We start from the raw sequence: 46,275 nt of genomic DNA on the forward strand, positions 1-46,275 counted from the left end.
GCATCCTGTTCCTGCTCGGCATGCCGATCTTCATGAGCCTGACGATCGCATCGGCGGTGGGCCTGGTCTTCGGCAGCGGCATGCCGCTGTCGATCCTGCACAACTCGATCTTCGACGGCCTCAACATCTTTCCGCTGCTCGCGATTCCGTGCTTCATCATCGCCGGCGTCATCATGGAGCACGGCAACATCACGCGCGAGATCGTGAACGTGGCCCAGCGCCTCGTGGGCCGCATGTACGGCGGGCTCGGCATCACGACGATCCTGGCCTGCACCTTCTTCGCGGCCATCTCCGGCTCGGGGCCGGGCACGGTGGCGGCGGTCGGCGCCTTGCTGATTCCTTCGATGATCCGGCAGGGCTACAGCCGCGAATATGCGGGTGCCGTGTCGTCTTCGGGCGGCACCATCGGCATCCTGATCCCGCCGAGCAATCCGATGATCATCTACGCGATCCTGGCCAACGTGTCGGTCACGTCGATGTTCGCCGCGGGCTTCATTCCCGGCTTCATGGTGGCCTTTGCCATGTCGTTCACCGCGTGGACGCTGGCCAGGCGCCATGGCTTCCGCGGCGACCCCGACACGCCGCCCTTCAGCTGGAGCGGCTTTCTGGGCGCCTGCCGCAAGGGCTTTTTCTCGCTGATGACGCCATTCATCATTCTGGGCTCGATCTATTCGGGCCTGTGCACCACGGTCGAGGCCTCGGTGCTGGCGATCGCCTATGCGCTCTTCGTGGCGGTGGTCATCAATCGCGCGCTGCGCTGGGCGCATGTGTACAAGGCGCTGCTGGAAGGCACCATGCTCTGCGGCGCGGTGCTGATCATCGTCGGCTCGTCGACGCTGTTCGGCAAGATCATGACCTACGAGGAAGTGCCGCAGCGCCTGGCCGAGTCGGTGATGGCGATTTCGCGCGATCCGCAGCACATCCTCCTGATGATCATCGGCGTGTTGATCCTGCTGGGCATGTTCATGGAGACGCTGTCGACCATCATCATCCTGGTGCCGGTTCTGATGCCCATGCTCATGCTCGTGGGCATCGACCCGATCCACTTCGGCATCATACTGGTCGTCACCAACGAGATGGCGCTGCTCACCCCGCCGCTCGGGGTCAACCTCTTCGTGTCTTCGCGCCTGTCTGGCGTGCCGGTGGAGCGCCTGAGCCTCTCGGTGCTGCCTTACCTCGGCGCCCTCATGGTGGTGCTGCTGCTGATCACCTACTTTCCGGTCATCGCGACGGGGCTGCCGCGCATGCTGGGAATGGTCGACTGAGTGTTCCATGGGTTCGGCGCCGGGCGCCGGGCGCCGGACGCCGGTTCAGCTTTGCGTCTGCGGAACGCGCACGGTCAGGCCGTCGAGTTCGGCCGTCACCGTGAGCTGGCAGCTGAGACGGCTCGTCGCCCGCCGCTCGGCCGCCACGACCTCAAGCATTTCGCTTTCCATGTCGTCGGGCGGCGGCAGCCGCGCCGCGAAGGCCTCGTCGACATAGACATGGCAGGTCGCGCAGGCGCACGAGCCGCCGCACTCGGCATCGATGCCGCGCACGTTGCCGCGAATCGCGTTCTCCATGACGCTGGAGCCCGGCTTTGCGTCGACCTCGCGCGTGCTGCCGTCCTTGAGGATGTAGTGGATTGTGGGCATGGGTGGCTGCTCAGAACATGTCGAAGTACTCGCGGTGTTCCCACTCGCTGACTTCCAGGTTGAAACGCGCGATCTCGGCTTCCTTGATGCGGCAGAGGTAGTCGACGAAGCCGCGGCCCATCCGTTCGCCGAACATCTCGTCGGCGCGCAGGCAGGCGAGCGCTTCGGTCAGCGAGCGCGGCAATGGCTCGGCCGGGGTGTCGTAGGGCGCATCGGCCGAAGGGCCGGGGTCGGTCTTGCGCTGCATGCCGTCCAGCCCCGCGAACAGCTGCGAGGCGAGGTACAGGTACGGGTTGGCGGTCGGCTCGCCCACGCGGTTCTCGATGCGCGTGGCCTTCTGGCCCACGCCGCCGAGCACGCGCAGCATCGCGCCGCGGTTGTCGCGGGCCCAGATCGCGCGGTCGGGCGCGAGCGAGAACGGGCGGTAGCGGCGGTAGCCGTTGATGGTCGGGCTCGCGAGCGCGGCCGCGCCGCAGGCATGTGCCTTCAGGCCGCCGAGGTAGTGCAGGCCGATCTCGCTCAAGTCCTGGCCCTCGGCCTCGGGCATGAACGCATTCACGCCGTCGCTCTGGCGCCGCAGCGACTGGTGCAGGTGCCAGCCGCTCGACATCACGTTGGGAATCTTCGGGCGGCACATGAAGGTGGCGTGGTAGCCCGCGCGCTGGCAGATCTGCTTGATCGCGCTGCGCAGCAGCACCATGGTGTCGGCTGGCAGCACACCGGCGGTGGGGCCGAAGGTGAGCTCGAACTGGCTCGGGCCGAACTCGATCTCGAGCGAGCGCAGCGGCAGCCCGAGCGCCATGAGCTGCGAGCGCAGCAGCTCCATCACCGCATCGACGCGGTCGTAGCGCAGCTCGGTCAGGTACTGGTGGCCGTGCGTGAGCAGCGACACCTTCGGCGGCTCGCCGGGCTGGCCCGAGTCGCCGAGCGCCATGCGCGCATCGTCGAGCCTGAAGACGTGGAACTCCACCTCGAGCCCGGCGATGAAGTCGAGCCCGAGCGCATCGAGCTCGCGCACCGCGCGCTGCAGGATCTGGCGCGTGGCATAGGGGCATGGGCGCCCGTCGGTCATGTAGGCATCGCAGAGCACCCAGCCGGTGCGCGGCGCCCACGGCAGGATCTTGAAGGTCGACGGGTCGGCCACGATGGTGAAGTCGGCGCCGCCCTGCAAGCCTTCGATCTCGAAGCCGCCGCCGGCAGTGAACACCGGGAACACCGTCTTGTGCGAGGTGTCCTTGGCCAGCAGCGTGGAGGTGAGGTTGACGCCCTCGTACAGTGCGTCGCGGGCTTCGCTTGCCACCAGCGTCTTGCCGCGCAGCAGGCCGTGCTGGTCGGGCCAGGCGAAGCGCAGCACGTCGATCTCGCCGGCGTCGATGCGCCCGATCAATTCGCGCGCCTGGCGCTGCTGGTCGTCGGTCAAGAGACCGTGGCGTTGGGTGAACGATGTCATCGCGGCACCGTGTCCGGTCAGCGCGCGAGCCGGGCAGAGGCCCAGTCCGACTGGAGGCGCCGTTCGCGGTCGGCGCTCTGCCAGTAGCCCTCGGTGTCGCCGGTCTTGCCGATGCCGTCGATCGAGGGCGGACCCGCGAAAGCCGAAGCCTGCGTCGCGTCGATGAGCATCGGTGCGCCTTCGCCGGCCAGCGTGCTTTCGATGGCCTTCACCAGCATGCGGCGGTACGCGATGATGCCCTTGTCGGTGCTGCCCAGGTGCTCGCGCGTGCGGTCTTGAATGGGGCCTTGCGACTCCACGGCCCACTGGTCGTGCACATTGATGTCGTCGCCCATGCCGGTGTAGGTCTGGCTCAGCTGCTCGTCGACGCTGTAGCCGTAGTTGTTGCGCTTGTTCTTGCGCGAGGTGTAGCCGGGCAGCTCGTAGAGCTCGAGCCGCTGCGCGCGCATCTGTTCCTTGTCGACCGGGCCTGTGAAGCTCGTGAAGATCGCGAACCAGTAGCAGTGCGTGTCGTCCACCGGCACATGCCATTGCGAAATCGTCATCTCCGCGCTCATCGGGATCACGAAGGCCTGCGGGAAGACGACGTTGGTCACGCGCACGTGCGTGTCCTCTTCCGACAGCTGCCGCAGCGCGGTGAGGCGCAGGCCGTAGTCGGTCGGCTCGACGCCGATCTCGGGGCGTTCGAACTCGCGCAGCACCTTGGTGATCGGCATTTCGGAGTCGGCCGAGGCGCCGCGAAACTGCTTGCCGTAGCTGTCGGAAGTGTCGGCGTCCTCGAAGAAGCGGTGCAGGTACGACGCATGCGCGGGGTCGATGCCCACCTCGAGCGCCTGCAGCCAGTTGCATTCGAACAGGCCCATGAACGCGAAGGTGTGCGAGTCGGGTGCCACGAAGCAGTCGAATTCGGGAAACGCCGGCGGCTCGCCTTCGCCGATGTAAGCGAACACCGTGCCGGCGCGCTCGACCACCGGATAGGCCGACTGTTTGATGCGGCTGCACAGCTTGCTGCCCGCGGGTTCGGCCGGTGTTTCCAGGCACTGGCCCTGGCGGTCGAACAGCCAGCCGTGGAAGGCGCAGCGGATGCCGCCGTTCTCGAGCCGGCCGAATGCCAGGTCGGCGCCGCGGTGCGGGCAGTCGCGGTCGAGCATGCCGAGCTGGCCGTTCTCGTCACGGAACAGCACGAAATGCTGGCCCATGAGTTGGACCGGCCGCACCGGACGCGGGCCCGCCAGGTCCGCGGACAGTGCCACCGGCTGCCAGTAGCGGCGCAGCAGCCTGCCTGCGGGGGTGCCGGGGCCGACCCGGGTGATGAAATCGTTCTGTTCGGCGCTGATCATGGAAGCTCCATCGGGGTTGGAACATGTGTTGCATGCAATGGAATGCATTGTCTGAATGGCAATCTCCGAAAGTCAACTGAGATGCCTAACTAACGCGCACTTGGCTGCAAATATCAAGGGTAAGTACTTAGAAAAAGCGCACATTCGGCAAGCGCGATCGATATCATTGCCAGCTACGCCTCGATGTTGCATACAGCGACCAATTCTCCTCCTCCTCCGCTTCGCCGAAACCGATGGACTCCCAACAAAATCGCGTACTGGTCCAGCTTCGAGACCTGATCCTCAAGGGCGAATTCGGGCCCGGCGAACGGCTGGCCGAGATCCCGCTGGCCGAGAAGCTCGGCGCCTCGCGCACCCCCGTGAGGCTGGCGCTCACCAGCCTGGAGCACGAGGGGCTGATCGAGCCGTCGCCCACCGGCGGCTACCAGATGCGCCGCTTCACCTCGCAGGAGGTCGCCGACGCGATCCGCGTGCGCGGCGTCATCGAGGGCTTTGCGGCGCGCCTGCTGGCCGAAGACGGTGCGCCGCGCCAGCTGCTGCGTGAACTGCACGAATGTCTGGCCGAGGGCGACCGGGTGGTGAACAAGCCGGTGATGACGCTGGACGACTACGCCGGCTACGTCCAGATGAACGACCGCTTCCACACGCTGATCATGGAAGGCTGCGCCAACAGCGCGCTGCAGCGCGTGATGGAGATGCTCGACCGCCAGCCGTTCGCGTCGCCGAGCGCGATGCTGCCGATGCAGTCGTCGATGGAAGAGGGCCACCAGTGGATGAAGATCGCGCACCGCACCCACCATGCGCTGGTGCAGGCGATCGAACGCGGCCAGGGCTCGCGCGCGCAGGCGCTCGGCGAGGAGCACGTGGAGATCGCGCGCATGAACCTCGACTACGCGCTCGAGCGGCCCGAACTCGCGGCCGAGCTGATGCCGGGGCTGCGGCTGGTGGCGGGCAAGCGGCGGGACTGACTGCGATCCGCGAAGCCGTCGGTGGCTGCGCCCTGCAACGCCTTGCTAAAGTCGCAGGCATGCGCCGATCGACGAATTCAAACGCCCACGGTCCACCGAAGCGCGAGACGGTGAAGGGGGAGCGATTCGCAACGCCAGCCTCCTTCGCGTCCTCGGATTACGCGGCGGCCCACGCCGACATCGTCGCGGTGGTAGAGGCTGCCAGACACACTGCTGCGCGCAGCGTCAATGCCGTGATGACGGCGGCCTACTGGGCCGTCGGCCAGCGCATCGTCGCGTTCGAGCAGGGTGGGCGTGAGAGGGCGACGTACGGCGAAGCCCTGATCGAACGCCTCTCGACGGATCTTTCGGCGCGCTTTGGCCGCGGCTTCAGCAAGCAGAACCTGTGGCAGATGCGGGCCTTTCATCTCGCATGGTCCGCGGATCGTGGTCAGCAGAAGCGTTCCGCCGATTCTTTGTCGGTCCAGATTCTCCAGATACCGTCTGGAGAATCCGGCGCAGATCGAAATCTCCAGACGACCTCTGGACAATTGCCAGACTTGGTGACGCTGATCCGGGCCTTTCCGCTGCCTTGGTCGGCCTATGTGCGCCTGTTGTCGGTCAAGAACGTGCAAGCTCGTGCGTTCTATGAGACCGAAGCCTTGCGCTGCGGCTGGAGCATCGCTCAGTTGAATCGCCAGATCGGCAGCCAGTTCTACGAGCGCATCGCGTTGTCCAGCGACAAGGCGGCCATGCTGGCAAAGGGAAAGCAGCCCGGACCCGATGACGACATCACCCCGGAGCGGGCCATCAAGGACCCGTTCGTCCTGGAATTCCTCAACCTCAAGGACGAGTATTCCGAATCCGATCTCGAAGAAGCGCTGATTCAGCACCTGGCCGACTTTCTGCTGGAACTGGGCGACGACTTCGCGTTCGTCGGCCGCCAGCGACGCCTGCGTATCGACGACAGCTGGTTCCGTATCGATCTGCTGTTCTTCCATCGGCGCCTCAAGTGCCTGCTTGTCATCGACCTCAAGGTCGGCAAGTTCGGCTATGCCGACGCAGGCCAGATGCACCTGTATCTGAACTACGCCCGCGAACATTGGATGAAGCCCGGCGAAAACCCGCCAGTGGGTCTGATCCTGTGCGCGGAGAAGGGCGCGGCTGAAGCCCGTTATGCACTGGAAGGCTTGCCCAACAAGGTGCTGGCTGCCGAGTACCAGACCGTGCTGCCTGACGAAAAAATGCTGGCCGAGGAGTTGGACAAGACACGGCGCGACCTGGAGGCGCAGCGGATCGCTCGCAACGCCGACGCAGGGGAACGTGAATGAAGACGCGGCGCGCAACCTCGTCGGACAGCGTCCGACTTGGCAGCGCCGCAAGCCCTGGTAGAAGGTACCCATGACCTCCTCACTCGCGGCTTCGCTCATCGGGCTCTTGCTCGAATCGGAATTCGGCGGTACTAGCAGCGAACCCGGTGCGGCCGGCCACAACCGCTGCACGCTCGAGGGCATGACCTGGCAGCCCGGCGAGGGCGGCACGATCGAGCTTCGCATCCGGCGGCTCGAGGCGATGGCGTTGCGGCTCGTGTCGGGTCCATTCGTGCTGGAAATCGATCGCATCGACATGCAGGAAATCTCGGCCCGGGTATGCCTCGACAGCGGCATGCCACGCCTGGTCGCTGTCGAGGTGGCCGACATCGCGTTCTCCGGATTGGCGCTCCAGGGGCCGGTGGCGATGCCCCCGCAGCTTCAGAAGAAGATGCGCGAAGCCTCGCCGCCGCCAGCCGGCGCTGCTGCGGCGGCAGCCGGCATCGCAGCGGGCCAGGCCGCGGCCGATGCATGGCAGCTCGGCCCGTTGTCGGACGCCGAAGGCACGCTGCGCAGCCGCATCACCGATGCGCATCTGCTGTTCGATGCCGACGTGACGGTGCCGATACGCGGCGGCCGGATCGACTTCAACGATGCGACGGTCGAGCACGTGGGCCCCGACTCGCGCATGGGGGTGAGCAAGATGGGCGTGTACGTCGATGCGCCCAACGGCCGCAGCTATCTCTACCAGTTCGCGGCGGCACCGGTGGCAGGCGTGGAATTCGAGCACCGCGGCGCGTTGCTGGGGCCCTGGATCTCCGAGCGCGGCAAGCTGCAACTGCGCGAGTTTGCCGAGTCGGTGCTGCGCCAGGGCCGCGTCGGGCCGGGGCAGGGGCTGACCGAGCAGGCGCGGCTGCTGCTGGGCCGCACCGCGCTTTCAGGCGAACTGCGGCTCGGCGAAGGGCTGGTTGCCGTGCCGGGAGTGCAGTTGCATCTGGAGGGGCAGCCTGCCATCGGACTGCGCTCGCCCTCGGTCGGCCGGGGGCTGACGCTCGAGATGGCCTCGGTCTCGGCACGCGACGCGGCAGCGGCCTGGCAGGGCGCGCGAGTGGCCGTCGAAAGCATGTCGGCAAAGCTGCAGCTCGTCTTCACTGCCGACGCCGAGGGGCTGCGCTTCGCGCTCGATCTCGCGAACGGCAAGGCCGCGGCGCTGCGGCTGGACCTTCAGCCGGGCGGCAGCACAGGCGCCTGAGGCGACGCCACGGCAGAGGGCGAGACGCAGCGCTCGACGTTGCCCCACCGCGCACCGGCACTGGGCCCGATCCACATGCGCGTCACGCCGTTGGTCCAGCCGAAGCCGTCCTGCAGCGGGTATTCGCCGCCACCGCCGCCGGCCACGTGCTCGGCAGGCATCTCGCGCAGCCGGTACTTCTCGACCAGCTTGCCTTCGCGGCGGTAGATCGTGCAGACGGTGCGCAGCCAGCGCGTGCGGATCTCCTGCGCTAGCGCGTGCTCGGCGAAAGACTCCAGCCCGACCACGGCCATCCACTGCAGCGGCGCCCAGCCATTGGGCCGGTCCCACTGCTCGCCGCTGCGCAGCTCGGTGGTCGCGAGGCCGCCGGGTGCCAGCAGGCGCTCGCGCACGGTCGCGGCCACCGCATGGGCCTGGCGGGCACTGCAGGCGTGCGCGAAGAGCGGCGCCACGGTGGCGGCCGTGAGGCAGCTGCGCTGCCGGCCGCGCCGCCAGTCGTGGTCGAAGTAGGCGCCTTCGCGCGCGTTCCACAGAAAGCGGTCCATCGCGTCGCGCCGGGCGTCGGCGCGGTGCTCGAACGCCTTCGCCGTCTGCGGGTCGTCGGCATCGTGGCTCAGGCGTGCGATCGTGCGTTCGAGCTTGAAGAGAAAGGCATTCAGGTCGACGGGCAGGATGCTGGTAGTGTCGATCTGCGACAGCAACAGGCTCTCGGGCGCCGCCGCATCGGGCGCGCGCAGCCAGCGCGTGCTGAAGTCCCAGCCCGATTCGGCCGCGGCGCGCAGGTCACGCCAGACCTCGCTGGCAGGTCGGTCGGCACCGTCGGCGGTGCCCATGTCCTCGAGCCACGATTCCTCGCGCGGCGTGTCGCGGTCGTCCCAGTAGCGGTTGAGCAGGCTGCCATCGGGCAGCCGCACGAGACGCCGCACCGCCTGGCCGGCCTCGATGCCCGATTCGCCGGCCATCCAGTACGCATGCTCGCGCAGCATCTGCGGCAGGTAGGCGGCGGCCGCCTGAACCCCGTGCGCTTCGCACAGCTCGGCCATCCATGCAAAGACGGGGGGCTGCGAGCGGCTCAGGTAGTAGGTGCGCGTGCCGTTCGGCACATGGCCGTAGGTGTCGATCAGGTACGCGAAGTTGTCGGTCATGCTGCGCAGCAGCTGCGGCTGCCCGCCTTCGGCCAGGCCGAGCATCTGGAAGTACGAGTCCCAGTAATAGAGCTCGCGGAAGCGGCCGCCGGGCACCACGTAGTCGTGCGGCAGCGGCAGCGCCGAGCCGCCGCTCGGATGCTCGACCGGGCGCCGCGTGAGCACCGGCCAGAGCCCGTCGATGTGCCGGCCGAGCGCCTGCCCCGGCACCGACTCGTATTCGTCGCGGTGCGCGGCGGGCAGCTGAAAGTGCGCATGCACGAAGCCCGCGAGGTCGAAGCCGTCGTCCCTGCAGGCCGCGCGGTAGCGCGCGAGGATCAGCTCGGGGTCGTGGCGCGGCGCGCAGTCGACGAAGGTCTTGCTGTCGTCGAAGATGCCGCCGCTCTGCACGGCGATGAACAGCTCCTTGTACCTGTCGGCGGGCGTAAGATGGTCGGCTTTTGGCCCCGCGGCCGGTTCGGCGCGCGGAAGCCCGCCGTTCATGGTGGGGTGTCGTTCCAGGGGTAGCCTCCTTCGCATCGCATGGTCTGATGGAGTGCGCGATCCCGGCCGGGTTCCCCGGCCATCGAGCAGCAGGCGACAGCGCCGATCGACGCACCGCCCTGTATTTGCATTGAACTCCGCGCCGGCATGCCGGTCGCATTGGCCATGAATGTTGCCATGACATACCTCGAGAACGTCGACTGGGCCCGTTGGAGCGGGCCTGCCCTTTCCGCTTTACGCATCGTGCTGATCATCGTGCTCGCATGGGTCGCGATCGTCGTGCTGCAGCGTGGCGTGCGGCTCGTGCGCCTTCGCGTGCAGAGCCGCCTCGGCGGTGCCGACGGCGTGAGCCGTGCAGAAACCCTTGGGCGCGTGGTGCGCTACCTGATCGCGCTGGTGGTCAGCGCGGTGGCGGTGATGCTCGTGCTGGGCGAATTGGGCGTGTCCATCGCGCCGATCCTCGGCGCGGCGGGTGTGGTCGGCCTCGCGATCGGCTTCGGCGCGCAGAGCCTCGTCAAAGACTACTTCACGGGGTTCTTCCTGCTGTTCGAAGACCAGATACGCACCGGCGACGTGGTCACGATCGCGGGCATCGGCGGCGCGGTCGAGGACGTCACGCTGCGCCATGTGCGGCTGCGCGACTACGACGGCAATGTGCACTTCATTCCTAACGGGCTCATCACCACGGTCACCAACAAGTCCCGCTCGTTCGCCCAGTCCGTGGTCGACGTCGGCGTGTCGTACCGCGAGAACGTCGATGAAGTGATGGCGGTAATGGCCGAGGTCGGCGCGGACTTCCGGAAAGACCCCGCGCATGCGGCGCGCATCCTCGACGACCTGGAGATCGCGGGCATCGAACGCCTCGACGACAGTGCCGTGGTGCTGCGCTGCCGCTTCAAGGTGGCGCCTTCGCAGCAGTGGACGGTGCGCCGCGAGTTCCTGCGCCGCCTCAAGGCGGCCTTCGACGAGCGTGGCATCGAGATCCCGTTCCCGCATCTCACGGTCTATGCCGGCGTGGGCAAGGACGGCTCGGCACCGGCCATGCCGATGCGGCTGCAGCGCGAGCCGGCCAAGCCGGCGCTGGCTGCGCAGGACGCCGCAGGCTAGAGCTGGCCCATGCGCGTGGCGCTGCTCACCGCTTGCGCGCGCGAGCGCACGCGCAGCTTCTTGCAGATGTTCTTGACGTGCGCATCGACGGTCTGCGGCGTGATGCCGAGCTGCTCGCTGATCTCCCTGGAGACGTGACCGCGCGAAACGCAGCGAAGCACCTCGCGTTCGCGCGCAGTGAGCAGCGCGTTGCCGGACACCGCGCCGGGCAGGGTGTCGGGCACCGGATCGGCCGATACCGCGTGGTCCGCGGGCCGGAGCATGCGTGGCAGCAGACGCCGCGTCAGGCTCGGCGTGATCGCGGCCCCGCCGTTGACCACCTGGAGCGCCGCCTGCGAAAAGCTCTGCATGCCTCCGCGCTTGAGAAGGTAGCCGGTGGCGCCGATCTTGAGCGCATGCAGCACGTGCGCATCGTCCTCGACCGTCGAGACCACGATGATCTCGCAGTGGCGGTGCCGCCTGCGCGCATCGCGAATCAGTCCGAGGCCGGCGCCGATCGGCAGATGCAGATCGATCATCAGCACGTCGAAGTCGAGCGACTCGATCAGCCGCCGCGCGACGGCGGCGCTGGCGGCCTGGCCTTCGAGCCGGATGCGCATGTCCGACAGCAGCTCCTGGGCAATGACACGCCGCGCAAATTCGTCGCCGTCGACCAGCAGCACCCGCACCGGGGCATGTGCCTGTCCCGTCAGATGGGGCGGCCAATCGGGCTCTGCAGGCCGGCAGACGCCCCCCGATTGCATCGCTTGGCGTGGCTCGGTTCGGCGGGAATCCAGCAGTGCCAAGGCACTCGAGACCGGACGCGGATTGGGAACGGCGGAAAGGAATTCCAAAGGGTGACCTGCAAAAGGCAATCGTGAGGGAAACGCTTAAAGGGTTATTGCTTAAGCACAATCCATCATTGCAGTGTTCTTTGTTCACCTTCGATGTAGGAGAGGGCGCCTTCCCGAAAGGCGCGGCATCGCGACCGCATGGGCTGCACGAGAAGCACCTTTTGGGTGCGCGGCCTTCGTTCAGGCGCGCAGGCAGGCCTGGATCGTGGCCTTGGCGTGGCGCACGAATGCAGCGGGTTCGCCGTGAAGATCCGCCAGGTCGTCGCTTCCGCCGCCGAGATACGCGGCTTGCGCCCGCTCAAGCACCTGCCGTCCGTCCTCGGGCAGGCGCTCGAGCGCCCAAGCGGCCGCCACATGCTTCGGCGCTATGGCGCCGGTGGCCGCGCTGAACCAGATGCGCGCGAGCGCGAGCACCACGTTGCACTCGTCGCCGTGCCAGTCGTCGGGCCCGTTCCATTGCGCGATGGTGTCCGCGAGCGCCTGCCTGAAATCGGAATCGGGCACGGCATCGAAACAGCGCGCGGCCGGCGGGCCGGCCAGCGCCACGCTGTGCTGCAACACCTTGCGCAGCAGGATGGCGATGTCGGGGTCCGTTTCGGGCGGCGGGATGTGGCCGGCCTGCAGTTCGTCGCGCAGCCACTCGCCAAACTGCAGCTCGCGCAGCGGCGGATAGCGCCACGGCACCACCTCGCGCTGCACGAGCAAGGTCGCCTCGAGCGCACGCAGCGCACCGGGCACGCCCGGCGGCGCCGAGACTTGCAGCAGCTGCATCATCAGCGCGCGCCGCACCGGCTCGGCGAGCGGCTCGCGCACCGTGACCAGCAGGTCGATGTCGCTGCGCGGCATCAGGCCGCCGTCGAGCGCGGAGCCGAACAGGTGGATGGCCCGCAGCGTGTCGCCGAGATGGTGGTCGATCAGCCTGCGTGCGGCCGCGAGCTGCGGGCCGATCTCGGAGGGCATGGTGTCGTTCATCGCGGCGATGCTATCGCCGCGCCGCCGAAGCGCTCATCGAAGCAGCGGGTGACCCAGTCGATGAACACGCGCACGCGCGGCGACAGAAGCCGGTGGTGCGGATACAGCACCGAATACAGCATCGGCGGGCACGGCGCATGCGCGAGGATCTCGACCAGCGTGCCCTTCCGCAGCCGCGCCTCGACGCCGTAGCGCGGCACCTGGATGATGCCGCAGCCCTGTTCGGCGCAGGTCTTGTAGCTGTCGGCGCTGTTCACGCTGATCCAGCCCTTCATCTGGTGTTGCTCGATGCGGCCGTCGACCTCGAACAGATAAGGAAAGACGCCGGCGCGTGACGAGGAGAAGAAGTTGACGCCCCAGTGCTGCGCCAGGTCCGCCGGCTGCAGCGGCGTGCCGTGCGCGGCAAGGTAGCCGGGGCTCGCGCAGGTGACCTGCGGAATGAGCGCAAGGCGCCGCGTGACCAGCGACGAGTCCTTCGGCTCGCCCGCGCGCACCACGCAATCGACCCCTTCGCGCACCAGGTCGACGAGCCGGTCGCCGCTGCCGATCGCGAGCTCGATGTGCGGATAGCGCGTATGGAATTCGCCGATGCGCGGCAGCACGATGTCGTTGGCGGGTGCGCCATGGATGTCGATGCGCAGCCGGCCGCGCGGGTTGATGGCGTGCTGCGCGAGCGAGGATTCGGCATCTTCCAGCTCGTGCAGCAGATGGCGGCAGCGCTCGTAGAAAGCCAGCCCGTCGACGGTGGTGCGCACCTGGCGCGTGGTGCGCTCGAGCAGGCGGACCTGCAGCCGCACCTCGAGCTGTTTGATCGCATGGGTCGCCGTGGCCCGCGGAATGTCGAGCGCCGCGGCAGCCTGCGTGAAGCTGCCCAAGTCGACGATGCGCGTGAACAGCTGCATGGTGTCGAAACGGTCCATTGGAATCGGCCTGATTGTTGATGCTGGTTGAATTGTATTGACAACATTGCTGCATTTATTCAGAGCGATTGAACAGCCAGACTCCGTGCTTGTTCCAACCCTTTGAGGAGTGCACCCGATGCAAGCAGCGATTTCGGCGCGACTGCGCAGCCTTTGCGAACGGCTCGAGCCGTGGAGTTACCTGCTGCTGCGCGCAGCCTTCGGGCTGATGCTCATGACCCACGGCATTCCCAAGCTGCTGGGCCGCAGCCACGGCAGCATGGCCGACCCGATGGCGGGCTCGGTGCATCTGATCGGCAATGTGCTGCACCTGCCCGCGCCGCTGGCGATCGGCTGGTTCATCGCGCTGCTCGAAGGCGTCGGCGGGCTGATGCTGGCGCTTGGCCTGCTCACGCGCTGGGTGGCGCCGATGGTGGTGGTGCAGATGCTCGTCATCTGCTGGCTGCTGGCGCCGACCTTTCCCTGGATCGACCGCGGCTTCGAGTACCCGCTGATGCTGGCGGTCGCCGCGCTGCTCATCGCCATGCGCGGCGGCGGCCGCGCCTCGCTCGACGGCTGGCTCGCGCGCCGCGCCTGAGCGCCACCCGCAACAAGAAGGACGCCCACGATGAACCCCCTGCACATGCCGCCGGTGCGCCGGCGCACCTTCATGATGGCCACCGCTGCCGGCATGGGCGCTGCCGCCACGGGCGCGGCCAACGCCGCCGACGCTACAACCCCAGCGACCGATCCGCACGAAGGCACGCAGCCCACGCGCGTCACCGTCAACGGCCAGGCGCATCAGTTGAACCTGCAGCCGCGCACCTCGCTGCTCGACATGCTGCGCGAGCAGTTGGGCCTGACCGGGGCCAAGAAGGGCTGCGACCATGGCCAGTGCGGCGCCTGCACGGTGCATGTCGATGGGCGCCGCGTGGCCTCGTGCCTGACGCTCGCAGTCAAGACCGACGGCTGCGCCGTGACCACCATCGAAGGCATCGCATCGCCCGACGGCACGCTGCACCCCATGCAACAGGCCTTCATCGACCACGATGCGCTGCAGTGCGGCTACTGCACGCCGGGCCAGGTCATGGCAGCGATCGCCTGCGTGCGCGAAGGCAACACAACGAGCGACGCGCAGATCCGCGAATCCATGAGCGGCAACATCTGCCGCTGCGGCGCCTACGTGGCCATCCTCGAGGCGGTCCGCGCCGCGGCGCCGCAGATGCAGCGCCTGGAGGGTCGCCGCCATGCGTGACTTCGCCTACCTTCGCCCGCGCGACACCGGCGAAGCCATCGCGCTGCATGCGCGCCACGCGCCCGGCGCGCGCTACTTTGCCGGCGGCACCACGCTGTTCGACCTGATGAAGCTCGGCGTGGAGGCGCCCGCCACGGTCATCGACATCACGCGCATCGAAGGCCTGCGCACCATCGACACCAGCCGCCGCGACACGCTGCACATCGGTGCGCTCGCGCTGATGAGCGACGTGGCGGCGCACGACACGGTGCGGCGCGAGTTTCCTGCGCTGTCGGAGTCGCTGTCGAAGGCCGCCTCGCAGCAACTGCGCAACATGGCGACCGTGGGCGGCAACCTGCTGCAGCGCACGCGTTGCGCGTACTTCCGTGGCGGGCCCGAATTCGCATGCAACAAGCGTGTGCCGGGCAGCGGCTGCGCGGCACTCGGCGGGCAGAACCGGGGCCATGCGGTGCTCGGCGGCAGCGAGGCCTGTGTGGCCGTCTACCCGGGCGACATGGCGGTTGCGCTCGCGGCCTTCGATGCGGTGGTCGACACGCTGAGCCCGCGCGGCGAGCGGTCGGTGCCGGTGCGCGAACTGCACCGCGCGCCCGGCAGCACGCCGCACCTGGAAACGGTGCTGGCCGACGACGAGCTCATCGTGCGCATCCGCGTGCCGCGCGGCCCGGTCGGCCGTGCCTCGGCGTACCACAAGATCCGCGACCGCGAGTCGTATGCCTTCGCGCTCGCGTCGGCCGCGGTGGCGGTGCACCTGCAGGGGAACCGCGTGGCCGATGCGCGCATCGCGCTGGGCGGCGTCGCCACGCGGCCGTGGCGCGCGACCGAGGCCGAGCGCAGCCTGGTAGGCCGCCCACTCACGCGCGCGGCGGCGCGGCAGGCGGCGGCGCTGGCGTTCGCGCATGCGCAGCCGCTGTCGCACAACGCTTTCAAGGTCGCGCTCGGCATCGAGACCGTGACCGACGCACTCATGCTGGCCAAGGACAGGAGCTGAACCGATGGCGACAACCCTCATTGCACCCGCGCGCAAGCCGCGCCCCGGCATCGAACGCGTCGACGCACGCGACAAGGTGCGCGGCGCCACGCGCTACGCCGCCGACGACGTGCGCGCCGGCATGCTGCATGCGGCGCTGGTGTCGTCGCGCATCGCGCGCGGGCGCATCGTGCGCATCGACACCACGGCCGCGCTGCGCGTGCGGGGCGTGCGCAGCGTGCTGACGCACGAGAACATCGGCGCGTTCGACACCGGCGGCTTCCTGATGGCGGGGGGCTTCGGCTTCCAGAGCTTCTATCCGCTGCGTTCCGACCAGATCGCCTACCGCGGCCAGAGCGTGGCGATGGTGGTGGCCGACACGCTCGAGGCGGCACGCGAAGCCGCGGCGCTGGTGGTGGTGGCCTGCGAGGCCGCACCGTTCGCCGCGACGCTCGCCACGACCGATGCCGAGCCGCTCGCGCAGTCGGCCGTGCTGCCGCAGCCGATGTTCGCCGACCGCCGCGTGGGCGACGCCGAGGCCGCGCTCGCGCGTGCCGAGGTCGGCGTCGACCTGCGCTACGAACTCCCGCCGCAGCACCAGAATCCGATGGAGATCATCGCCACCGTGGCCGAATGGAACGAGGGCCAGCTGACGGTCCAGGAGCCGACGCAGAACGCCGAGAGCGTGCGCCATGGCTTGGCGAAGCAACTCGGCATCGAGCCCGCGAGGGTGCGCGTTCTCTCGCCCACGCTCGGCGGCGGCTTCGGCCAGAAGAACTCGCTGCAGTCGCACACCGCGCTGGTGGCGCTGGCCGCGCGCCAGCTCGGCCGGCCGGTCAAGCTCGTGATGACGTGCGCGCAGCTGTTCCACAACGCCAGTTTCCGCCCCGCGAGCCGCCACCGCGTGCGGCTGGGCGCGGACCGCAGCGGGCGCCTGCTCGCGGCGGTGCACGAGATCGACCAGCAGACCTCGCGGCACGACCTGTTCCCCTCGGTCGGCACCGAGATCACCTCGCGCCTTTATGGCGTGCAGCACTTCCTCGGCCGCGAGCGGCTGGTGCGCACCGACGTGCAGACGCCGGGCTACATGCGCGCCCCATTCGAGCATCCCGCCGCCTTCGCCTTCGAGAGCGCGATCGACGAACTGGCCTATGCGCTCGACCGCGACCCGGTGGCCTTCCGGCTCGCCAACGATGCGGTGGCCGATCCGCTGACCGGCAAGCCGTTCTCGTCGCGCCACGTGCGCGAATGCCTCATGCGGGGCAGCGAGATGTTCGGCTGGCAGCGCCGCACGATGGCCCCCGGTTCGATGCGCGCGGCCGATGGCAGCCAGATCGGCTGGGGCGTGGCGCTCGGCATCTACAAGGCCGCGATGGCGCCCGCGATCGCGACCGTGCGGCTGCGCGCCGACGGCACGGTGCGCGTGGCCGTCGGCGGCCATGAGATGGGGCAGGGCTTGCGCACCGCGATTGCCGTCACCGTGGCGCGCGCGCTCGGCACGTCGATGGCGGCGGTCGAGATCGCGCTCGGCGACACCGCCGCCGCGCCGCAGCATCTGACGGCCGGCTCATGGGGCACCGCGACTGCGCTGCCGCCCGTGGCGGAGGCCATCGAGCGCCTGATGGACGACCTGCGCCAGCACGCGGGCGCGGTGGGGGCGGCGGCGCAGGCGCCGAATGCCGCGGCCGTGGCGCTGCTGCGCGCATCGGGTCGGCCCTTTGCCGAAGCCCAGAGCCGGCGCCGCGCACCGGGTCAGCCCGAGCAGGTCTATGGCCGGCTCACGGGCGGGCTGCCGGCAGCGGCGGGCCCGGTGTACCCCGACTTCGTCGCCTTCAGCTTCATCGCGCACTTCGTCGAGGTGCGCATCGAGCCGACCACGCGGCGCATCCGCGTGCCGCGCGTCGTCAGCGTGGCCGACTGCGGCACGGTCGTGAGCCCGCGCACCGCGCGCAGCCAGGTCGAGGGCGGCGTGGTCTGGGGCATCGGCGCCGCGCTGCGCGAGCTGAGCGAGGTCGATCCGCGCCACGGTGGCTTCCTGAATGCCGATCTCGCCGAATACGTGCTGCCGGTGGCGGCCGACATCGGCAGCATCCAGGTCGACTTCGTGGGCCAGCCCGACCTGCGCTTCAACGCGCTGGGCGCCAAGGGGCTCGGCGAGGTCGCGATGGTGGGCGTGGCCCCGGCCATCGTGAACGCGGTGTTCCATGCGACTGGCAAGCGGCTGCGGAGGCTGCCGGTGATGCTGGAGGATCTCTACGAGGTGTGAGGCGACTGCGCCGGGCCGCCACGCGCCACCGCATCCGTGCCGGCCTCCACCTGCCGCGCCGCATGTTCCGTGGCCTCCTGAGCCTTCGTCGCGGCCACCGATCCGTGCGCGCTCGCATAGACCTTGGTGAACTCCGCGCCGAGCAGGAAGATCTGGGCCGCGTAGTAGACCCACGCGAGCAGCACCACGAACGAGCCGGCCGCCGCGAGCGACTCGCGCACGCCGCTCTTGCCGATGTACAGCCCGATCAGAACCTTGCCGACCTCGAACAGCACCGCGGTGACGGCCGCGCCGACCCAGACGTCGCGCCAGTCGATCCGGGTGCTCGGCATCAGCTTGAAGATCATCGCGAACAGCAGCGTGAGGATCGCGAGCGACACCAGCATGTTCACCGCCTGCAGCAGCACTTCCCATCCGGGGAACAGGCCCTCGCTCCAGCTGCCCAGCGCCGCGAGCCCCGTGCTCACGATCAGCGACACCATCAGCAGGAACGCCAGGCCGAGGATCAGCCCGAACGACAGCACGCGTGCGCGCAGGATGCCCCAGACGCCCTGCGGCTTCGCGCGTTCGGGCACGTGCCAGATGCGATCGAGCGCCGACTGCAGTTCGGCGAACACGGTGGTCGCACCGATGAGCAGCACCACGATGCTGACCGCGCCCGCGACGAGGCCGCGCGATGGCTCGCTGGCGCTGCGGATGAGTCCCTGTACCGCGACCGCGCCTTCCTGGCCGATGAGATCGGAGAGCTGCGCGGCGATCTGTCCCTGCACGGCTTCCGGTCCGAAGATGGTTCCCGCCACTGCGATCACGATCACGAGCAAGGGTGCGAGCGAGAAGGTGGTGTAGTAGGCGATCGCCGCGCCCATGCTCGGCGCGAGGTCGTCGATCCACGCCATGACCGCGTCCTTGCACAGGCGCAGGAGCTGCCCGGCCTTGGACGGCGCAGAAGAAGAGGAAGAGGACGACGTGGTCTTGTCCAAGAGATCGCTCCAGAGCACCGCCACTTTGGCACCTTGGCGGCGCGCTGTCGTGCGCGTGCGCCGTCCGAAAGGGTAGCCGCGAACCTACAGAAAGCCCGGCCACCTGCGCAGCGGCAGCGCGTGAGCGTCGTCCGCTGAATACGCATGCTGGGCCGGATCATCGCGGCGCCGCCCGACCGCCTCAACTACCTCGCAGGTCATTGCCGGCGCTGATCGGCCGGCGTAGGCCACTGCCCGCCGAGCTTGTACGATTCGCGTCACCCCTGGGACGTACGCTCCTGCGCGGCACCAGCAAGAAGGAATCCACGTTGAACCAGAGTACGGACCCTGCCGCGCGCTGTACGTCGCCAAGCGCGACGGCCGCAACCGCGTGCGCCACTTCGAGGGCTGGTCCTGATCATCGGCAGCGTATGCGCACTGACCGCTTGGAACTGGCCAATATTTCTTTCATTCTTCGACGCACTCCGAAGTCAAAGAATTCTCGGTGCACCACCTTGTTTCCGTACTTGCCCCCAATCCTCAAGAGACCTGACGCTCGACCATGACACCACAAGTATCTCGACGCCCTCAAATCTGCGTACTTGGCAGCGCCGAATCGGGCTCTTCGGCGTACGAATGCGCCGCGGAGGCGGGTGAGCTGTTGGCTTCACTTGGCATGACCCTGGTGAGCGGTTGCGGCAGCCCCGCAACGAGGGTCGCTGCAGAGCGTGCAATGGCGGCGGGCGGCCTGGTATTGAGCATCGTCCCGCCTGATCACATGCCGCCCCCGGATTGGCCTGCAACGGTGGTTGTGCCTTGCGGCATGGGTGATGCCCGTAACTTGCTGATGGCCTTGTCCGGCGATGCCTGCATCGTCATCGGCGGGAGAGCCGGCACCATTTCGGAGGTTTGCCTTGCGTGGCTGCATGGCCGTCCACTGCTGCCCCTCGTAGGTCACGGAGGATGGTCTGACGGTCTGCCGTCGAATCCGCCGGACGAGCGCAAGAAATCTCAGATCTTGCCTTGGACCAACATGGCAGAGCTCGAGGCGCAATTGCGAAACCTCGGGTTGGTGCCAGGCGCAGGGTGGCTTCCTCAAGGATAAATGAGGATGTGCAGGAGTTGACGCAGCCCCAGAGTCGCATTCAATCCAAGCACCAGAACACGTCCAACGACTTTGAATGCGAACGACATCACGGCAGCCGGCCAAAACCTGGCAACCGCAAGGCCTGATCGTCGACGTCGATTCCGAAGCCAAGGCCCAGCAGGTTCAATTCCAAGCCCTCATCGCGGGCCACCGTCACACCGACCAGCCCCGCCAGCGACAACTGCCAGCCCGTGCCGCTGGGCGCATGGTCGATGAACGTGGTCGCGCCCAGATAGTCCTTGCCGATCGCGGTGGGTGGCAGGTCCAATCGCAGCGCAGGCACCTGCCGGGCCACCCAGGCCACGAACGTATTGCTGTTGGGGCCGGGCCAAAGGCGGTAAGACTCGCGCCATGGGTAGGCCGCCACGGCCGATTCGATCTGCTCGATCATGGCTTCTGCCTGGATGCCCCGGTGGTCCGCAAGCAATTGCGGATAGGCGCCATACCAAAGCATGTCCGGCGCGTGCACTTCGCTGGTGACCAAGGCATCTCCGCCGCGGCGGGCCCGCCAGCCGACGATGTGATAGGTGGTGTAAAGCTCCGAGCCAGCGCGTTTCACCGCGATCCAGGGATGGATGCCGAAGGCGCCGCGCCATCGAACGATCCGGGCGCCGTAGACCTGCACCACCGCACCGCGCTCGACCGAAGGGTCGGGTGCTTGCCCGGTGCTGTCCCGACTCCTCATGTGCCATGGCGTGTCGAGATCCAAGCTACCGGAGGCCAGCACGCCGATCGGGCCGAGCATCAGCATCGCAAGCAGGCACAACAATCCCAGTGGCCAACGCGCCCAGCGAGGCACGCGCTTGCGGACCAGGAGAGAAGACGGTGCATCGGTCATTGCGCCAGTATGCCCGCGGCGCACCCGCCATCCAGGCGATGCGCAGCGATGAGGAGCTTGGCGACGACTTCGAGGCGCGGCTGCGCTACTTCGCCGATACGCGCGCGTTCGCGTCGTCCGCATCGAACACGATGCGTGACGGCCAAGGCGCCCACGTGGCGCCGAGCCCCGGGTGCACGGGGCTGCCGTCGCGCGCGAACGCGCCGAGGCTGCGCATCATCTGCGCAGACAGCGCCAGCCGGCCGGGCCGGTTCTGCGCCGTGAAGAGGATGTTCGCGTAGAGCGACGGCCCGAAGTTGCCGAACACGAACGGCAGGTCGAAGGTGTGGGCAGCGCCGAAGACCATGTCGAACGGCGGCGGCAGGCGGTCCCAGTCGAAGTCGTAGGCCCAGACTGCCTGCTGGCGCGAACGCAGCGCATCGAGCACGTCGTTGCGCATCGCGTCGAACCAGAGGCGGTCGAGCGCTGCGGTGCGCGCGATGAAGCCGGTGCCGGGCCGGTCGACCGGCAGGTAGGCCTGCGGAATCCACTGCCCAATCGACGTGGCGGGTGGCGCGTCGGGCGCGTAGCGCGACACCAGCGCGAACACCGCCGCATCGTCGAGCAGCCGCCCGCTCACGCCGCCGAACGCGGGGCGCATGGCGAGCAGTTGCGGGAACAGGCGGGTCTCGTCGCGCGTCTTGCCCGCGAGCACGGGCACCGCGAGGTAGCGTCCGTCGCGGATGGCGTGGATCGGGTCCTGCGCGACGACCCAGCCGTCGGGAATGGGGTTCGATGCGGCCATGCCCTTGGACGCGAGGCGGGTGCGCACGACCGACAGCAGTGCGTCGGCCGGGCGGCCGCGCAGGTGGGCGGCCATGGCGGGCGTGCCGCGCGCGGCGCTCACGCGCTCGCGGGCGGCCGCTTCATCGGCGGCCACGCCATCGGCGATGAGCGACTGCAGCAGCAGCTGTTCACCGCGCTCGGCCCAGAGGGCCCGGGGCTGGATCGCGGCGATGGCGCCCGCGGGCAGCGTGGCGGGCGTGGAGATGCCGCCGCTCAATGCGACGAGCCGGTGGAACAGCGGCGGCGCGGGGCGCGCCACGAGCATCGGCGAGGTGAGGAGCGCATACACGTTCACCGCGCCGGCGGACTGGCCCATCAGGGTGACGCGCGACGGGTCGCCGCCGAAGGCCGCGATGTGACGCTGGACGAACTCGAGCGCCTTCACGATGTCGAGCAGCGCGAAGTTGCCGGCGTCCTCCCCGGCGTTGCCGGTCTTGAGCGCGGCGAGGTCGAGGAAGCCGAAGATGCCGAGGCGGTAGTTGACCGAGACCACCACCGCGTCCTGGCCGCGCGCGAGCGCGGCGCCGTCGTACACCGGGTCGGCGGTGTAGCCCGTGATGTTGCTGCCGCCATGCACCCAGACGATCACCGGCCGCGGTGCGGCTGCGGCAGCAGCGCGCGAGGCCGGCGCCCAGATGTTCAGGTAGAGGCAGTCCTCGGCGCCGAGCGTCTGCCCGAGCGTCTCGCCGATGGTCTCGTCGTAGCGGTTGTGGCGCCCGGGGCCGTAGAGGCGGCCGGTCTGGACGCAGGCCGGTGCGAAGTCGAGCGCCTGCCGCGGCGCCGTCCAGCGTTCAGGGTCCGCGGGCGCCTTCCAGCGCAGTTCGCCCACGGGCGGCTTCGCGAACGGAATGCCCTTCCAGCTGAGCGTGCCGGCGCCGTCGTCGCGGCCCACGACCGGGCCGAGCGCGGTCTCGCGCACCACGCCTGCGGGCGCTTTTGTCGCAACGCCGACGCAACCCTGGAGCAGCACGAGCGCGATGGCTGCGGCAAGGCCGTAGTGAAATCGGTTCATGTTCGGCTGGCGTTCATTCGGCCGTGATGTTCGCGGCCTTGATGATCTGCGCCCACTTGCGCGTCTCGCCCGCGATGAAATCGGCGAAGGCCTGCGCCGTGCCGCCGCGCAGTTCCAGCCCCGCGGCCTCGGCCTTCTTGCGGATCTCGGGGTCCGCGAGCGCGGCATTGATCTCGGTATTGAGCCGCTCGAGGATGGCCGCCGGCGTGCCCGCGGGCGCCATCAGCCCGTACCAGCCATAGCCGACCACGTTGGCGAGCCCGAGTTCGCGCAGCGTCGGCGCGCTCGGGTAGACCGGCGTGCGTGCCTCGGTGCTGACCGCGAGCACGCGCAGCTTGCCGGCCTGAATGTGCGGTACCGCGGTCGACACGGCGGTGAGCGTGGCGTCGATGCGCCCGGCCAGCAGTTCAGCATAGGCGGGCGCGTCGCCGCGGTACTGCACCACGATGCCCGGCGTGCCCGATTGCCGAAGCAGCATCTCGGCCGTCAGGTGAGGGGCTGAGCCGGCGCCCGGCGAGCCGAAGGTCAGCCCCTTGGACGAGGCCTTGCCGTGGCGGATGAACTCGGCCAGCGTCTTGTACGGCGCCGCGGTGTTCGTGACGAGGAACAGCGGCGCGATGGCGGTGCTCACGATCGGCGCGAAGTTCTTCTTCACGTCATAGGGCAGCTTGGGGTACAGCGCCTCGCCGATCGCGATCGGTGCGGCCGCATGCAGCAGCGTGTAGCCGTCGGGCGGTGCGTGCGCGATGTACTCGTTGGCGATGCGCGTGCCCGCGCCGGCCTTGTTCTCGATGACCACGCCCTGGCCGAGACGGCGCGCCAGATGGTCGCCGAGCAGCCGCGTGAGGATGTCGTTGGAGCCGCCCGGGCCGTAGGGAGACACCAGGCGCACCGGCCGCGCGGGCCAGGCCTGGGCGTAGGCCGGCAGGCCGGCGATGGAAGCCGCAAGGCCCGCGGCTGCGGCGCCGAGCATCCGCCTTCTTTGGGGAATCATGGGGTGTCTCCTTCTTTTCGGGTTCGATGGTCGTCAGGCCACGGCGCCGGCGCTGCGCATCGCTGCGACCTGCGCCGCGTTGTAGCCGAGTTCGGCCAGCACCGCATCGCTGTCGGCGCCGCAGGCCGGTGCGGCCGGTGGCGCTGCAGGGGGCGCGTCGCCGAGCCGATAGGGCAGGCCGAGCGCCTGGTAGCGCGCACCGTCGGCGCCCACCGCGTCGACCAGCAGCCCGCATTCGTTGAAGTCGGGCGATGCGCGCACCTGGCTGTAGCTGCGCACCGCGCCCGAGACGATCTGCTCGCGCCCGAGCAGCGCCACGCACTGCTCGCTGCTCAGGCCCGAGAGGCACTCGCGCAGCACCGCACGCAGCGCAGGCCGGTTCGCGACGCGCAGCGCATTGGTGGCAAAGCGCGCGTCGGCCACCAGCGCCTCGCGGCCGACCACGCGGCAGAAGCGGGCCCAATGTTCCTCGGCGTAGGCCGACAGCACGATGTGGCCGTCGCGCGTGGGCACGACCTCGGCCGCCGGTGCGTTGTGCGGCTGCCCGTCGCCCCGGCGCACGGGTTCGGGCGCGCCGCCGAGGTAGTCGCTCCAGCTGGTCGCCTGCAGGTGCAGCGCCACCTCGAACAGCGAGGTCTCGAGGGTCTCGCCGATGCCGCTGCGCTCGCGACCGTACAGCGCGGCCAGCACCGCCTGCGCGCCGAGGTGCGCGGCGGCCGCGTCGACGATCGGCACGCCGACCTTCTGCGGCGGCCGGTCGGGCTCGCCCGTGACCGACATCAGGCCGCTTTCGGCCTGCGCCGCGATGTCGTAGCCCGGTCGGTCGCGCGACGGGCTGCGCGCCGGAAAGCCCGAGATCGAGAGGTACACGATGCGCGGAAAGCGCTCGCGCACCGCGCGCGGGCCCAGCCCGAGCGTGTCGACCACGCCGGGGCGCAGGTTCTGGATCACCACGTCGCTGGCAGCGACCAGGCGCCAGGCGGCTTCCTTGCCGGCGTCGCTGCGCAGGTCGAGCGCGATCGACCGCTTGCCGCGGTTGTAGGCACGGATCATCGATTCGCCGTAGCGGCCGATGTGCCGCGCCTGGTCGCCCGCGAGCGGCTCGACCTTGGTGACGGCGGCGCCGAGCTCGCGCAGCACCATCGCCGCGCCGGGGCCGGCGATGTACTGCCCGAGGTCGAGCACGCGCACGCCCTGCAGGGGCGGTATCGCGTGCGCCGTTGCGGAAACCTTGTCTTGCGCCATGTTCATGCGACGGACAATAGCGCCCGGCAGTATTCCTGAAAATTCAAAAATCGTGAGGTGGCGATCACTCAACGTGATCGCCCTGGAGACACACATGGCCCCTGGCACCGACTATCTGCTGCGCCGCCTTCGGTTGCGGCACCTCGAACTGCTGGTCACGCTCGGCGATGCCGGCACCGTGCGCGGCACCGCGACGCGCCTCAGCCTGAGCCAGCCCGCCATCAGCAAGATGCTCGGCGAGATCGAGGGCGCCCTCGGCGCGCGGCTCTTCGAGCGCAGCCACCAGGGCGTGCGTGCCAATGCGCTCGGCCTGGCGGCGATCTACCGTGCGCGCGTGGTGCTGAACGAACTCGGCCGCATCGGCGACGACCTGGCGGCGCTTGGCGACGGCGCCACCGCGGTGCTGCGCCTGGGCGCGCCGTCGGTCACGGCGACCGTGCCCGCCGCCATCGTGCAGCTGCGCGCGCGCATGCCCGGCACCGCGGTGCGCATCACCGAGGGCCGCGTGCGCGAGCTGATCCAGCGCCTGCTCGACGGCGAGCTCGACTGCGTCTTCGGCGCCATCACGCCCGAGCTCATGGCCGGCGACCAGCTGCCGCTGCTGCAGTCGGAGGTGCTGGTGGAAGACCAGCTCTGCGTGCTGGCGGCCGCGTCCAACCCGCTCGCGCGGCGGCGCGGCCTGCGCTGGTCCGAGCTGTGCGCCGCCGCCTGGGTGGCACCGCCGAAGGAGACGCTGGTGCGCCAGGCCTTCATGACCGCGTTCCTCAACGAAGGCGTCGATCCGCCCGAAGCGGCCGTCGAGGCGATGTCGTCGGTCACCATCGGCGCGCTGCTGCGCCTTGACGCGACGCTGCTCTGCGCGGTGCGCCTCGACCATGCCCGCGACGAGGTCGCGCGCGGCGACGTGCGGCGCCTGCGCGTGGGGCCGGTCGTGGCGCTGCCGTCGCTGGGGCTCTTCACGCGGCGCGGTGCGGGCCCGCAGCCGGCGGTGGTGCAGGCGTTTGCGCGGGCGGTGCGGAAGGTGGGTTGATCGCTCCAACCTTCGCATGTGCAGACTGCTAGCGCGGCTTGATGACCGCCAGGCCGATGGCGCATGCAGCCAGCACAAGAACGGCAATGGAGAGCAGCGGCGACCCCTCGTCGGCCGCCGATGCAACCGCTTTCCGGAGCTTCCCGGTGAAATAGCCGTAGAGGCCGGCCAGGGCGAGCGCCAGCACGACCTTGGCCAGCAGCCATGGCGCGGGCGGCCATTCGCCGAGCCGCGCCAGTGTCAGCCCCAGCAGCCATGCCAGCGCGAGCCCCGGCGTTGTCACGAAGCGATTCCAGCGCACAACCGACAGCACGAACCGCCTTGCCGCGGGATCGAGCGTGGCCCCAGGCTGTCCGACCCGCAGCGCCCATGCGGCCAGCAGCGTGCCGCTGAGCCAGGTGAACACCGCCGCCAGATGCGCGGCCTTCAGCGCCATGTAGTACGAACCCGCGATCATCGTTGCACCGGCGAAAGCGCCCACAGGCGTGCTCGGATGAGGCCATCGTTGAGCCACGCGCCGAACGGCAGCAAGGCCCCTGCGGCCAGGCGCCATGCTTGCCGCTTTGCCCAGAGGCCTGCCCCGATGGACTGCACCAGCGTCCAGGCGTACACGAGGAAGGCAACCCCATGCAGCGGCCCGACGAGGGAAACGAGTCGCGGCTCATCTGCCAAGTGCTTCAACGGCACGGCCAGCAGCACCAGCACGACGAGCGTGGCGCCTTCGAACAGGCCGGCCCAGCGCAATCGCGACAGCAGCGCCAGGTGGAGCTTGGCCGTCTCGTCGGCAGGGCTCATGCAGCGCTTCCTTCAGGCCAGAGCGAGCCGTCGCTGACGGCGGCCGCGAGCGCATCGCCGGCCGCATCGAGCAGGCGCTCGCCCTTTTCTGCCGAGGCCGAGCGCGGTGTGCCCACCACGCCGCTGCAGGACCAGTGCCCGATGGACCGCCAGCGGTGTGTCCCGAGCGGCTCCAGGAAACCGCGTGCGGGCGCACGCACCGCCTGCGCCGCGGACGCATCGACCAGATCGGGGCGCAGATGCATGAGCATCGAGGTCTCTGCCTCGCAGGCATGCAGCAGGTTGTCCTGCGAGGTGAGGATGCGGCCGAACGCGGCTGCCGCCACCATCCAGTAGGTTGCGCTCGCCACGGGGAGCGAGGTCTCGATGGCCAGCAAGTCGACGATGGTGTTCAGTGCCGAGATGTTGCCGCCATGCCCGTTGAGCAGCAGCACGCGCCGATAGCCTTGCCGCTGCAGCGACACCACGACACAGCGCACAAAGGCGTGCAGCGTGGCGAAGTCGAGCGTGAGGCTGCCGGCCATTCCCATGTGGTGCTCGGCGAGCGAGATCCACAAGGGCGGAAGGACCAGCACTGGCGTGGATGCAGGCACACGGCGCGCCGTGCGCAGCGCAACCTCCGAAGCGAGCAGCGTATCGACCTGCACGGGCAGGTGCGGCCCGTGCTGCTCGGTCGAGCCGATCGGCAAGATCACCACGCAGCGCTCACGCGCTTCGGCAGGAAAGTCCGGCGTCTTCAGGTCGCTCCACAGAACCGGGCGCCCGTTCGCTGCCGCGCTCATTGGGGCTTGTACCCGACTGCGGCGATCAACTGCCGGACCTGCGCGGCGGATTCGCGGTAGCGCGCATCCATCTGCTCGGGCGTGCCCGAGCGCGGCTGCAGGCCATGGGCGCGGATCTTCTCGATCACGGCGGGCATCGCCAGCACCTGCCGGATCGCATCGTTGTAGCGTTGCACGTTGGCATCATTCATCCTGGCCGGCGCGTAGACCGCGAGAAAGTCGCTGGCCGCGAGCTCCGGCAGCCCGAGGTCGCCGAACGCCGGCACGCCCGGCAGCAACGGCGTCGGGCGGGTGACGGCCAGCGCCGTGATGCGCCCGGCCTTCTGGTACGGCAGCACATCGCCGACCGGCAACACCGCCGCGACCACCTGGCCGCCCAGCAGGTCCTGCACCGCGGGCGCCGCGCCGCGGTAGGGCACCGGCTGCACGTCGGCCTCGAGCAGCTGGGCCATGCGCCCCACGATGAACTCCGGTGTGCTGCCCGGTGCGGGCACGGCGATGAGGCGTGCGGTGGGCGTGCGGGCGAAATGCGCCATCAGGTCGCGCAGGCTTTTCGCGCCGGAGGCTGGATGGGCCACGAGCGCGAGCTCGAAGTCGGCGACCTGCGCCACCGGGCGCAGATCGGCCGCGGTGTCGAATCCGGCCGACTTCAGCACCTGGGGCACGGTGACGACCGTGTGGCCGTTGGTGAGGAAGAGCACCGATCCGTCGGGCTTCGCAGCCTTGACGTGGCGCGCGGCGATCTGCCCGCCGGCCCCGGCACGGTTGTCGACGATGACCGGCTGCCCCAGCAAGGGTGACAGCTTTTCCGCGAGGATGCGCGCGCCGAGATCGGCAGTGCCGCCGGCGGGAAAGCCGACCACCAGGGTGATCGCTCCGGTGTGCGCCTGCGCCGACGCAGGACTGTGCAGCAGCATCAGCAGCAGCGCGGTCGCGATCAGCAGGCGGGCAAGGATGGAAGTGGCGTTTAAGTGGTGCATGGAGCCTCCGTACGAGTCGCGCTGGGGATGTGTCGACTCGCGGTGGACTCTAGGTTTCGCATGCGCGGGCGCTGCCTGATGCGTGCGAAGCCGATCCGGTTTCGGCAGCGCTTTCGCTCGTTCGAAGCATGCGGCTGCCGATCGGCGGCCTTGTCTGCCGATTCGGGCATGCCCCGGCGGCAGCCGGCGCAGAATTGCGCCAGCCGCACAAGGAGTCGCGAATGCACTACCGCACTTACACCAGTTCGTCGCTCGAAGAAGGTTCGGGCATCCTGAACCGGGAGTGGTCCGCCCACTCGGTGACGCTGGCGCGTGGCGAGGCGCTGCGCCTGCGGTTCTCCATCCGCAACCTCACGGACGATGTGTCCGTGAGCCAGCTGGCCTATGGTGCGTCGGCACTCGTGCGTCCCGAGGAACGGGCCGAGGTGCTGCTGGTGCAGATGCCGCAGGCCGGCAGCGGTGTCGCCAGCTATGCATGGGGCAACAACCCGCTCGACGGGCGCCACTTCGGCCTCGTCGACGTGCGGCGGGTGAGGCAGCTGCAATGCAGTCCGCACCTGGACGCGCTGGTGCTGCGCGTGCGGATCTCCAGGCTGCTCTCCTGGCTGGAGCAAGCCCTGGGCCGCAAGCCGGTGCGCGAACTCGTGTTCCAGCCATCGATCGACGAGGGAACCCCGGCATGGGCTGCGTGGGCGCCCGTCGCCGGGGCGCTGGAGGCGCTGCAGCGCCACCCGCAGGGCGAGGTCCCCGCGCCCGCGCTGAAGGCGCTCGAGGAGATGGCGGTGGCTACCATGCTGCTGGCCCTGCCCAACAGCTACAGCGACGAACTCCGGCGGCCCGCTGCGCCTGGCGCGCCGCGGCACGTGCGTCTGGCCGAAGAGCTTGTCCAGCGCTCGCTCACGCGCGCTGTCAGCGTCGAGGAAATGGCGCGCCATGCCCAGGTGAGCGTGCGCACCCTGTTCGACGGCTTCCGGCAGTATCGCCAGACCACGCCGGCCGCCTATGTGCGGCAGGCGCGCCTTGCCGCCGCGCGGGAGGATCTCCGCAAGGGCCACGACAGTGTGGGCGACGTCGCACGGCGCTGGGGCTTCCTCCATGCGGGGCACTTCGCCGCGCAGTACCAGCGCCAGCACGGCGAGACGCCGGCGCAGACGCTGCGATCGTTTTTTTCCACCCTCTAGAAACCTTCACCATGCCAACCATCGAGTACTTCCCGGCTGCGGCCGACATGCCCACGCCGCCCCTGTCCGCTGCCGCGCGGGTGGGCGACCTGTTGTTCGTCTCCGGCACGCCCGGATACCACCCGGGAGGCGGCATCGACACGGGCGACTTCGGCAAGCAGTTCGATCAGGCGGTAGCGAACCTGCACCAGATCCTGGCGCGCGGCGGGGCCTCGATGCGCTCCATCGTCAAGGTCAACATGCTCCTGACGCGCGCGGAGGATGTGCAGGAGATGAACGAGCGCTACGCGAAGGCGTTCGGCCCTGCACCGTACCCTGCGCGCACCACCTGCGTGGTGGCGGCGCTGCCCGATCCCAGGATGCTGCTCGAGATCGAATGCGTGGCTGCGGCGGAGGGCGCGTGAGCAGCGAGGCTCACCAGCCGGGCGCCGGGTCCGCGGCATTCCAGATCGGCATGGTGATCTTCGAGGGCATGACGGCGCTCGACTTCGCGGCGCCGCTCGATGTGTTCGCCCGCATGCCGGGCGCACAGGTCCATGTCATCGGCAAGACGCTGGCACCGGTGAAGACCGATCTCGGCTTTCAGGAAACGCTCACGACCACGCTGGCCGGCGCGCCGAAGCTCGATCTCCTGTTCATCGGCGGCGGGCCGGGCGTTACTGCGCTGATGGAGGACGAGGAGGTGCTGCAATTCTTCGCCAGCCGGGCGTCCGAGGCGCAATGGGTCACTTCGGTGTGCACCGGCGCGCTGGTGCTCGGGGCGGCCGGGCTCCTGCGCGGCTACAAGGCCGCCACCCACTGGGCTGCGATGGAGGTGCTGCCCCTGCTGGGCGCCGAGCCGGTCGACGAGCGCGTCGTGATCGACCGCAACCGCATCACGGGCGGCGGCGTGACCGCGGGCCTGGACTTCGGCCTTGTGGTAGCCGAGCAGCTGCATGGCAGCGGCCTTGCGAAGGCCATGCAGCTGGCGATGGAATATGACCCGCATCCGCCCCACAACGTCGGCTCGCCGAGGCTTGCGCCGCCCGAACTGGTTGCCGGCGTCCGCGAGAAGCTGAGGCCCGCCACGCAGGCGAGGCTGGCCGCGGCGAGGCGTGCGGTGCAGAAGGCGGGCTGGGCGGCGTGATGCGGCCGGGCGCGTCAGCCACTTTCTGAGGATCACCTCTTTCGGGATCCTCGAATGCCCAGCGCGCGCGGAGCCGGGCAGGCGGAGAAGCATAGCAATTGCTATACAATCTGCCGATGAAGACCGCTCAACTTCCTCCGGTTCGCGTGACGGCTGCGGTTCGAGCAGAGATCGAGGGCGTGCTGCTCGAAGGCGAAACGCTGTCGCATTTCGTCGAGCAGGCCGCGACGGATGCCGCTCGGCGTCGCAAGGCACAACAAGATTTCGTGGCGCGTGGCCGTGCCTCGCTCGCCCGCGCACTCGAATCGGGCGAGTTCTATGCGGCAGACGAGGTTCTCGAGGCGATGAAATCCCGGCTCGATACCGCGCGCGAGGCGACCGGGCAGAGCGGCAGTGATCTCTCCAAACGGGCCGCGTGACTTATGCCGTGCGCTTGACGCGCGAGGCGTTGGAAGACCTCCAGCGTCTTGAAGCCTTTCTCCTGGAAGCTGCTCTCAAGCACGCAGACTGGGATCTGCCGGACCGCGCACTGCAGGCCATCCGAAGAGAGTTCCGCATCTTGGAGTCCAACCCTTTCACGTGTCGAATTGCCTTCGACGACCGCTTGGAGCGAGAACTCGTGATCCCATTCGGCGCCTCGGGCTACGTCGCCTTGTTCCATATCGTCAGTGAGCGGGAGATCGTGGTGTCGGCCATCCGGCATCAGCGAGAGGACGACTATCACTGAGGGAGGCCGGAGCGAGGGCCCGGCCCGATGGAACACGGGCAGAGAAGTGCCGCCTGATCGCCGGATCCGATGAAATCCCGAGTCGCGCAATATAATTGCAAACGATTCTCATCCACTTTCACGGGACCGCCTCGCGGAACCCCTCCATGTCCGCGGCGCGCCCACCCCTCGAGCCCATCGAAGTTCTCTACAGCGACCACCATGGCTGGCTGCTCGCGTGGCTGCGCCGCCGGCTCGGCGATGCGTGCGATGCGGCCGACCTGGCGCACGACACCTTCGTGCGGCTGATGTCGTCCTCGCGCAGCAGCGCGAGCCTCGGCGATGAACCGCGCGCCTTCCTGACCCATGTCGCCAAGGGGCTGGTGGCGGACCACTGGCGCCGCCGCGAGGTGGAGCGGGCGTATCTCGAAGCGATTGCACACCTGCCCGAGCCCGAGGCGCCGTCGCCCGAGGCGCGGCTGCTGATCGTTGAATCGCTGCTGCGCATCGAGGCGATGCTTGCGAGCCTGCCGGAGCGCACGCGCCAGGTCTTCCTGCTCGCGCAGTTCGACGGACTCACGCTGCAGCAGATTTCGGAGCGCATGGCCATGCCCGTGATCACGGTGCGGCGCCATGTCCACAAGGCGCTCGTCGCCTGCATGTCGGTCGCGTGAGCGCCGGCCGCATTCCACGATGAAGGACCCGCAGCCGTCGAACGCGCCGGACCCTGCGCTCATCGGCGAGGCCGCCGACTGGGTGATGACGCTGCGCTATGGCGGCGATGCCGCGAAGGTGAACGGCGACTTCGAACGCTGGCGCCGGCAGAGTCCCGCGCACGCCGAGGCCTGGTCGCGGGCCGAGGCGACGCTCGGGGTGTTTGCGCAAGTGCCGCCGGCCATCGGCAAGGATGCGTTTCGCGCATTGCAGCGGCCCGGACGCCGCCGTGCGCTCGGCGCGCTGGGGCCGCTGCTGCTGCTCGCCGTGCCGGCCGGCTGGCTCGCGTGGCAGCGCATGCCCTGGCAGGAGTGGACGGCGGATGTCGCCACGGCCCGCGGCGAGCGCCGGTCGATGACGCTGGCGGATGGCTCGCGGCTGGTGCTCAACACCGCGAGCGCGGTGGACATCGTCTTCTCGGCTGCCGAACGGCGCATCCGGCTGCATGCGGGCGAAGTGCTGGTCAGCACGCATGCCGATCCGTCGCCAGTCACGCGGCCGTTCCTGGTGCAGACGCCGCAAGGCACGGTGCGCGCGATGGGCACCCGCTTCAGCGTGCGCCGGCTCGACGACAGCACCACACGCGTGGCGGTGTTCGAGAAGGCCGTCGAGATCCGCGCCGCGGATGGCGCGACGCGCGTGCTGCGTGCCGGCGGGCAGGCCGACTTCGATGCCGGGCGCATCGGTACTGAAGCGCCCGTCGACGACAGCGCCGCGCTCTGGGAGCGCGGCATGCTGCTCGCCAGGAACATGCGCCTGGCCGATGTGCTGGCCGAGATGAGCCGACACCGCAGCGGCGTGCTGCGCTGCGACCCGGCGGTGGCCGAGCTGCGAGTGTCCGGTGCCGTGTCGCTGGCCGACACCGACGCCGGCCTGGACCTGCTCGCGCGCTCGCTGCCGCTGCGCATCGAGCGGACCACGCGCTACTGGGTCACGGTGGGGCCGCGCCCGGCGTCCGCCGAATGAATGAAAGCGCAGGCAGATAAAAAAATGCCGCGAGGGTGATCACTTTTCCTGTCTCGTCCGGTGAGTGAGGGAATGACGCATCGAGGCCGATGCGTCTCACCACCACCGCAGACATCGTTACAGGAGTCAGACGCCATGGGAGCGCAGCACGCAGGCCGCAAGCGGCACATCGAGAAATTCACAGCCGCCATCGCGGGCACGGCCTTGCGCGCGGTGGTGCTGGGCGCGGCCGGTGCGGGCGCGCTGGCGGTGGCACCGGCCGTGTTCGCCGCCGAGCCGGCGGGCGCTGCCGCGCGGTCGTATGCCATTGCAGGCGGCATGCTGGCCGACGTGCTGGCGCAGTACGCCGCCGACACCGGCGTGCAGCTGGTCTTCGAGCCCGGCATGCTCGCCGGGTTGCGCAGCAATGGCCTGCGCGGGCGCTACACGGTGCAGCAGGGCTTCGCGCAGGTGCTGCGCGGCAGCGGCTACGAAGCGGTGGGGCAGGGCAGCGGCGCCTACGCCCTGCGCCCGTCGGCCGCACCGGTGGCGCGCGACGCCGCTGCCGGCGCGGCCACGCTCGCACCCGTCACGGTGACCGCCGCGGTCGAGCGCGAGACCCCCACCGGCCGCGTCGACGGCTACGTGGCCAGGCGCAGCGCGACCGCGACCAAGACCGACACCGCGCTGATCGAGAACCCGCAATCGGTCTCGGTCATCACCGCCGACGAGATCGGCGACCGCAAGGCGGAGTCGCTCGACGAAGTGCTGCGCTACACCGCCGGCGTCACGCCGAACCTGAAGCCGTGGGCGGTCGACGAGTTCTCGCTGCTGCGCGGCTTCGAGCTCGGAACGGGCGGCGTCTTCCTGGATGGGCTGCTGACCTCCGGGCGCTCGTATGCAGCGCCGATCGAGCCCTACGGCCTCGAGCGCCTCGAAGTGCTGCGCGGCCCCGCATCGGTGCTCTACGGCAAGATGCCGCCCGGCGGCATGGTCAACGCCGTGAGCAAGCGGCCCACGGCCGAGACGCTGCGCGAGATCGGCCTCGAGTACGGCTCGTACAACCGCAAGCAGCTGAAGGCCGACCTCGCGGGCGCGTTCGATGCCGAGGGCGAATGGACCTACCGCCTCACGATGCTGGGCCGCGAAGCGGGCACCCGGCTTGACGATGACCGCGACAACCGGCTCTACATCGCGCCGGCGCTCACCTGGCGGCCCAGTGCCGACACCCGCCTCACGCTGCTCGGGCGTTACCAGAAGGACAACCAGGCCTATGCCTGGCAGAACCAGTTCGAACAGCCCGGCGTCTTCGGCCAGGCCAGCCCGCGCGTGAACGTCGGCGGCCACGACAACCGCTGGCGTCGCGACAACAAGATGCTCGGCTACGAGTTCGAGCACCGCTTCGACGACACCTGGACGGTCCAGCAGAGCATGCGCTACAGCGACTTCGACCGCGCCGAGACCAACGTGTTTCCGCGCGGGCTGCGTGCCGACGGCTACACCCTCGAGCGCAGCTTCTCGCCGCGCGAGACCCACTGGAAGGGCCTGCAGCTCGACACGCGCGTGCAGGCGCGCTTCGACACCGGCGCGCTGGCGCACACGCTGCTCGCGGGCGTCGACTACACGAGGGCGCGCACCACCGACGAATTTCCCTATGCCCGCCCCGCGCTCTCGCCGCTGAACCTGCTGACGCCCGCGTACCTGCACGAGCGGCCCACGCCCTCGAACAATCCGTATGTCTACCGGGTGCCATCGAAGCAGCTCGGCCTCTACCTGCAGGACCAGGCCAAGTGGAACCGCTGGGTCGTCACGGCTGGCGTGCGCCACGACAAGGCGGATGCGTCCGGCACGAGCACGTTCGGCCTCACGGGCAGGCGCAGCACCGACTACGACACCTCGGCCAGTGCCACCACGGGCCGCATCGGCGTGGTGTACCTCTTCGACAGCGGATGGGCGCCCTATGCGAACTACGCGACCTCGTTCTCGCCGGAGATCGGCAACGACCTGAACGGCAACCCGCTGAAGCCCTCCAAGGGCCGGCAGGTCGAGGCGGGCCTGCGCTTCCAGCCGGCTGCGGGCGACGCGAGCTACACCGCGTCGGTGTTCGACATCGTGCGCAGCAACGTCACCACGGCCGCGCCAAATGCGCCCGGCGAGGTGATCCAGACCGGCGAGGTCCGCGCGCGCGGGCTCGAGCTCGAGGCGCGTGCCGAACTGACGACCCGGCTCAGCATGGTCGCCCAGTACACCTACCTCGACACCCGCATCACGCGCAGCAACGACGGCGACCTGGGCCTTCAGCAGATGAGCGCGCCGCGGCACAGCGCCTCGGTGTGGGCGCGCTACGCGTTCCCGGTCGGCGAGTCGGCGCGCGGCTTTGCCGCGCTCGGCGTGCGCCACCTCGGCAAGTCCCGCTCGGCCTGGGACACCGGCAATGCCAACCTCATGAACCCCGGCATCACCATGGTCGACCTGGCGCTCGGCTTCGACCGCGGTCCGTGGCGCTTCACGTTCAATATCAACAACCTGCTCGACAAGCAGGTGCTGACGGATTGCAACGGCGGCCTCTGCTACCGCAGCGCCGAGCGCACGGCCAACGTCAGCGCGCTCTACCGTTTCTGATGCACGCAGGCATCGGCCAGTGACCGGCGAAGCGCCCCGGCGCTTGCGGCCGGCCATGGCCCGGCTCCACACCTGGACCGGGCTGTTGTTCGGCTGGATGCTCTACGCGATGTTCCTCACCGGCGCCGTGAGTTACTTCCGCGAAGAAATCTCGCAGTGGATGCGGCCCGAGATCCTCACGCTTGCGCAGCCGCCCGACAGCGCCACGAGCGCTGCGCTGGCCATCGCTGGCTTGCAGCAGCTCGCGCCCGGCGCGTCGCAGTGGGTGATCGACCTCGTCGACGAACGCGACAACACCGTCGGCGTGTCATGGCGCGCGGGCGACGCGCAGGGTCGCGCGATGCTGGACCCGCTCACCGGCAAGCAAGTGCGCGCGCGCGAAACTCACGGCGGCGAGTTCTTCTACTACTTCCATTTCTCGCTGCACTACCTGCCGCGCACGGCAGCGCGCTGGCTCGTGGGGCTGGCAACGATGTTCATGCTGGTCGCGATCGTCAGCGGCGTGCTCACGCACAAGAAGATCTTCGCCAGCTTCTTCACCTTCCGTCCCGGCAAGGGCCAGCGCTCATGGCTGGATGCGCACAACCTGCTGTCGGTGACCGCGCTACCGTTCTACTTGATGATCACCTACACCGGCCTGGTCACGCTGATGACGCTGTACATGCCTTGGGGTGCCGACAGCGCCTCGGCGTCGCAGCCGATGCAGCGCCAGCTGCTGCGCGCGGAGATGACGGCGCTGGTGCCGCCCGCGCCGGCGAGCGGCATCGCGGCGCCGCTGCCCGAGGTGGCGCCGATGCTGCACGAGGCCGAGCGGCGCTGGGGCACCGGGCGCGTGGCGCGGCTGATCGTCGACAACCCCGGCGACGCCGCATCGCGTGTGCGCGTGGTGCGCGGCGACGAGGGCCGTGTCTCCGTCAGCCCGCGCTACCTGGTGTTCGATGCGCACAATGGCGCCTTGCGCGAGGCCAGGGATCGTTCGCCGCCCGTGGCCGAGACTTGGGGCGTGCTCTATGGCTTGCACGTGGCGCGCTTCGCCGGTCCCGCGGCGCGCTGGTTGTTCTTTCTGTCGAGCCTGGCGGGTGCCGCGATGGTCGCGACGGGGCTCGTGCTGTGGACGACGAAGCGGCACGAGAAGCAGGCCCGCGATGGGCGGCGTTCATGGTTCGTGCTGCTGGTTGCACGACTCAACGTCGCGGCCGTGGCGGGGCTCCCCGTGGCGATGGCCGCGTTCCTCTGGGGCAACCGGCTGCTGCCGGTCGGGTTGGCCGATCGCAGCGCGTGGGAGGTTCACGTGTTCTTCATCGCCTGGGGGCTCATGGTGCTGCATGCGATCGCGCGCCCCGTCCATCGCGCGTGGCGCGAGCAGTTCTCGATCGCCGCTGTGCTGTGCGCGGCGCTGCCGCTGTGGAACATGCTGGCGGGGCATCGTCTTGCGGGCTTCGAATTGACGCTGCTTGCAGTGGCGGCGGTCCTGGCCTTCGTGGCATTCAAAGCGCGACGGCACGGCGCATGACGCCCTGGCGGTGATGCGCCGCCGTGCAATGTCGCCATCGGCATGGGAGCGGACTATTCTGCACCCGATCCGGATTGGGAAGAGGCCGCAGCCTGTGTCTTCTGCGCGAGATCGCGCCACGACACCTGCTCGTCGCTGTGGGGCACGAAGCCGACATGCAGCCCGAAGATGTGCGCGATCTTGTTCAGTGTGTCGACGGTCGGGTTGGCCTTGTCCGCTTCGATCAGCCGCAGGCTCTGCACGCTGAGGCCACGATGCTTCGCGAACTCCGGTTGCGTCAGCTTGCTGATGCGGCGCATCGCCGCGACGGCCTGGCCCACGGACATGCTGCCCGAGGCGATGGCCGCGTAGAACTCGCCGCGGAGCCGGCGCTCGAGCTCGGGGTCGGTATGCCTGCGCCGTTTATCCACGACCGCGCTCCCTCGTTGGGTTGCGGGGGACGAGATCGGCAAGCGCCAGCAGCTGGTCAGCCTGTTTGTCGATGGTCGCGCGACATGCCTCGATCACGTTGGACTCGATCCCGCAGTCCCGGGCGAACTCGGGCAGGTTGGCGACGATCGGCGCAAAGTCGTGCAGGGCCGTGGCAATGGCGCCGCGCTCGGGGTCGTCCACCTCGAGGCTTTCCAGCACGGCCGTCCAGTTGTCCTGGGTCTTTCCGACGGCATCGCGCCAGTGGCAGCCGCGGACGACGACCTCGCTGTCGAGGAACATGGGTGCAAAGTCGAACACCGGCGTGAGCTGCACGGTGCCGTCGACGAGCCGCTGCACGGCCGTGTTGCGCGCGTGGTTGTCGGTGTTGCGCATCGCCAGGTTCAATACGTCGCGCCGGATGAACTCGATGGTCTCGCCGAGCGGATCGAAGACGACGCGGCGCAGCCCCTTCAGCAGCGCTTGTTGGCTTCTGGGGATGCCGAATCCCCGCAGATCGCAGAGGCTCGCGAGGCTCTCCTGGTGAAGCCTGTGGACATGACCGTCGATGACCTGGCGATCGAAGCGCCGGACGAACAGGAGCTCGCCATGCAGGTCGGGTGCCGCGAAGGTTCGCATGCCGCAGGCGGCGGCGAGCCGCAGGTAGCCTGCCTCGTTGCGGAGGACGGCACGGTCTTCTTCGCTCCTGCCGCGGGGAAGCTTCACGAGCCAGTGGGCCTGGGCGCGGTCGTCGGCCAGCGCCATGTCGGCAAACCATCGTTCATCATGGTCGACGCTCAGCAGGAACTTCGGCGCGACCCCCTGCACACCCGTCGTGCCCGACGCGAGCATCGCGTGCAGTGAAAGGTGGTCGAGAAAGTCCTGACTGCGCTCGAGCACGTCGCCGATGTCGAAACCCCGAGCCGTTGCGGGGTCGGGATTCTTGCGGGCCTGGTCCACGAAGAAGGCGAGGGCGCTCTCGAAGCGCAGGCTGCCGATCGGGTTGAATGCGCCGGCCATCACCAGCGGCACGACCAGGTTGTCGCTGTCCGCGAGGCTCAGCGCCTCGAGCAGGTACCTGCGGCCCTTGCCCTGCGGCACGAGGTCATAGAGAAACGCCGGCGCGCGACGATCCACCTCGCGGCCGGTAGGCCCTTCGATGAACCGGTCCGGCGCCATGCCGATGGGCAAGCCCAGCGCGACCGGCCAGGGATCCGGCGCACCGAAGACATATTCGGGCAGGTACTCGAAGCGGCATTTGTCGGCGCCGAGCGGCTGGAGGGTCGCAGCGGGATGCCACGCGCCATCGCGGTGGATCTGGATGGTGGTGGCGGCCGAAGTGGTCATGAATTGACCATCATGGTACCCAAAAAGCCAGCTTGTAGGTCGCTATTTGGTTAGTTTGATAGACAGATCGACGGACGCCCTCGCACCGCTCCTCAGAAGTCGATGCTCGCCGAAAGGCTCACCGTGCGCGGCGACCCGACGAACAGGTAGCCCGCCGTCGACGTGCCCCAGTAGTTCTTGTCGAGCAGGTTCTCCACGTTCATGCGAAAGGTGACGGGCTTTCCGCCGATACGCGTCGCGTAGCGCGCACCCGCGTCGAAGCGGTTCCAGCCGGGGATGTGCAGCGTGTTGGCGGGATCGACGGCACTCCTGCCGGTGTGGATCATCCGGCCCGTGAGCGTCAGCCCGGGCGCGAACGGCAGGTCCCATTCGGCGCCGAGATTCAGTTGCCAGTCGGGCACGCCGATGGCCTTCTTGCCTTCGAGTGCAGCCGTCGCCGCCTTGGTGATCTCGCCGTCGAGGTAGGTGACGCCGCCCAGCACGCGCACGCCGCGCGTTACCTCGCCGGCCAGCGTGGCTTCGACGCCGCGGTTGCGCTGCTCGCCGAAGACACCGAAGGTCGAACCCGAAACGCCTGCGCTGGGTTTTGTCAGCTCGAAGAGGCTGACCGCCGCCACCATGCCGCCGTCGAGTTCGAACTTGACGCCGACTTCCTTCTGCTTCGACTTGTAGGGCGGCATGACCGCGCCCGGGTTGCTGATCGCCGCGCTGATGGGCGCGACGTCCCCGCGCGACAGGCCCTCGATGTAGCTCGCATAGAGAGAGATGTCGGGCCGCAGTTTGTAGACCACGCCGGCCACGGGCGTGACCGCGCTCTCGTCGTAGGCGTCGCCGCTCGGCCTGCCGGTGGAGAAGTCGTAGTCCTGGCCGGCCACCTGCTGCCGGCGCAGGCCCAGCGTCACGCGCAGCCGGTCGTCCATGAACGACAGCGTATCGGCGAGCGCTACGCTCGTGAGCTTGGTGTCGAGGTACGGGCGCAGCGGGTTGCTGATGCCGGCGGTGGATGGCGTCGGGAACAGCAGGCCGGCATAGAGGTTCGAACTGCCGCCCGGGTAGCCCGTGTAGAAGCCCAGGCCCTGTTCCTGTTCGAGGCGCGAGAGGCTCAATGCCACTTCATGCTTCACGGGACCGGTCGAGAAACGGCCTCGGAGGCCCGCGTCGAGCGACTTGCTTTCCACCGACATGCGCTGCCAGCCGCCGAAGAAGGCGTAGTCGCCCGCGGTGTTCAGGATCACCGGGTTCGACGCGATCGCGTCCCAGTTCAGCTTGCGCTGGCCGTAGCTTGCATAGGCGGTGAGGTTGTCGCTGAAGTCGTACTCGGCCTTGAACACTGCCGAGCCGTTGCGCCCATCGGTCCAGCCCAGGCCCGGGTACGGGTAGGTGTTGTCCGGCGCGCGCGGCACGGCAGTGAGCGCCGGATCCGCCTGGAACTGCCGCACCACGTTGTCGATGCGCTCCTTCTGCGCCAGCAGGTCGAGCGAGGCGCGCAGCGCGCGGCCGCGGTAGTCGAGCGCGACGGCGCCCAGGCTCTCGCGCGTGGATTGGCCTTGGATGGCCGTGTCGCCTTCGCGCTGCACCGCGTTGACGCGCACGCCGATGGCGCCGTCCGGCCCGAAGCGGCGGCCGATGTCGACATGCGCGCCGAAGACCGCGTCGGACGAGAAGCTGCCGGTGATGCGCGTGATCGGTTCGCTTTCCGCGCGCTTGGGCACGAGGTTGACCACGCCGCCCACGCTGCCGCCGGGCGTCATGCCGAACAGCGACGCCGACGGCCCCTTGATGACCTCGACGCGCTCGACGGCTTCCAGCGGGGCGCGCCAGTAGGGCGTGACGCCGAACACGCCGTTCAGCGCGAAGTCGCTGCTGGGCACGCTGAAGCCGCGGATCGTGATGTCTTCGTTGATGTTCGATCGCGCACTGCCCATGCGCACCGATGGGTCGGCCGCCAGCACGTCGGCGACCGAGCGTGCCTGGTCGTTCTCGATCGTCTGGGCGGTGTAGCTGGTGACGCTGAAGGGCGTTTCCATGACCGCGGCGTTGCCGAGGATGCCCATGCGCGCGCCACGGCCCACCTGGCCGCCCTGGATCGCGGGGGGTGGCGCGTCGATCGCGTCACGCTGCTCGGTGGCCGTGACGAGCGGCAGCGTCTCGGCGGCCTGAGCAGGGTCGTTCGCCGCTGCATTCGAACCCCCGGTCAGCGCCAGTGCAGCGCCTGCCCCCCACACCGCACTGGCTGCAAGCGCCGCCTGCACCGCGCCGGCCAGCCTGGTCTTCTCCCTCGCCCCGCGCCGGGCCTTCCACTGATGGTCTGTCATAAGCACCTGATCATTGATGTAATGAGAATTGTTTGTATTTACATCGGTGAATGTCAAGTGCGGGATGGCGAGGGGCGGGGAAAGGCACAGGTGTCGGCGGACGAGTCCCCTGCTCGCGCAGCGCCTTCAGCTAGCTTTGACTCTCGATCATCTGCTGTCGACGAGCTGTTCGTTCGCTGAGCCACTGGCGCAGCCTGCGTGCATCTTCGCTTCTGTGTTGAATGCTGCCGGCGTCGAGCAGAACGACGACGACCGAACGACCTGCGACTCGCATCCTCATCGCCAGACATTGACCCGCCTCCACGATGTAGCCGGTCTTTTGCAGCGCAATAGGCCAACGGTCGTGGCGCACCAGGCGGTTTGAGTTCAGATATTTCAGGTGGCGTTTTCCGAGCCGCGCGACATAGCGCGAGGTGGTGGAGTACCGGCGGATCTGGCGATAGTTCGCAGCCGCGACCACGATCGATGCCACATCGCGTGCCGTCGCCCGATTGGCATTTGACAAGCCGGTAGGGTCGACAAACTTCGCATGCAGAGCCTTCAGCTGGCGCGCCTTCTGATTCATCCGTCGCACGAATTCCAGAATGCCGCCCGGGAAGGTGCGACCCAACGCATGTGCGGCCCTGTTTTCGCTGGACATCAGCGCCAGGCGAAGTGCAACGCGGCGCGTGAGCGGCGTCCCGACTGACAGCCGCGACCGGCTGTGTCTCAGTCGATCGATGTCGTCGCTGGTAATCGTGATCCGTTTGCTCAGCGAAACACCCGAGTCGAGCAGCACCATGGCAGCGACGAGTTTGGTCAGCGAGGCGATGGGCAGGATGACCCGTTCATTGCGCGCGTAGAGCACCTCTTTGCTGTCCGCGTCCGCCACATAGCCGGCGCTCGCGGTCAGCTGCAGTGGGTTCTCGGCACGATGCAGGCCTGCTCGCCGTGCGAAGGAGAGGTTCTTGTTGTCGCTGAGCAGTTCCGCAACCGTGGCCTGCGGACGGGCGTCGTCGCCAAGCTCTGGCGCCGGATCTTCCGGGCCGGGAGCAACCGCCTGATGCGGCGGCACCTCGGAGTGGTGCACCGGTGGCCGCACGGCGACCACCGGGGAGGGAACCGACGATTCCACGCGGTCGAAGAATGGAAAGAGCCCGGATGTAGCCCAGCACGCAATCCCGAGCAGAAACGCCCCGAGCAGAAGTCGCCTGCGGCGGCGCCTTCGCAGAGAGGACAGCGGTTCGACCACGAGGGTCGCGGGATCGGGAAGCCAGCGCATGTCGCGGGCAAGATGCCGTGGAGGATGACTGCGGTCGCCCACGCTTCTAGCCTTGGGTCGCCGATCGCGGTTCGATCCCGCGATGCGCCAGCGCCAGGCGTTCGCGCCTAGCCCGGCGGCAAAGCGCGGCCTTGAAAAAAAAGTGCATCTGAGAGTGGCTCGCCATGGTGCGGGTATGGGTTCATCGTCTCGGCATCACGCGTCCGGCCCCTGCGGAGCGGCTCGGCGGCGGTACGCGCAGTCACCTTCGCAAGCGCGCGTCGCTGCCGGTGATGCACACCTGGCTGATGCCGTCGTTGCCGGTCGATCGACCACAGGTAGGCTGCGCGCAGGCGTTGGTCTCTGGTGGTACTTGACCGACGGCATCCGGCAGCGGCGGTGCCGCATGGGACGCGCAGATCAGCGCATGCCTACAGGCCAGAGGTTCGTCATCCTACCGGCATTTTTTCGACGGCGGACAGCATGGGAGGACTTGTTACTTGCACACTTTCACTCTACGAACAGGGGCGGCGAATGAAGATTGTTCTTTGGATTGTCCTCATCATTTTTCTCATCGGTCTCGCGGTGGTGCTTGGCCTCGGAAAGCTGATTTTCTAGCCACAGCGAGCTTCGGACGGGCGGATGTGGCCCGTGCGGCCGGGGACCGGCTTCGCGGCTGTGCGTGCGGTCCGGCCGGCGCAGAAGAACATGAACAATCGTGAGTTGGCCACGAGGACACTGGTGCAATCGGCAGTGGTGGCGCTCGTGGCGGCTGCCTGCCTTGTCCTCTTGTTCGGTGCGCAGGTATGGTTCGTCGTCTTTGCCGGCATTCTTTATGCCGTGCTGCTTGGCCGGATGTCGAGGTGGCTGTCGGACCGACCGGGCATGAACTACAAGTCGGCAGTGGCACTTTCCGTCTTGCTGCCGCTGCTCGTCTCCGGCGGCGTCGCTTGGTTCGTGGCGCCAGACGTTGCCGACCAGGCGTCCGAACTGGCAGACCGTCTGCCTCGCGCCGTGGATCGACTGCGCGATGATCTGCTGGAATACAGCTGGATTGCGCGGCTGGTCGAACAGGTCGAGAACTACCGGGACGCGCTTCCGGACGGTTCACGGGCGGTGGACTTCTTTGCAGACGCATTGTCTTCAACGCTGGACGCGTTTGGAAACATTCTTCTGGCGTTCGTGCTTGGCGTCTTCATCGCGATGAGCCCGCAGATTTATGTGAACGGCTTGATGCGCCTTGTTCCGATGCACAGAAGGGCGCGGTTCGGGGAGGTTCTCGGCGCCACGGAGTCGGCACTGGCATCCTGGTTGATCACCAAGCTGATCACGATGATGGTGATCGGCGTGCTGACATGGCTCGGCCTCTGGGCCATCGGGATCGACCTTGCGCTGCTGCTGGCATTGATTGCCGCCGTGTTGTCGTTCATTCCGAATGTCGGCCCCGTGGTCGCACTCGTTCCGGCTGTCCTGATTGCCTTGGTCGGCGATCTCAACCAAGTCCTTCTCGTCGTCGCTCTATACCTCGCGGTTCAGACCATCGAGAGCTATGTGCTGACGCCGCTGCTGCAACAACGCATGATCGACCTGCCACCAGCACTCACGATCAGCATGCAGGTTTCGCTGGGGGTTTTCGGTGGGGTCATGGGCATCATCCTTGCCACGCCGCTCACCGCCGCTGCCATTGTGATGACGCGCATGTGGTACGTGGAAGATCTGTTGGGAGACCGTTCCGATTCAGGCCGGACGTGAGTCGAGATCGGATGGCCTACTTCGCCGGCAGGTACAGCCGCGGATCAACGGCCTTGCCGCGGTAGCGGATCTCGAAGTGCAGCCTGGCGCGGCCGCCCTGCTCCGGGCCGATCTCCGCGATCTTCTGGCCGCGCTGCACGCGCTGACCCTGCTTCACGCCGACAGTGCCCACGTTGGTGTAGATCGACATGTAGGAGCCGCCGTGGTCGACCATGATGACGCTGCCGTAGCCGCGCATGTTTTCGGTCGCGGCCACCGACCCGGCGCCGATCGCCTGCACGGCCTCGCCGGGGCTGCCGCCGATGTCCAGGCCCTTGTTGCTGTTGCCGTTGAAGCCGGCGATGACCGGGCCCTGGGACGGCCAGCCCCAGTCGCTGCGCCGCGAGGCGGGCGGGACCACGGGGTCACGCTCGCGGGGTGCGGGCGCAGGCCGGGCCTTTTGGGCACTGCTGCCGCTGCGCGGCGGAGAGGCCGCAGCCGCCGAGCCAGCACCGCCGGGCGGCACCATGCGCAGCATCTGGCCCACTTCGAGCTGATCGGGGTTCCTGATCTGGTTCCAGCGCGCGATCTCGGCCGTCGTCCGGCCGGCACGCTGCGCGATGCGGTAGAGCGTATCGCCCGGCTGCACGACGTATTCACCGGGGCCCGCCACCGGCGTCCCGGGCGTGGTGGTGGAGCATGCGCCCACCAGCAATGCCGCCATCAACGCGGCGCATGCGCCCCTCCTTCTCCCGATCAAAACCACGCGTTGGTCCTTTCCTGAATCATCCGAATCGCGCCACCTCGCAGTCCGAGGCGCGCATCGACAACCCGGCAAGGCTACCAGCCTGCCTAGCGTGGATCGGCCCGGTCCTCGCGCGGCAATCGGGCGTCGGAGGCCGCATGCTGCGAAATGAGCTGCGGCTTGCCGCATTTGCCGCAGCGGTAGAAGCGCAGCCAGGGCAGCATGCGCATCCAGGGCCGGCGACGCACGCGCGCCAGGTGATGAGCGTCGCAGGTACACGCGGAAAAAAGGGATGGCATGGGTTCGTCCGATTCGATAGGCGTCGTTCGTGCCCCGCTGCCAGTCGCCGCGTGGGGTCTTGCATCGAGGATGCAAGGTGCAATTTTGTCAACGAATTGTGACCAGCGCATTCTTTGGCTCGAAAAATAGAACTTATGAACTGTTTTTTGTTGCACCTGAGAGCCCGAAGAGCACGAGCACAAGAAATTGCGCGACGTTGCGCCGAATTCCATCGACTTGTCACAGTCGGGTCTGAACATCGCCTCTCCAAGCCGCCCGTCGGGCTGCAACCACAGAGGAACGATCCACCATGGCAGTAGACATGTTCATGCGCGTCGAAGGCGCGAACGGCGAATCCAAGGACGCGAACCACAAGGAGTGGACCGACATCAGGTCGTTCGCCTGGGGCGCCACGCAGCCCGGCAACATGGTCAGCGGCGGCGGCGGCGGCGTCGGCAAGGCCAGCTTCAACGACCTGCAGGTGGTCGCGCGCATCGACAAGGCCGCCCCGCCCGTGCTCAAGAACTGCGCGAGCGGCAAGCACCTGAGCAAGATCGAGGTCTCGGTGTGCAAGGCCGGCGGCGCGCAGGTCGAGTACACGCGCATCACGCTCGAGGAAGTGCTGGTCACCTCGGTGCAGTACACGGCCGACCAGGACAGCGACGCCGTGCTAGTGCAGTACGCGTTCCAGGCCGCCAAGGTCAAGCAACAGTACTGGGAGCAGACCGACAAGGGCGGCAAGGGCGCCGAGACCGTGCTGGGCTGGAACATCAAGGAAAACCGCGAAGGCTGATCCCGATGCTCCCCGGCGCTGCGCTTGCGCGCGTGCTGAGCGTCTCGTCGCCGGCCATGCCCACCTTGGGCGGCGAGCCGGCGCTCGAGCCCGTCGCGATCGAGGGCGACGAGGGGCTGAGCACGCTGTTTCGCTACACCCTC

45 protein-coding genes (1 of these 45 only partly in view) are annotated in these 46,275 nt (G+C 68.6%); 23 read left to right on the forward strand and 22 right to left on the reverse strand.

Annotated elements, in window-relative coordinates; genetic code table 11:
* Positions 1 to 1,265, forward strand: the 3' portion of a protein-coding gene (locus tag AC3A6R_RS21615) for a TRAP transporter large permease (protein ID WP_487860103.1). It extends 34 nt beyond the left edge of the window; 1,265 of the gene's 1,299 nt are visible here — the last part of the coding sequence; its start codon lies beyond the left edge, outside the window; it ends in the stop codon at positions 1,263 to 1,265.
* 45 nt (positions 1,266 to 1,310) lie between these two features.
* Here AC3A6R_RS21615 and AC3A6R_RS21620 read toward each other — a convergent pair whose 3' ends face one another.
* Genes AC3A6R_RS21620 through AC3A6R_RS21630 form a run of 3 tightly spaced genes read right to left on the reverse strand, consistent with a single transcriptional unit; the run spans position 1,311 to position 4,424 of the window.
* Positions 1,311 to 1,634, reverse strand: coding sequence for a 2Fe-2S iron-sulfur cluster-binding protein (locus tag AC3A6R_RS21620; protein WP_487860102.1), 324 nt, complete (start codon positions 1,632 to 1,634; stop codon positions 1,311 to 1,313).
* A gap of 10 nt (positions 1,635 to 1,644) precedes the next feature.
* A complete protein-coding gene (locus AC3A6R_RS21625) occupies positions 1,645 to 3,084 on the reverse strand; it encodes a glutamine synthetase family protein (protein WP_487860101.1) in 1,440 nt (479 codons plus the stop codon).
* A 17-nt stretch (positions 3,085 to 3,101) separates the two neighbouring features.
* Positions 3,102 to 4,424: an aromatic ring-hydroxylating dioxygenase subunit alpha gene (locus tag AC3A6R_RS21630; RefSeq protein ID WP_487865538.1), complete on the reverse strand. Its 1,323-nt coding sequence runs from the start codon at positions 4,422 to 4,424 to the stop codon at positions 3,102 to 3,104.
* Between the two features lie 233 nt (positions 4,425 to 4,657).
* On the opposite strand from AC3A6R_RS21630, the gene AC3A6R_RS21635 reads away from it, so the two are divergent.
* The 3 genes from AC3A6R_RS21635 to AC3A6R_RS21645 all read left to right on the forward strand — a co-directional run bounded on the left by AC3A6R_RS21635 (position 4,658) and on the right by AC3A6R_RS21645 (position 7,933).
* Entirely contained in the window at positions 4,658 to 5,392 is a 735-nt protein-coding gene (locus tag AC3A6R_RS21635; RefSeq protein ID WP_487860099.1) for a GntR family transcriptional regulator, read from the forward strand.
* Positions 5,393 to 5,451: 59 nt separating this feature from the next.
* Complete coding sequence (locus tag AC3A6R_RS21640; RefSeq protein WP_487860098.1) at positions 5,452 to 6,702, forward strand: PDDEXK nuclease domain-containing protein; 1,251 nt, start codon at positions 5,452 to 5,454, stop codon at positions 6,700 to 6,702.
* A 70-nt stretch (positions 6,703 to 6,772) separates the two neighbouring features.
* Positions 6,773 to 7,933, forward strand: a complete 1,161-nt coding sequence (locus AC3A6R_RS21645; RefSeq protein ID WP_487865539.1) for a hypothetical protein — start codon at positions 6,773 to 6,775, stop codon at positions 7,931 to 7,933.
* On the opposite strand, the gene treF is transcribed toward AC3A6R_RS21645, so the two are convergent.
* A complete protein-coding gene (treF, locus tag AC3A6R_RS21650; RefSeq protein ID WP_487865540.1) occupies positions 7,906 to 9,561 on the reverse strand; it encodes an alpha,alpha-trehalase TreF in 1,656 nt (551 codons plus the stop codon). The two genes, AC3A6R_RS21645 and treF, sit on opposite strands and share 28 nt — an antisense overlap.
* 177 nt (positions 9,562 to 9,738) lie before the next feature.
* Between treF and AC3A6R_RS21655 the strand changes: the two genes are divergently transcribed.
* Positions 9,739 to 10,668: a mechanosensitive ion channel family protein gene (locus AC3A6R_RS21655; protein WP_487865541.1), complete on the forward strand. Its 930-nt coding sequence runs from the start codon at positions 9,739 to 9,741 to the stop codon at positions 10,666 to 10,668.
* On the opposite strand, the gene AC3A6R_RS21660 is transcribed toward AC3A6R_RS21655, so the two are convergent.
* From AC3A6R_RS21660 to AC3A6R_RS21670, 3 genes are all read right to left on the reverse strand, one after another.
* Positions 10,665 to 11,411, reverse strand: coding sequence for a LuxR C-terminal-related transcriptional regulator (locus AC3A6R_RS21660; RefSeq protein WP_487860094.1), 747 nt, complete (start codon positions 11,409 to 11,411; stop codon positions 10,665 to 10,667). The two genes, AC3A6R_RS21655 and AC3A6R_RS21660, sit on opposite strands and share 4 nt — an antisense overlap.
* A gap of 270 nt (positions 11,412 to 11,681) precedes the next feature.
* Positions 11,682 to 12,473, reverse strand: a complete 792-nt coding sequence (locus AC3A6R_RS21665; RefSeq protein ID WP_487865542.1) for an aminoglycoside adenylyltransferase family protein — start codon at positions 12,471 to 12,473, stop codon at positions 11,682 to 11,684.
* Entirely contained in the window at positions 12,470 to 13,393 is a 924-nt protein-coding gene (locus AC3A6R_RS21670) for a LysR family transcriptional regulator (protein WP_487865543.1), read from the reverse strand. The genes AC3A6R_RS21665 and AC3A6R_RS21670 overlap by 4 nt, the downstream gene beginning before the upstream one ends.
* Before the next feature lie 118 nt (positions 13,394 to 13,511).
* Here AC3A6R_RS21670 and AC3A6R_RS21675 point away from each other — a divergent pair, with 118 nt between their 5' ends.
* The 4 genes from AC3A6R_RS21675 to AC3A6R_RS21690 are packed head-to-tail and all read left to right on the forward strand — an operon-like array spanning position 13,512 to position 17,860.
* Entirely contained in the window at positions 13,512 to 13,970 is a 459-nt protein-coding gene (locus tag AC3A6R_RS21675) for a DoxX family protein (RefSeq protein ID WP_487860091.1), read from the forward strand.
* A 30-nt stretch (positions 13,971 to 14,000) separates the two neighbouring features.
* Positions 14,001 to 14,627: a (2Fe-2S)-binding protein gene (locus tag AC3A6R_RS21680; RefSeq protein ID WP_487865544.1), complete on the forward strand. Its 627-nt coding sequence runs from the start codon at positions 14,001 to 14,003 to the stop codon at positions 14,625 to 14,627.
* A complete protein-coding gene (locus AC3A6R_RS21685; protein WP_487865545.1) occupies positions 14,620 to 15,615 on the forward strand; it encodes an FAD binding domain-containing protein in 996 nt (331 codons plus the stop codon). The genes AC3A6R_RS21680 and AC3A6R_RS21685 overlap by 8 nt, the downstream gene beginning before the upstream one ends.
* 4 nt (positions 15,616 to 15,619) lie before the next feature.
* A complete protein-coding gene (locus tag AC3A6R_RS21690) occupies positions 15,620 to 17,860 on the forward strand; it encodes a xanthine dehydrogenase family protein molybdopterin-binding subunit (RefSeq protein ID WP_487865546.1) in 2,241 nt (746 codons plus the stop codon).
* Here AC3A6R_RS21690 and AC3A6R_RS21695 read toward each other — a convergent pair.
* Positions 17,848 to 18,840: a YihY/virulence factor BrkB family protein gene (locus AC3A6R_RS21695; protein WP_487860087.1), complete on the reverse strand. Its 993-nt coding sequence runs from the start codon at positions 18,838 to 18,840 to the stop codon at positions 17,848 to 17,850. The two genes, AC3A6R_RS21690 and AC3A6R_RS21695, sit on opposite strands and share 13 nt — an antisense overlap.
* A 541-nt stretch (positions 18,841 to 19,381) precedes the next feature.
* Here AC3A6R_RS21695 and AC3A6R_RS21700 point away from each other — a divergent pair.
* The gene (locus tag AC3A6R_RS21700; protein ID WP_487860086.1) at positions 19,382 to 19,924 is read left to right on the forward strand and encodes an SLOG cluster 4 domain-containing protein; all 543 of its coding nucleotides are present in this window, start codon (positions 19,382 to 19,384) and stop codon (positions 19,922 to 19,924) included.
* A gap of 88 nt (positions 19,925 to 20,012) precedes the next feature.
* Here the strand turns inward: AC3A6R_RS21700 and AC3A6R_RS21705 are convergent, their stop codons facing one another.
* The 4 genes from AC3A6R_RS21705 to AC3A6R_RS21720 form a co-directional block, all read right to left on the reverse strand.
* Positions 20,013 to 20,804 (reverse strand): DUF3750 domain-containing protein, encoded by a 792-nt coding sequence (locus tag AC3A6R_RS21705; protein ID WP_487860085.1) that lies wholly within the window; start codon positions 20,802 to 20,804, stop codon positions 20,013 to 20,015.
* 85 nt (positions 20,805 to 20,889) lie between these two features.
* A complete protein-coding gene (locus AC3A6R_RS21710; protein ID WP_487860084.1) occupies positions 20,890 to 22,641 on the reverse strand; it encodes a carboxylesterase/lipase family protein in 1,752 nt (583 codons plus the stop codon).
* 13 nt (positions 22,642 to 22,654) lie between these two features.
* A complete protein-coding gene (locus AC3A6R_RS21715) occupies positions 22,655 to 23,635 on the reverse strand; it encodes a Bug family tripartite tricarboxylate transporter substrate binding protein (RefSeq protein WP_487860083.1) in 981 nt (326 codons plus the stop codon).
* A 33-nt stretch (positions 23,636 to 23,668) separates the two neighbouring features.
* Positions 23,669 to 24,886 carry a CaiB/BaiF CoA transferase family protein gene (locus AC3A6R_RS21720; RefSeq protein ID WP_487865547.1) on the reverse strand — a complete coding sequence of 406 codons (1,218 nt, stop codon included), beginning with the start codon at positions 24,884 to 24,886 and terminating at the stop codon, positions 23,669 to 23,671.
* Positions 24,887 to 24,974: 88 nt separating this feature from the next.
* On the opposite strand from AC3A6R_RS21720, the gene AC3A6R_RS21725 reads away from it, so the two are divergent.
* Positions 24,975 to 25,910, forward strand: a complete 936-nt coding sequence (locus AC3A6R_RS21725; RefSeq protein WP_487860081.1) for a LysR family transcriptional regulator — start codon at positions 24,975 to 24,977, stop codon at positions 25,908 to 25,910.
* Positions 25,911 to 25,938: 28 nt separating this feature from the next.
* Here the strand turns inward: AC3A6R_RS21725 and AC3A6R_RS21730 are convergent, their stop codons facing one another.
* The 4 genes from AC3A6R_RS21730 to AC3A6R_RS21745 are packed head-to-tail and all read right to left on the reverse strand — an operon-like array spanning position 25,939 to position 28,467.
* Positions 25,939 to 26,367, reverse strand: a complete 429-nt coding sequence (locus AC3A6R_RS21730) for a hypothetical protein (protein ID WP_487860080.1) — start codon at positions 26,365 to 26,367, stop codon at positions 25,939 to 25,941.
* Complete coding sequence (locus AC3A6R_RS21735) at positions 26,364 to 26,705, reverse strand: DUF3817 domain-containing protein (protein WP_487860079.1); 342 nt, start codon at positions 26,703 to 26,705, stop codon at positions 26,364 to 26,366. Before AC3A6R_RS21735 ends, AC3A6R_RS21730 begins: the two co-directional genes overlap by 4 nt.
* Positions 26,702 to 27,487, reverse strand: coding sequence for a creatininase family protein (locus AC3A6R_RS21740; protein ID WP_487865548.1), 786 nt, complete (start codon positions 27,485 to 27,487; stop codon positions 26,702 to 26,704). The genes AC3A6R_RS21735 and AC3A6R_RS21740 overlap by 4 nt, the downstream gene beginning before the upstream one ends.
* Positions 27,484 to 28,467: a tripartite tricarboxylate transporter substrate-binding protein gene (locus AC3A6R_RS21745; protein WP_487860077.1), complete on the reverse strand. Its 984-nt coding sequence runs from the start codon at positions 28,465 to 28,467 to the stop codon at positions 27,484 to 27,486. Before AC3A6R_RS21745 ends, AC3A6R_RS21740 begins: the two co-directional genes overlap by 4 nt.
* 221 nt (positions 28,468 to 28,688) lie before the next feature.
* Between AC3A6R_RS21745 and AC3A6R_RS21750 the strand changes: the two genes are divergently transcribed.
* The 9 genes from AC3A6R_RS21750 to AC3A6R_RS21790 all read left to right on the forward strand — a co-directional run bounded on the left by AC3A6R_RS21750 (position 28,689) and on the right by AC3A6R_RS21790 (position 37,274).
* Positions 28,689 to 29,648 (forward strand): AraC family transcriptional regulator, encoded by a 960-nt coding sequence (locus AC3A6R_RS21750; RefSeq protein WP_487865549.1) that lies wholly within the window; start codon positions 28,689 to 28,691, stop codon positions 29,646 to 29,648.
* An 11-nt stretch (positions 29,649 to 29,659) separates the two neighbouring features.
* Positions 29,660 to 30,052, forward strand: coding sequence for a RidA family protein (locus AC3A6R_RS21755; protein WP_487860075.1), 393 nt, complete (start codon positions 29,660 to 29,662; stop codon positions 30,050 to 30,052).
* A complete protein-coding gene (locus AC3A6R_RS21760; RefSeq protein WP_487865550.1) occupies positions 30,049 to 30,774 on the forward strand; it encodes a DJ-1/PfpI family protein in 726 nt (241 codons plus the stop codon). Before AC3A6R_RS21755 ends, AC3A6R_RS21760 begins: the two co-directional genes overlap by 4 nt.
* A gap of 116 nt (positions 30,775 to 30,890) precedes the next feature.
* The gene (locus tag AC3A6R_RS21765; protein WP_487860073.1) at positions 30,891 to 31,193 is read left to right on the forward strand and encodes a YlcI/YnfO family protein; all 303 of its coding nucleotides are present in this window, start codon (positions 30,891 to 30,893) and stop codon (positions 31,191 to 31,193) included.
* Positions 31,190 to 31,501, forward strand: a complete 312-nt coding sequence (locus AC3A6R_RS21770) for a type II toxin-antitoxin system RelE/ParE family toxin (protein WP_487860072.1) — start codon at positions 31,190 to 31,192, stop codon at positions 31,499 to 31,501. The genes AC3A6R_RS21765 and AC3A6R_RS21770 overlap by 4 nt, the downstream gene beginning before the upstream one ends.
* A gap of 146 nt (positions 31,502 to 31,647) precedes the next feature.
* Complete coding sequence (locus AC3A6R_RS21775; RefSeq protein WP_487865551.1) at positions 31,648 to 32,154, forward strand: sigma-70 family RNA polymerase sigma factor; 507 nt, start codon at positions 31,648 to 31,650, stop codon at positions 32,152 to 32,154.
* 19 nt (positions 32,155 to 32,173) lie between these two features.
* Positions 32,174 to 33,160, forward strand: a complete 987-nt coding sequence (locus tag AC3A6R_RS21780; protein WP_487865552.1) for a FecR domain-containing protein — start codon at positions 32,174 to 32,176, stop codon at positions 33,158 to 33,160.
* Between the two features lie 135 nt (positions 33,161 to 33,295).
* Positions 33,296 to 35,761, forward strand: coding sequence for a TonB-dependent siderophore receptor (locus AC3A6R_RS21785; RefSeq protein ID WP_487865553.1), 2,466 nt, complete (start codon positions 33,296 to 33,298; stop codon positions 35,759 to 35,761).
* 55 nt (positions 35,762 to 35,816) lie between these two features.
* Positions 35,817 to 37,274, forward strand: a complete 1,458-nt coding sequence (locus tag AC3A6R_RS21790) for a PepSY-associated TM helix domain-containing protein (RefSeq protein WP_487865554.1) — start codon at positions 35,817 to 35,819, stop codon at positions 37,272 to 37,274.
* A 53-nt stretch (positions 37,275 to 37,327) separates the two neighbouring features.
* On the opposite strand, the gene AC3A6R_RS21795 is transcribed toward AC3A6R_RS21790, so the two are convergent.
* From AC3A6R_RS21795 to AC3A6R_RS21810, 4 genes are all read right to left on the reverse strand, one after another.
* Positions 37,328 to 37,684 carry a helix-turn-helix domain-containing protein gene (locus AC3A6R_RS21795; RefSeq protein ID WP_487860067.1) on the reverse strand — a complete coding sequence of 119 codons (357 nt, stop codon included), beginning with the start codon at positions 37,682 to 37,684 and terminating at the stop codon, positions 37,328 to 37,330.
* Positions 37,677 to 39,029 (reverse strand): type II toxin-antitoxin system HipA family toxin, encoded by a 1,353-nt coding sequence (locus tag AC3A6R_RS21800; RefSeq protein WP_487860066.1) that lies wholly within the window; start codon positions 39,027 to 39,029, stop codon positions 37,677 to 37,679. The genes AC3A6R_RS21795 and AC3A6R_RS21800 overlap by 8 nt, the downstream gene beginning before the upstream one ends.
* A gap of 92 nt (positions 39,030 to 39,121) precedes the next feature.
* Positions 39,122 to 41,344, reverse strand: coding sequence for a TonB-dependent receptor (locus AC3A6R_RS21805; protein ID WP_487865555.1), 2,223 nt, complete (start codon positions 41,342 to 41,344; stop codon positions 39,122 to 39,124).
* Positions 41,345 to 41,474: 130 nt separating this feature from the next.
* Positions 41,475 to 42,647: a D-alanyl-D-alanine carboxypeptidase family protein gene (locus AC3A6R_RS21810; protein WP_487865556.1), complete on the reverse strand. Its 1,173-nt coding sequence runs from the start codon at positions 42,645 to 42,647 to the stop codon at positions 41,475 to 41,477.
* Positions 42,648 to 43,118: 471 nt separating this feature from the next.
* Here AC3A6R_RS21810 and AC3A6R_RS21815 point away from each other — a divergent pair, with 471 nt between their 5' ends.
* On the forward strand, positions 43,119 to 43,202 hold the full coding sequence (locus AC3A6R_RS21815; RefSeq protein ID WP_487865562.1) for a small membrane protein YohP: 84 nt from the start codon (positions 43,119 to 43,121) through the stop codon (positions 43,200 to 43,202).
* 90 nt (positions 43,203 to 43,292) lie between these two features.
* Positions 43,293 to 44,336 carry an AI-2E family transporter gene (locus AC3A6R_RS21820; RefSeq protein WP_487865557.1) on the forward strand — a complete coding sequence of 348 codons (1,044 nt, stop codon included), beginning with the start codon at positions 43,293 to 43,295 and terminating at the stop codon, positions 44,334 to 44,336.
* Between the two features lie 16 nt (positions 44,337 to 44,352).
* On the opposite strand, the gene AC3A6R_RS21825 is transcribed toward AC3A6R_RS21820, so the two are convergent.
* Together AC3A6R_RS21825 and AC3A6R_RS21830 are read right to left on the reverse strand one after the other, a co-directional pair.
* Positions 44,353 to 45,039, reverse strand: a complete 687-nt coding sequence (locus AC3A6R_RS21825; RefSeq protein ID WP_487865558.1) for a peptidoglycan DD-metalloendopeptidase family protein — start codon at positions 45,037 to 45,039, stop codon at positions 44,353 to 44,355.
* A 128-nt stretch (positions 45,040 to 45,167) separates the two neighbouring features.
* A complete protein-coding gene (locus tag AC3A6R_RS21830; RefSeq protein WP_487865559.1) occupies positions 45,168 to 45,599 on the reverse strand; it encodes a hypothetical protein in 432 nt (143 codons plus the stop codon).
* Positions 45,600 to 45,649: 50 nt separating this feature from the next.
* On the opposite strand from AC3A6R_RS21830, the gene AC3A6R_RS21835 reads away from it, so the two are divergent.
* Entirely contained in the window at positions 45,650 to 46,132 is a 483-nt protein-coding gene (locus AC3A6R_RS21835) for an Hcp family type VI secretion system effector (protein WP_487865560.1), read from the forward strand.
* Positions 46,133 to 46,275: the final 143 nt, after the last annotated feature.

It is taken from the genome of Variovorax sp. Soil_C_19 (assembly GCF_057657255.1).

What these genes read in the sequence shown, in the direction of transcription:
- AC3A6R_RS21620 (WP_487860102.1), bottom strand. Translation starts at nt 1,634, where the DNA reads ATGCCCACAATCCACTACATCCTCAAGGACGGCAGCACGCGCGAGGTC.
- AC3A6R_RS21625 (WP_487860101.1), bottom strand. Translation starts at nt 3,084, where the DNA reads ATGACATCGTTCACCCAACGCCACGGTCTCTTGACCGACGACCAGCAG.
- AC3A6R_RS21630 (WP_487865538.1), bottom strand. Translation starts at nt 4,424, where the DNA reads ATGATCAGCGCCGAACAGAACGATTTCATCACCCGGGTCGGCCCCGGC.
- AC3A6R_RS21635 (WP_487860099.1), top strand. Translation starts at nt 4,658, where the DNA reads ATGGACTCCCAACAAAATCGCGTACTGGTCCAGCTTCGAGACCTGATC.
- AC3A6R_RS21640 (WP_487860098.1), top strand. Translation starts at nt 5,452, where the DNA reads ATGCGCCGATCGACGAATTCAAACGCCCACGGTCCACCGAAGCGCGAG.
- AC3A6R_RS21645 (WP_487865539.1), top strand. Translation starts at nt 6,773, where the DNA reads ATGACCTCCTCACTCGCGGCTTCGCTCATCGGGCTCTTGCTCGAATCG.
- treF (WP_487865540.1), bottom strand. Translation starts at nt 9,561, where the DNA reads ATGAACGGCGGGCTTCCGCGCGCCGAACCGGCCGCGGGGCCAAAAGCC.
- AC3A6R_RS21655 (WP_487865541.1), top strand. Translation starts at nt 9,739, where the DNA reads ATGACATACCTCGAGAACGTCGACTGGGCCCGTTGGAGCGGGCCTGCC.
- AC3A6R_RS21660 (WP_487860094.1), bottom strand. Translation starts at nt 11,411, where the DNA reads ATGCAATCGGGGGGCGTCTGCCGGCCTGCAGAGCCCGATTGGCCGCCC.
- AC3A6R_RS21665 (WP_487865542.1), bottom strand. Translation starts at nt 12,473, where the DNA reads ATGAACGACACCATGCCCTCCGAGATCGGCCCGCAGCTCGCGGCCGCA.
- AC3A6R_RS21670 (WP_487865543.1), bottom strand. Translation starts at nt 13,393, where the DNA reads ATGGACCGTTTCGACACCATGCAGCTGTTCACGCGCATCGTCGACTTG.
- AC3A6R_RS21675 (WP_487860091.1), top strand. Translation starts at nt 13,512, where the DNA reads ATGCAAGCAGCGATTTCGGCGCGACTGCGCAGCCTTTGCGAACGGCTC.
- AC3A6R_RS21680 (WP_487865544.1), top strand. Translation starts at nt 14,001, where the DNA reads ATGAACCCCCTGCACATGCCGCCGGTGCGCCGGCGCACCTTCATGATG.
- AC3A6R_RS21685 (WP_487865545.1), top strand. Translation starts at nt 14,620, where the DNA reads ATGCGTGACTTCGCCTACCTTCGCCCGCGCGACACCGGCGAAGCCATC.
- AC3A6R_RS21690 (WP_487865546.1), top strand. Translation starts at nt 15,620, where the DNA reads ATGGCGACAACCCTCATTGCACCCGCGCGCAAGCCGCGCCCCGGCATC.
- AC3A6R_RS21700 (WP_487860086.1), top strand. Translation starts at nt 19,382, where the DNA reads ATGACACCACAAGTATCTCGACGCCCTCAAATCTGCGTACTTGGCAGC.
- AC3A6R_RS21705 (WP_487860085.1), bottom strand. Translation starts at nt 20,804, where the DNA reads ATGACCGATGCACCGTCTTCTCTCCTGGTCCGCAAGCGCGTGCCTCGC.
- AC3A6R_RS21710 (WP_487860084.1), bottom strand. Translation starts at nt 22,641, where the DNA reads ATGAACCGATTTCACTACGGCCTTGCCGCAGCCATCGCGCTCGTGCTG.
- AC3A6R_RS21715 (WP_487860083.1), bottom strand. Translation starts at nt 23,635, where the DNA reads ATGATTCCCCAAAGAAGGCGGATGCTCGGCGCCGCAGCCGCGGGCCTT.
- AC3A6R_RS21720 (WP_487865547.1), bottom strand. Translation starts at nt 24,886, where the DNA reads ATGAACATGGCGCAAGACAAGGTTTCCGCAACGGCGCACGCGATACCG.
- AC3A6R_RS21725 (WP_487860081.1), top strand. Translation starts at nt 24,975, where the DNA reads ATGGCCCCTGGCACCGACTATCTGCTGCGCCGCCTTCGGTTGCGGCAC.
- AC3A6R_RS21730 (WP_487860080.1), bottom strand. Translation starts at nt 26,367, where the DNA reads ATGATCGCGGGTTCGTACTACATGGCGCTGAAGGCCGCGCATCTGGCG.
- AC3A6R_RS21735 (WP_487860079.1), bottom strand. Translation starts at nt 26,705, where the DNA reads ATGAGCCCTGCCGACGAGACGGCCAAGCTCCACCTGGCGCTGCTGTCG.
- AC3A6R_RS21740 (WP_487865548.1), bottom strand. Translation starts at nt 27,487, where the DNA reads ATGAGCGCGGCAGCGAACGGGCGCCCGGTTCTGTGGAGCGACCTGAAG.
- AC3A6R_RS21745 (WP_487860077.1), bottom strand. Translation starts at nt 28,467, where the DNA reads ATGCACCACTTAAACGCCACTTCCATCCTTGCCCGCCTGCTGATCGCG.
- AC3A6R_RS21750 (WP_487865549.1), top strand. Translation starts at nt 28,689, where the DNA reads ATGCACTACCGCACTTACACCAGTTCGTCGCTCGAAGAAGGTTCGGGC.
- AC3A6R_RS21755 (WP_487860075.1), top strand. Translation starts at nt 29,660, where the DNA reads ATGCCAACCATCGAGTACTTCCCGGCTGCGGCCGACATGCCCACGCCG.
- AC3A6R_RS21765 (WP_487860073.1), top strand. Translation starts at nt 30,891, where the DNA reads ATGAAGACCGCTCAACTTCCTCCGGTTCGCGTGACGGCTGCGGTTCGA.
- AC3A6R_RS21775 (WP_487865551.1), top strand. Translation starts at nt 31,648, where the DNA reads ATGTCCGCGGCGCGCCCACCCCTCGAGCCCATCGAAGTTCTCTACAGC.
- AC3A6R_RS21780 (WP_487865552.1), top strand. Translation starts at nt 32,174, where the DNA reads ATGAAGGACCCGCAGCCGTCGAACGCGCCGGACCCTGCGCTCATCGGC.
- AC3A6R_RS21785 (WP_487865553.1), top strand. Translation starts at nt 33,296, where the DNA reads ATGGGAGCGCAGCACGCAGGCCGCAAGCGGCACATCGAGAAATTCACA.
- AC3A6R_RS21790 (WP_487865554.1), top strand. Translation starts at nt 35,817, where the DNA reads ATGGCCCGGCTCCACACCTGGACCGGGCTGTTGTTCGGCTGGATGCTC.
- AC3A6R_RS21800 (WP_487860066.1), bottom strand. Translation starts at nt 39,029, where the DNA reads ATGACCACTTCGGCCGCCACCACCATCCAGATCCACCGCGATGGCGCG.
- AC3A6R_RS21805 (WP_487865555.1), bottom strand. Translation starts at nt 41,344, where the DNA reads ATGACAGACCATCAGTGGAAGGCCCGGCGCGGGGCGAGGGAGAAGACC.
- AC3A6R_RS21815 (WP_487865562.1), top strand. Translation starts at nt 43,119, where the DNA reads ATGAAGATTGTTCTTTGGATTGTCCTCATCATTTTTCTCATCGGTCTC.
- AC3A6R_RS21820 (WP_487865557.1), top strand. Translation starts at nt 43,293, where the DNA reads ATGAACAATCGTGAGTTGGCCACGAGGACACTGGTGCAATCGGCAGTG.
- AC3A6R_RS21825 (WP_487865558.1), bottom strand. Translation starts at nt 45,039, where the DNA reads ATGGCGGCATTGCTGGTGGGCGCATGCTCCACCACCACGCCCGGGACG.
- AC3A6R_RS21830 (WP_487865559.1), bottom strand. Translation starts at nt 45,599, where the DNA reads ATGTTCAGACCCGACTGTGACAAGTCGATGGAATTCGGCGCAACGTCG.
- AC3A6R_RS21835 (WP_487865560.1), top strand. Translation starts at nt 45,650, where the DNA reads ATGGCAGTAGACATGTTCATGCGCGTCGAAGGCGCGAACGGCGAATCC.